Origin of the sequence: Proteiniphilum sp. UBA5463 (assembly GCF_002427225.1) — a bacterium.
Taxonomy (GTDB): domain Bacteria; phylum Bacteroidota; class Bacteroidia; order Bacteroidales; family Dysgonomonadaceae; genus Proteiniphilum; species Proteiniphilum propionicum.
Genome location: NZ_DIQL01000051.1, coordinates 21,261 through 74,521 on the forward strand (window position 1 = coordinate 21,261; position 53,261 = coordinate 74,521).

Genomic DNA, 53,261 nt, shown 5'->3' on the forward strand with positions numbered 1-53,261 from the left:
GTTATGTGACGTGATGGCGATGGCGTTAATCAGTAAACAAGAAAGATTTTCTACGCCTCGATTGTGGTACAATCAAAACCGTAGTTTGTCTTTAAATAGCAAATAAGGCTTTTTTGAAGCTTGTTTCTACAGATCCTTCGCCAGTTTCAGCCACATGAAGTTGGCGCGCTCTGCAGTAATATTAATCCATGAATCGACATTGAACTCAAAGCATACGGCCGATGCCGTGGGAAGAATATCAATCAGCACTCCCAGGTCGTTTATCAAATTTGTTATACCCGGATTGTGCCCTACATAAAGGCAAGTGTCAACCTCATTTGGAAGTTTTGAAATCACATTCATTATCCACCGCGCTGGGGCAAAGTACAAATTCTGATCGGTTTTAATATCTTCTTCCGGATACCCGATACTTTTTGAAACATATATTGCTGTTTCATAAGCCCTTTGGGCCGATGACGAGAGTATCAGATCAGGTATTCCCAACCTTTTCAGTATGTATTCACCCATTGCAGCAGCGTTTTTGCTTCCACGCAAGGTAAGTGCACGGTCATAGTCGTCTTTGGCCATCGTATTTTGTTCGGCTTTGCCATGGCGTAATAATACCAGCTGCTTCATGATTATCTTTTTTTTATAAACGATACTGATACTTACAGGTGCAAAATCAGCAATAATTCCGATAAAATTGAACAGCTTAACAGACTAAGCTAATTAGCTTTGAGTGCAGCCTTCAGACAGTCCCGAAATTAAATATCCAAGAGACGGGCAATAATTGCAAAATCAATCCCAGTTCAGTATAACTTTTCCGCACTGTCCACTTTCCATCACATCAAATCCTTTCTGAAAATCATCAATGCCAAAGCGGTGTGTAATAACTGGGGTCAAATCAAGGCCTGTAATTAGCATCTGCTCCATCTGATACCATGTCTCCCACATTTCTCTTCCATAGATTCCCTTCAGCGTTAGTGCTTTAAAGATAATCTCATTCCAGTTTACAGTAGTGGTGTTGGGCAGAATACCCAGTAAAGATATTTTTGAGCCGTTGTACATATTTTCCACCATATCCCTGAAGCCTGCAGGAGAACCGGACATCTCGAGCCCCACATCAAATCCGCGCATACCCAGCTTTTCTACCGCCTTCGCTATAGTTTCACCTTTTGATGGATTAACCGTTAGCGTAGCACCCATCTTTTTTGCAATATCCAATCTGTAATCGCTCAAATCGCTCACCACAATATAACGTGCACCGGCAAATCGACAAATGGCGGTAGCCATGCTTCCTATAAGCCCCGCTCCGGTAATAAGTACATCTTCAGCAATCAATGGGAACGAGAGTGCAGTATGTGTAGCATTTCCAAACGGGTCCATTATGGAAGCGATCTCATCGGGTATGCGAGGATCAAGCTTCACAACATTCGATGCCGGAAGCTGCAGATACTCAGCAAAAGCACCGTCTCGATTAACGCCCACACCCATGGTGTTTTCGCAGACATGAAGTTTGCCTCGGCGACAGTTACGGCAGTGTCCGCAGGCAATGTGGCCTTCACCTGTAACACGGTCGCCTATCTTCAGATTTTCCACACCACTGCCCATATCAACAATCTCACCCACGTATTCGTGCCCAATAGTCATAGGTGTATTGATGGTTTTTTGTGACCATTCGTCCCACTTGTAAATATGCAAGTCGGTGCCGCAAATAGCTGTTTTCTTTATTTTTATAAGTACATCGTTCACACCAACAGATGGAACTGGCACCTCTTCCATCCAGATACCCTTTTCAGGACGAATCTTAACCAATGCTTTCATTTGATAAATATTTTAAGGAGTTGTAAGTCAGAAATCAGATCACTTCCAGTTTTTTCCCCACTTTTATGAATGCCGCAATAGCTTTGTCAAGATGTTCATGTTCGTGAGCTGCGGAAAGCTGTACACGAATTCGTGCTTCACCTTTCGGAACCACAGGATAATAAAATCCGGTCACATATATTCCTTCTTCAAGCATTCCGGCGGCAAAATCTTGCGACAATCTGGCATCATACAGCATCACTGCGCAAATGGCCGATTGGGTTGGTTTAATGTCGAACCCTGCCTCTCTCATCTTAGTTACAAAATAGTCCACATTTTCATGCAGTTTATCCTGCAGCTGATTTGATTCCTGCAGCATGTGGAAAGCCTCCATGCCAGATGCAGCCACCATTGGTGGAATTGAGTTGGAAAAAAGATAGGGTCGTGAACGCTGGCGCAGCATCTCAATAATCTCCTTGCGCCCAGTGGTAAATCCGCCAATAGCACCGCCGAAAGCCTTACCCAGAGTACCAGTAATGATATCAACATCTCCCATGATATTGAATAATTCAGTAACGCCTTTTCCGGTTTTACCAACTACACCTGCAGAATGGCTCTCATCTACCATTACCAGTGCGTTGTATTTTTTTGCCAGCTCCATTATTTTGTCCATAGGTGCCACATTTCCATCCATTGAGAATACACCATCGGTTGCAATAATTCTGAATCGCTGAGCCTGCGACTCTTTCAGCTTTTCTTCAAGGTCGTTCATATCAGCATTGGCATAACGATATCGTTTAGCCTTGCAAAGCCGAACACCGTCAATAATAGATGCATGGTTAAGCATGTCGGAGATGATAGCATCCTCATCGGTAAAAAGAGGGTCAAATAGTCCGCCATTTGCGTCGAAACAGGCAGCATAAAGAATGGTATCGTCAGTTTTAAAATAGTTACTGATAGTCTTTTCCAGCTCCTTGTGGTAGTCTTGAGTACCGCAGATAAATCTAACCGACGACATGCCATAACCGCGTTCATCCAATGCCCGCTTTGCAGCGCCTATCAGCCTCGGATTATCAGACAACCCTAAGTAGTTGTTGGCACAAAAGTTAAGTACCTGTTGCCCCGATTGAACTCTTATCTCTGCCCTTTGCGGGGTAACAATAATTCTTTCATTCTTGTAAAGTCCTGCCTCTTCTATTGCTCTAAGCTCGGCCTGAAGGTGTTGTTGCATTTTTCCGTACATATCTATTTATTTTTATAATCTATTTTATATTTCGAAGCACATGCCCCATTTTCTTCTTTTTGGTCTCCATATAGAAGTGATTATACTTGTTGGGCGTAATCTCAAGAGGCACATTTTCAACTACCTCCAGTCCATACGATTCCAATCCGATCCTTTTTCTGGGATTGTTGGTCATCAGTCGCATATTCCTCACTTCAAGGCTGCGCAATATCTGGGCTCCCACTCCGTAATCCCTCTCATCGGCCTGGTAGCCGAGATGAAGGTTGGCATCTACTGTGTCAAGTCCCTGTTCCTGCAGTTTGTATGCAGCTGCTTTTGCCATTAGTCCTATTCCACGTCCCTCCTGGTTCAGATATACCAGCACGCCTCTACCCTCTTTTTCAATCATCTCCAACGCTTTATGCAGCTGTTCCCCGCACTCGCAGCGCATTGAACCAAAAGTGTCGCCCGTTATACACGATGAGTGCACACGTACCAGTATAGGCTCATCATCGTGCCATTCACCCTTTACCAGCGCCACGTGCTCCTGTCCGGTGGCTTTCTGCAGGAAAGGAATCATCATAAAATCGCCGTATTGCGTTGGAAGCCTGACCGCTTCACCCCTTTCTATGAGCGATTCGGTCTGGAGCCTGTATTTAATCAGATCGGCTACGGATACAATCTTAAGATCGAACTTTCTGGCCATATTCATCAATTCCGGAAGGCGAGCCATGGAACCATCCTCGTTTTTAATTTCTGCGAGTGCGCCGGCAGGATACAAGCCTGCGAGACGGGCAAAATCTATTGATGCTTCTGTATGCCCTGCACGACGAAGTACACCCTTTGATTGTGCCCTAAGTGGAAAAATATGTCCCGGACGGCCAAAATCTTCCGGCGCAGTCTCTTCGCGGGTAAGTGCAAGTATGGTTTGAGCCCTGTCGTAGGCCGAAATTCCAGTTGTACAACCATGGGTAAGTAAATCAATGGATACCGTGAAAGGCGTTGAATGGATAGAAGTATTATGAGTAACCATCATCGGAAGCTCCAGCTCTTCGGCGCGTTCTTTAGTCACAGGCGCACAAATAAGGCCCCTTGCATGTGTCTCCATAAAGTTGATCTTTTCAGGGGTAATGCACTCCGCAGCTATAATCAGGTCGCCCTCGTTTTCTCTGTCTTCATCATCGACCACGATTATGAAATTTCCATTCCTTATTTCATCAATAGCCTCCTCGATGGTGTTTAATTTAATATTATTTTGCATATATATAAAATTATTTTATGCTGTTACTGAGTTTTAATCTTCAGATATTACTGCATCAAAATTATGTTCTATCACCGTTTTTCCTGCAATTGCTGCATCAACAGGTGCATGAATATTACCGATAATTTTTTTTAAATTCACTATCAGCAGTTGAATATTCTCCAGATCTTTTCTTATTCTCACTTCAAAGGGTATAAATAAGAGTCTCGGAATTATACCAAACGGAAAGAAATACATGCTTATCCTGGCAGGAAGCGAGTTTGTTTTAAAAAGGCGGAAACTACTGATGAGCACCGGGAACTCTTCAGCTTTTGCAAGCACCTTTAGTTCTCTTGAGTTGGATAGCTGGTTTAGTATTATTTCCATTGAGCTTTTGATGTATCTCAATTCCCTATCGTAATTAACATCTGTCCAATACTGTTTATAGGACAACCTTCTATATCTATTGATAAAGATATCAATTTCACCTGATAATTCCGATAAAGAACCCGATATTTTGTTGTAGTCCGGTATATCAATAATTACACTCTTTACATTATACTTTCTTGCTTCACGAATAAAGAACAGCCTCTTAAAGAATTCAACATAGGTATCTGCATTCATGATTACAGAATCGTTAACTGCTTTGTGGGTAAGGAATACACCAATAGGCAGCAGAACAAGCGAACTGAACCACATACCGAACCAATGTACCCAAACACCGTCTCGTGTCATCTTGTATCCAACATTTTCCACAATGTAATAGATAATGAAAAGTATTACTGATATGACAATAGGTGTGCCCAGACCTCCTTTTCTGACTATCGACCCCAGTGGTGCGCCAATAAAAAAGAATATAAGGCAGGTGAAAGGAATGGTAAATTTTCGATGCCATTCTATCCAATGCCGGTTTATGGTCTTTTGAGTAGTTGTCTTGTTGAAAGATCTGAAAAGATACTCGTTGCTGTTATTATCGGCCTTCATAAATGCACTCTGGAGTATAGCCGACTGCTCTTCGGCCCTTTTCGACTGCAGAAGGGTGTCGGGCGAAGGGACCTCAACATTTGAATACAAAGGAGCTGTTATTAGCGAATCTCTCTTATCGGCAGGGTAGCTGTTGCGAAAGGTGAGAAAGGAGTAATTTTTCATCAATTTTCTGTCCATCACGTTTACACTGTCCATTATCATAGTCATGGAATCGATGGAATAGCCAAGTTCTGAAAGATTTTTGGATACATAGTTACTTGTAGAGCTTCCTTCAATAACATCTTCTCCCATGCGGTTAAAATTGGCATCATAAGAGATCATCATTGTCTTCACCTTGAAGCTTTCACGTGCGTACGGAACAAAATCGGGATTATACTGAGATGATGAACCCTGGTTGAAATTCTGAAATTGCTGCCCGCTGTACATTGTGAAGATAAGCATTGTCTTATCTTCTGTCATACTCATTTTGGCCGAATCGCAAATAATCACAGCCATATTGTTGAATCCGCTCGCAATATCGTATATCAGCACATCATACAACATTCCCGTGCGTCTGTCTTTTTTTCCCACGTAAAGGTTATACCCCTCTATCTCTTTATAAAAGACACCTTCTGGAACATCCAGTTCTGGTGATGCTTGTCTAATGGATATAAGTAACGAATAGAATTTGGTCTGAATTCTTGGAACAGCGTAGTTCTGAAAGAAAAAGGCACTCACTGAAATACAGAAAACAAGGACAATGAGCGGTTTCATGATTTTAAGCAGAGGGATACCTGCCGATTTTATGGCCAGCAGCTCAAAGTTTTCGCCTATATTCCCGAATACCATCAGCGATGCAAGCAGGATTGCCAATGGTAATGCCATCGGAATAAGGTTCAGTGCAGCATAGAAGAACATCTCCCCTATTACATCCAACCCCAGCCCTTTGCCTACCATATCTTCCACGTATTTCCACAGGAATTGCATCAATACCAGAAAAAGGCATATGGCAAAAGTCATCAGAAAAAGCGGGATAAAGGTTGTAAGAATATAACTGTATAATCGCTTTATTTGGAAAAATCTACCCATTAAATCTGAACAAAAAGAGACCTGTTTAATTTTATGACAAAGATAGTAAAATCAAACGTACAAATGCAGTTCAAAAATGTAAAGTTGATTAAAGCGAGTAACTATATTGCAACCACAAACTGTCAGATGCCTAATCTTCGCTTCAACTCATCTATCTGCGACTCCCATAAAGTAATAGCATCTCCTTTTTCACCCGGATCGGCAAAATCTGTAACCTCCAGTGTAACATCACCTGATAGTTCAAGTTTACGAAGTAAAAACTCAAAATAATAGTTCTCCTCACCTTCGTCAATCCATCTGTAACGAATACTTGACTGTGGCTTCTGATTCAAAATCATAGCCTGGTTTGATGATTTCCCCCACGTGAAGGTGTAAATGGTTTCTGTCTCATCCATTGACACTTCATCTGCAAACCATTCCGAAAGGCCATCAATCTGGCTGATCATACGCCACAAACTGCTCTGAGTTGCATTGCCCATCAAAAACTCAATATGGAATTTTTCTTTCGACATGTGTTATTTTAGAAAAGGCCACAATATACGACTTTTTTTTTAAAATATCGACATAAATATATAATATTCTTCCCTGTCAGTTCAAAACAGCTATCATATGTATAATATTGATAACCTTTTTGTTCTGTGGATCTCAGCAACAAAATACCACAGATCAATACCAGCATGTACAATGTATTAGAGTAGCCATAAGTATATCAGGCACCAACTAAATGAGCTGCCTGGCTTTCCGGGCAGCTCATTATATCAATAATAACCAAAAGGGTCTTTTTACATCATTGTACCGGAATGTACTCAACAAATGCCTCTATCGCTTCATATGACGCCAGTCCAAGCTTCCAGTACATTTCGGCAGTAGCACGGTTACGCTCTTCTGAGCGTTGCCAGAACAACCTCTCATCGTCCCCAAGGAAAGGTGCACTCTCCATCTGCGACTGATGTTTAAGTATAGCGTTCCTTTTCTGTCTGAGCTCCTCAGGTGAAAGGGGTACTGCCATTTCAATATGGGCTATCTCCCACTCCATCCATGCACCACGGTACATCCATACACGGCAGTCTTTAAACCATTCTTCCTCTTTTAGTATGTCAATGGAAGCCAGAATGGCATCGAGGCACACCTTATGTGTACCATGCGGATCGGCAAGGTCGCCGGCAACATATATCTGATGCGGTTTTATGGTTTGAATGAAATCTTTCACAATGTTCACATCCTTTTCGGAGATAGGGTTCTTTTTAACTTTTCCGGTTTCGTAAAAAGGAAGGTCCAGAAAATGAACATTCTCTTCAGAAAGCCCCACATACCTATCGGCAGAACGTGCTTCTTCTCGACGGATTCTTCCTTTTATAAACAGAATATCGGGGGTATCCTGATCTTCTTTTGCTTTTTCGTGCATCAGATATTGTCGGATACCCTCGTATTTCTCCAGTAATCCTTTGTTGCCGGGATCAAATTTTTTGCGCATACTTTTCAATACAGAGATATAGCGGATCACCTCTTCGTCCCCCACAGCAATATTCCCCGATGTCTGGTAAGCGACATGTACTTCGTGCCCCTGATTGACAAGCCTCTGAAATGTGCCTCCCATAGAGATCACATCATCATCTGGGTGTGGGCTGAAGATTATAACTTTTTTCGGATATGGCTTTGCCCTTTCGGGACGATAAGTATCATCGGCATCGGGTTTACCTCCGGGCCACCCTGTAATTGTATGCTGTAATTCATTGAATATTTTAATGTTAACATTATATGCCGATCCGTATAGTGTAATTAGTTCGCTCAAACCGTTATCATTGTAATCCTTGTTAGTTAGCTTCAGAATGGGCTTGTCAACAACGCCACAGAGCCAAACAATAGCCCTCCGGATAAGTTTGTTTGTCCAATCGCAGTTGGTTACAAGCCATGGATGGCTTATGCGTGTAAGGTCAGAGGCAGCTGCAAGATCAACAAACAGCTTAACTTCCGAATGTGTCTGCAATATTGACCCGGGAACCATATCCGTTACAGGGCCTTCAACGATATTATGCACACTTTCTGCTTTTTGTTCACCCCATGCTACAAGAGTAATTTTTCTTGCCTCCATCATATCTGACAGCCCCATAGTAATTGCACTTACAGGAACCTTATCAAGTGAACCAAAATTGCGAGCGATATCTTTTCTCGAATCACCGTCGAGCATAACCAGACGTGTCTGAGAGTGAAGACTGCTGCCCGGCATGTTGAAAGCAAGGTTGCCTTTACTACCCAACCCAAGCAGGAGGTAGTCCAATCCGCCCATTCTCTGGAGATCCTTTTCAAAAACCTCACAGTTTTCGGCTATAAGGTCTTTTTCGATGGTTGCATCAGGAGAGAATATATTCTCCGGTTTGATATCTATCCGGTTCAAGAAAAAATCTTTCAGCATCTGCAGGTTGCTGTACGCAAAATCCATGACCGGGTAAAATTCGTAGGTATTGAATACAACCAGATTACTGAAGCTTAAATTCTCCTCCCTGTGTTGTCTTACCAACTCCTCATATACCGGCAGAGGTGAACTGCCGCCACTAATTCCCAATACAAACTGTTTCCCCGTTTGTTTCAGCTTTAACATCTCTTTTACAATGTCGTTTGCTATCTTTTTGGCAGCTTTATTTGTCTCCTCATAAATAGCCAGCGGCAACTTCTCGTACCTCGAAAGATTATACTCTTCATAATCATTCTCAGGCCTGTAATACTTTTTTGGAACCCCTTCCAGTGTAATGTGTGAACTCAGATCTAATCTCATACCTGTTAGTAATTTTAAAACTATAATTTATGTTTATACTATAACGCCTTTACAAGTGACAAGTTCTAAATTAGGATAATTTAACTATTGTCATGTGCTCCGGCTTCTTGTTCATAGTTATTTTCCTTGTCAATGTTACGGGTAATGTGTACGTAAATATTCAACGTAACTGCTGAAACAGTACCTATAGCAACGAACACATACCAAATATAGTGTGCGTTCCGGGTTGCCTCTGCGTAGGCTGCCGCATTAAGGGCTCCAGCCTGGTTCCCTAACTACATCACCAGTGCTGAGAGGGGAATAATAAACATACCAATCATCATTGAAGTGATGGCACTTCTTTTTTTATTAATGATGTCATTCCAGATCTACCACGGTTATACCTGCTCCGCCAAATTGAACATGTTCATCCTGATAATGCGCCACGCCGTTCACGCTACCCAGGTACTCCCTTATAATCTGCCGCAGGGCACCTGTCCCGGTGCCGTGTAGAATACGAACACGTGAAACGCCAAGCTGTATGGCATCGTCAATAAAGTAGATCACGGCCTGCAGTGCTTCGTCACCACGCATTCCTCTAACATCAATATCCTGCTTGAAATTCAATCTCCTTTCATGCATAAAATCGCGTGTGTTAGATGTTCTCTTCTCTTTTTTAAGTTGATTGGCGCTAACTTGTTCAAGCTTGTCCAGATCTACAGTTGACTTTATCATCCCGAAAGCGACAGTCGCCCTTTTACCGGAAATATCCAAAACCTCTCCCACCGAAGCCTGTCCTTTAAATCGCACGGTATCTCCTACCTCCGGCTTTTTCACCTGTTGTGCAGCATCTGCTGGAAGTGTCTTTTGCTTCCTTTTCCGCCTTCCACGGGCTTTTACTTCTGAAGCTCCATCAGGTTCAATTTTATCCTTGAATTCACGAAGCGATTGTCGTGCCTGTTTTGTTTTTTCTTTATCAGCCTGCGACTCTTTAATCTGCCTGATAGTACTCTCTATACGGGCATTGCTTTCCTGGATAAGCTTTTCAGCCTGTTGTTTTGCTTGCAGGATTATCTCCTTTTTCTGTTTATCTATCTCTTCGAGTCTGGTTTCAAATTTCGATGTCAGCTCTTCCAGATGCTTCCTTTCACGGCGTATCTCGTCTCTTTTGCGCTCCCAGTAGCGCCGGTCGCGTGAAATATCCTGCAGATATTTGTCCATATTGATGTAATCGTTGCCCACTATCTCCGATGCCCTGATAATCACATCTTCGGGAAGGCCAATTTTACGGGCTATCTCCACGGCGAACGAGCTCCCCGGATTACCAATTGATAACCTGAAAAGGGGTTGCATCTCATGCCGGTCATAAAGCATGGCTCCGTTAACCACTCCCTCATGCTCATTGGCAAAATGCTTCAGGTTCTGGTAGTGGGTAGTGATAACTCCAAACGATTTCTGACTATTGAACCTGTCGAGCAACGCCTCCGCAATAGCTGCTCCAATCTGCGGTTCGGTACCGCTTCCAAATTCATCGATCAACAGCAGCGAATTGCCGTTGCAGTTCTTTCCGAAAAACTTCATGTTCATCAAATGTGAACTGTATGTAGAAAGATCGTTCTCTATAGACTGCTCATCACCAATATCGATAAAAATATCGTGGAACAAGCCCACTCTCGAGTTCTCTTTCAGTGGTATCAGCAGCCCGCACTGCACCATGTATTGCAATAGACCTACTGTTTTCAGGCATACTGATTTACCTCCGGCATTGGGACCGGAGATCACAAGTATCCTGTTCTTGTTATCAAGTGTGATGTCAAGTGGTACAATCTTTCTGTTCTGTTTTTTAAGGGCAAGGAAGAGCAAAGGGTGTACCGCCTCCACCCAATCTATCTGCTGCACGTTGTCCACGGAAGGCTTGATTCCGCCTGTAAGCATCGCAAAAGATGCTTTTGCCTGAATAAAATCTATTTTAGCCAGAAACTCATACGACTCCAGCAGATCCGGCAGAAAAGGCCTTAGCCAGCTGCTGAATATTGTCAGTATTTTAATGATCTCCCGGCGCTCATCCGCCTCCAGTTCACGGATGCGGTTGTTGGCCTCCACCACCTCCGATGGCTCAATGAAGACTGTTTTCCCTGATGCGGATTCGTCGTGTACGATTCCCTTTATCTTACGCTTGTAAGAAGGATTAACAGGGATCACCAGCCGTCCGTCACGCATGCTCGGCGAAACATCCTTATCTACAAATCCTTCAGCCTGTGCCTTACGCATGATAGTGTTCAGGCTTTTTGAAATACCATTCATAGTAGAGCTCAGTTCGCGACGGATATTCGACAATTGGGGCGATGCATTGTCCCTCACCTGGCCAAGATCATCGAGTATTATGTCTATTCTTTTGGTGATCTCCGGATAGGTGATCAATGTTTCTGTAAGAGCAAGCAGATTAGGGTATTTGGGTGTTTTGTCATCGTCACGATGCAGAAATGCCACAATCCCGTTAATGGTCTGCAGTGAACGGCGTAATTCAAACAGAGCACCCTGGTCTATCCATGCCCCTTCTATACGTATACGTTTCAGTACCGGCCGCATATCATAAAAATGGCCGTCGGGAAAAGAATCCTCCTCTTTCCTTATTCTAACAAACTCTTCGGTCTGGGAGAGATGAGTCGTTATCTCGTTGTAGGAGGCAGAAAAGTGCATCTCTTCCACCTTCTCTTTTCCCAGCTGGCTCAGACATCGCTCCGAAAGAAGTTGGCGTACTCTGTTAAACTCTATCTTCTGCTCAAAATTATCGGGATAAATCACTTTTTAATATTAATGTGAGGTTAGAAACACTGTTTACGGCACAAAATTACAACATTAAACCGAATTTATCTAAAGGGAATTTGTCTGAAAAGCACTAAAATCTATCATCCCATTTACTGCTGTCTCCCACAAGTGAAAGAGATAAAAACAGTGAGAATTTTAAAATTAAGCCCGTATTGAATGTTTTTTTGAAATTGGTATTGCAGAATTCAAAAAGAAGTGCTACTTTTGCACCTCGAATTTAGGGCAGTAAACTTTAGTTTTGTGTACCTTTTTTCAGATATTTCAATAAACAGCCAGGCTGGATAGAGCCCATGATTCATAATCATAAGGTCTGAAAAGCAGTTGACAAAGGCTGTAATTATTTAATGGCGAGATAGCTCAGTTGGTTAGAGCGCATGATTCATAATCATGAGGTCCCGGGATCATGCCCCGGTCTCGCTACATTCACAATCAAGCAGTTACATAAAAAGAGAATGTAGCTGCTTTTTTTATTTGCGGGTAAACAATGGGTAAACAAAAGAACTCAAAGCCATTGCTTGAAATCAAATAATAAATTAGTATGTTTGTTTTTCAAAATCATGCATTATGGCACGTCCCCGCAAATATACCTTTCCCCTTTCCGAACTGGGAGGATTTGAAGAAATTAAGGTTGGAACTTGAATCCAAGCCGGAACTGGATGATTTTGATATTGAAACCGCAGTTATAACCCTGAAACAACGCAAACAACCCTACACCGCACAGCCAGAAAACCTTGAAAAAGCCCTTGCATCACTTAAACAGTATATTTCCCGAAACGGTATTACAGAACCAGTCGAGTTAAGCAAGCGGGAGATGAGCGATATCCTGTGCATTTCCCGCCCGACCGTGGATAAACGGATCGATGCCGGGATTATCGTGGATGAAATAGCATATACATTCAGGGGAGTTGAAGTTTATTCCTATACCACCCGATCCGTTCTGAAGTGTTGGAAGAGTTAACCTGTAAACAATAGGACATAGTAATTTATATCCAATACCACCTCCCGCCTTCCCGTTCTTCCCCGCTTTATTTATATTTATTTAACAGGAAATAGTTTACCGCTTTACGTTTGGCGCCGCTTGTCTTCCATCGGCATCGATTGGCGTTGTTTGTAGTACCGTGTAAACCGGTTTTACGATTTAATATTCAATTGTTTATGTTCTTACTTTGCGACATTTATTTATATGTTTCATTAAAATAAAAAACGAAGAAGAATGGAAAAAATTATTCTTACTACACCCGAAGAACTACGGTCTTTAGTGAAAGAAGCCGTACACGGGTTACTGCCCCCACCGGCAGCACAAAAAACGGACTCTGATGTTGTCAACCTTGTGGAAGTACTCGCTTTCCTTAAAGAAAACGGTTATTCCACATCCAGAGGGAAAATGTACAAGCTCACTTCCGCAGGGGATATCCCCCACCGGATTTATAACGGCAAACTTGTCTTTTCACGGAAAGAATTACTGGCATGGGCGGAGAACAAGACACGTGACCGCCATAACTATAGTGAAATCACCCGCACCGTTGCCCGCAGCTCACGCAGGAAAATGAAATAAGGTCATGGAAGCCCACAAATTATATGTCAGGGTAGGAACCACCTATTACAAGGAAGTCCATAAACCGTTGCTATCCGGTGAGATGACAAAGGTGCGTGTTCCGTGGGGCGCAATACCGGAAAATCCACTTTCCTTAATTTGCTGAAAACGATTTTCGGTAAGAACATGACCTTCAACACCAACGAGGATTTCCGCAGCCAGTTCAATGCCGACTGGACGGGCAAGTTGCTGATCGGCATTGAGGAAGTGCTCTTTGACAGGCAGCAGGATTCGGAACGGATCAAAAACCGGTGGAGCCTACAGCCCGCCGCCAGCACACTCACCTATACGACCTATATTCCAGCTTATAATTCATTGAATCTGATAAAGTATAAGGACGAGAAAAAAACGGGACGGTTCTTTACCGTCACACGGGAATTTTCAGACACCTGTTTTTTGATGAAATGATGAATATCTTATCTATATATTTAATAATAAATAAAATAGAAGCTCATCAAACACTCATCAAAATTAAATTCCGATGAAAGAAAAAGGATGCCTTATCCTTTCCACGGGATATACTCTCCGTCTGGCAAACAAGATCGATGACGTGATAGAAGATATGCGCAATGATAGCTAAGATCACAAAGGGAAGTTCTTTCAAGGGTGTGGTAAAATACGTCATCGATGAAAAGAAAAAGACGCAGATACTTGATACGGACGGTTTACGCCTGAAAAACCTTTCTTTCCTCATCGAGAACTTTGTAACGCAGGCAGGGATGAACGGCAGGGTGTCGAAACCGGTCGGGCATATCTCCCTTGATTTTTCCGCACAGGATAAGGACAAGATAACTAACCAAATGATGGTGAAGATCGTACACGATTATATGAAACGCATGGGAATCACCGACACGCAGTATGTCATCGCCAGACATTTCGACAGGGAACACTCGCATATTCATTTAGTGTTCAATTGAGTTGACAATAACGGAAAGACCATTTCCGACAGTAACGGCCGTTACCGTAGCGGGAAGATCTGCAAGGAACTCACGGAAAAGTACGGGTTGTATTTCTCCACCGGCAATGAGAATGTAAAGCAACACCGGCTATAGGAACCGGACAAAACCAAATATGAGATATACAACGTCCTTAAAACGGCCGTACCAAAATGCCGGAACTGGAAACAGTTGATGCAGGAGCTTAAGAGAACGGGAATTAAAACGGAATTTAAAACCAAAGGCAATACCACCACCGTGGAAGGGATACGGTTTGAGAAGAACGGGTACAAGTTCAGCGGTTCAAAAATAGACAGGATGTTCAGCTACTCGAAAATTGACTTTCAGTTGAACCGGAATGCTAGGCAATCCATACAGCAGGATCAGGCGCAATCCCAATCGGCAACAGTACAGATAGGCATCGAATCCATCACATCGGGATTGGGAGGACTGTTCGACATCCGGCCTGCAAACGGTAACAATGACGATCAGGAATACCTGTACCGGCAACCGAGGAAAAAGAAAAGACGAAGGCATGGACGGCAGATATACTCTATATAATGCATTAAGTCAATATCTCAACAAGTCATGGCTTCATGATCTCATTACATCAGTGCCCCAATGCATAAATGCAAGGGTGCAATAAAACATCAAGGCAATAACATAATAACATATTAAAAAATGAAGAATATAGAAATTAACGAGATATACACGCTCTTTGAAGAAATCAGGGGGCTTATAAAGGCAGGGAGCAGGAACAACAACCCCATCCAACCCGATATTGAACTACCGGACTTGTCGGCCATAGACGAGTTATCCGGTAAACTGGATGAAGCGATTGGAGAAATCCGCAAACCGGTAAGAACCGAACACCACCATATTTTCAGTATTGCTTCCAGCAAGATATTTTACGGGATGATCGGATTATGTATTATATGTCTGTTTTTTATTATCATCGTATTCTACCAGCGGAAAGAAATCGCCACCTATAAGGACAACGATCTTAAATACCGGTACGTTCAGATGCAGGGAGAAATCACTCCTGCAGGAGTAATCAGCTTGGACAGTATTTTTGAGAACCGGGGGGGATAGCGGGAGAATAATTCGCAAACAAGTGGAACTATACGAAAAGGCTGTTATCGAAAAAAGCTAAAAAGTTGGAAAGGGCAAGGCTGAAAGAACAGGAAGCGGAACAATTGACAGAGGAAGCAACAAAATGCTTTACTAATCATGAATAACTAAATAGGAATAAATGACGCATGTGAATGTGTAGTAATCTAAAACATCAAAGATTTTACATAGGTAAAGAATAAAGGTAGGATTGAGATTTACAGAAACTTTCATGTGTTATATAAAAGCTTTCTACACGTAAGTTGTTGTAATTTTTTTACCTTTGCAACTTAGTGAGAGGCAGTAAGTACTCTCATCTAAGTCAAATAAAAATATGTAAAAAATATTATATGCAAGAGAGACATTCAGATCGATTGCGTTATTTCAATGAACTTGCAAATACTTCAAGAGAGTTTTATATTGATTATGTACGGCAGTATTATTCTATTAGTAAAGGATGTAAAGTACTTGAAGTTGGATGTGGGGAGGGAGGAAATTTATTGCCGTTCGCAGAGATTGGTTGTGATGTAACAGGAATTGATCGTTCGGAACAAAGGATTTTAGAGGCTGACTCGTTTTATGAATCTTTGAATATTAAGGGCAAATTCGTTTCAATCGATTTTTTTGATATGAATAATAGAGACGGGGACGAGAAGTATGATATTGTACTGGTGCATGATGTGATAGAGCATATTGGACGCAAAGATGAATTTTTGAAACATATAAAACAATTTGTAGCAAAGGATGGTATTATTTTTTGGAGATTTCCCGCATGGCAAATGCCTTTTGGGGGGCATCAACAAATTTGTAGACATAAATATTTGTCAAAACTGCCATTCTTCCATCTTTTACCGAGACCTATATATCGATGGCTACTATATTCTTTTGGAGAGGAACAAACTTGTGTAGATGAATTGCTGGATATAAAGGAATGTAGAGTTCCAATAGAAAAGTTTGAGAAACTTTTGAAGAAAAACGACTTTATCCAGATTAATAGATACTTGTGGTTCATAAATCCACATTATAAACAAAAGTTCAGCCTAAAACCCCGAAAATTGTCACCTATTCTTTCTCTTATCAGATATATCAGAAACTTCTTCACAACATCCTGTTGGTATATAACCAAGGTTGAAAATAATTAGATTGATAGATATTTGTAGATTTCTTCTAATAAATAAAGGTGGCAAAAAAACCACCTTTATTATTTTAATTGTAAATGAGTTTTGAGTTAATAGTGAAATTATTACAAGTTTATTATAAATTGTGAACCTGCATTAACTGTAAAAGGGTAATCAATCGTTATAAGATTTCCAATTGTAAAATTAAGTATGGCTGATTGGGAAACCGTAACATTCTGTGCATAGATACTCCATCCAGCAACATTTGTATTTGAAGTGACAGTTTTATTTACAAAATTAACAACCCCGCTTACTGTTGAAACAGCATTAAACGCATCAAGTAATCCATATCCCATTTCATTGTGCCATGTTCCATTTGGTCTCCCTGATGTAGTTACATAAGAATATCCTCCAACCTTTTGCGCAGTGCTCTCAATAATTCTCACAACTTCAGATCCTGCAAGGTCAGAATTAATTGAGAGAATCAAAGCAGCCACCGCACTTACATGAGGGGCAGCCATTGACGTGCCACTCATATACTCGATACCATTATTAGGAACAGTAGACAATATGTCAACTCCGGGCGCCACTACATCAAGACTTGAACCATAAGAAGAGAAACTGGCTTTTCTATCAGAAGTAGTTGTTGCTCCTACGACTAATAGTCTTGAATCAAAAGATCCTGGATAATCTACCCCATTTCTGTTTACATTTCCAGATGCAAAAACAACAACACATCCTTTTCCGTTTCTTCCAGAAATTAATGCAGTACGAATAGCATCTTCTAAGACAGTACTATGTAAATACTCATAATATGCGCCTCCATAATCACCCCATGAGTTATTTATAACCGCTGCCCCATTAGTCCGAGCATAACTTATTCCTGTTGCTAAATAACTGCTTAAAGTAGGGGATACAGCTAATGAGTGACTTATAGATAACATTGTGGTTTGGGGAGCAATGCCAGTATTTACGAAATCATCCCAATCGTCAGCCATAAATGTAAAGCCGGAAGTGTAATGTTTCAGTTTTCGATTATAGGTAATCCGCCAAAATGCAGGAGCAAATTCATCACCTTTGTTCCTTACTTTGCGGGTTAAAGTAACCGATACATTTCTATTTTGATAGTCAAAAATTGTTTTAGCCATTTTACTTCGTTTTAAAAGGTGGGTAAACAAAAATAGAAAATAAATATGAAACGAATAAAGAAATATTTTTCGTTTATATTATTAATAATAAGATATATAAATAAAGTATATAAAATGAAGAAAGCGGGAGAAATACAGTCTTCAATTATTCATAATCATGAGGTCCCGGGATCATGCCCCGGTCTCGCTACATTCACAATCAAGCAGTTACATAAAAAGAGAATGTAGCTGCTTTTTTTATTTGCGGGTAATTTGCGCACTCATAATATTTACAAAATATTTAGCCGCTATCGAACCATATGCGAAATTTCAGCAACAAAGTAATCTGTATACGTTTGAAAAATATAAAAACAGATCGATACCTGTAAATATTTAATCATTTCCTTGTTCATTAATTATATTTATATTTTATTTGTATAATATAATTAAATATTATATTGGAATCCATGATTTATTAGTATTTCGCTTATTCATAAAACCAAAATTATGAATAAATTTAAATTAATAAAACATTTTAAAAATCAACTTCTGGAGAATATTATTTCTTTCCGGCTGAATATATCACAGGTAAAATATTTAATGACAGACTATAATGTAAAATAGAATTATTTATCTCATTACTGAATTAATTAGATATTCATATTAAAATATTCAAATTTAATTTAAATGCATTTAGACATGTTTATTTATTAAAAAATCTTATGTATGAGAAATATTAACTTCAAATTAACAAAAGCTGCATTTATGGTAATGCTGAAGTTGTTATTTGTGTTTTTATGTTATCCTGTTATGGAAGCATATGCAAATACAACAATAGATGAAACTGTTCAAAGCAGAATGCTTATCAGAGGCAAAGTAATTGACATAAGTGGAAATTCTTTACCCGGAGCCAATGTTACGGTTGAAGGAACTACTCGTGGCGTTGTAACTGATACTGAAGGTTATTATGTAATAGAAGCTGAAAAAGGAGAGGTGCTTATCTTTTCTTTTATTGGTTTTCATGAACAGAAAGTAACAATTGGAAACAGATTGGCAATAGATGTCACTTTGACAGAAGAAACAACACTCCTGGATGAAGCTGTTGTTGTTGGTATGGGTAAACAAAGGAAAGTAAGTGTGATAGGTTCTATTTCATCTGTGTCAACCCAAGATTTAATGATTCCACAGCGCTCCTTAGTGTCCTCATTGTCTGGACGCATAGCCGGTGCGACTATTGTACAGCGTTCAGGAGAGCCGGGATATGACAATGCATCATTTTGGGTGAGAGGATTATCATCATTTACTTCGAGTGCACCACTTATTCTGGTGGATGGTGTTGAAAGAGATATGAATAATGTCTCAATAGAGGAGGTAGAATCAATTTCAATATTAAAAGATGCATCTGCTACTGCTGTGTATGGAGTCAGAGCTGCTAATGGAGTTGTGGTCATTACAACTAAAAGAGGTATTGCTCAAAAACCGGTAATTGATGTAAAAATGGAAACAGGTATTTCCGATCTGCCAAATTTGCCTAAGTTTTTGGATGGAGCTAATTATGCCATGCTATATAATGAAGCATTGGGACATGAGAATTATTCAAAAGATTACATTGAGAATTTGAGAGACAACTCAAATAGATTTATTTATCCCAATGTAAACTGGTTTGATGAAATCTTTAAAAAATGGTCTACAAACAGCAATGCAACAATCAATATTAATGGAGGAGCAGAAAGAGCCCGTTACTTTGTTAGTGCAGGTTTTTTTCAAGAAAAAGGGAATCTGAGGAATTATCCTCTTAATAATTATGATTCTAATATCACTGTAAAACGATATAACTTCCGCTCTAATATTGATATGAACCTGACAAAGTCAACGATTGTCAATTTAGAACTTGGAGCGAATCTTATGGATCAGCATGAACCCGGAGTTGGGAACAGGACTCTCTATTCAACATGGTTTAACAGCCCGGTGGAAGAGCTTTACTATTGGGCATATCTATCCAATCCTCTTGCAGCTCCAGTACGTTTGCCTATAGGGAAGAATGTAGATGGAAATACTTTATGGGGCTGGGGTGCTCCAAGTCAGATCGGGGAATTGAATCCGGCAGAAAGGTTGTTGGGATCAGGATACCATACAAGATATACCTTTCAAATAATGAGTCAGCTGATTCTAAATCAGGATCTTTCATTTTTGTTAAAAGGCTTGAATTTAAAGGGTTTTTTTTCATATGACGGATATAATAATTCCTCTCAGGCACGTTTAAAACAAATGTCAACATACGCCGTTGACAAAATTGATGACGATACAGGTGAATTTACCGTAAAAGAGATTACCAAAGGTTCCGATGTAATGGGGTATTCGTTTAACTCAGGCTCATCAAGGGCTATTGAAGCTAAAGCACAATTAAACTACGAACAAATTTTCATGAATTCACACCGTGTAGGGGGAATGCTTATGTATTATCAGCGTGACTTCAACAATAATACTGCCTCAACATCAATAACCTCATTCCCATATAGAAAGCAAGGTATAGCGTTTCGTTCCACATATTCATTCAGAGATACTTATTTCACTGAATTTAATATTGGATACAATGGTTCAGAAAATTTCCCCAAACAAGATCGTTTCGGTATATTTCCTGCCATTGCATTAGGGTATGTAATATCAAATGAAACATTCTGGAAATTTAAACCTGTCAATTTTTTAAAGCTTAGAGGCTCTTATGGCTTAGTCGGTTCCGAGGCGTTACCAAACAATTTGCGCTACGCTTACCTATCAACCTGGGGTAGCGGATTGGGTGGATATGCGTGGGGATACAATCCTACTGCTGTAGGGGGATTGGGTGAACAGCAAGTTGGCTTAACAACACTGACCTGGGAAAAAGGACTTAAAAAAAATCTGGGGATTGAATTTAAATTGTTCAACGATCTGTTTTCATTCGATTTTGATCTGTTCCATGAAAAAAGATATGATATACTTATTACAAGATCTTCTATTCCCGCTATATCAGGATTTAATCAATCACCATTTGCAAATATGGGTAAAATGGTAAACCGTGGATTTGAAACAACCATCGAGGTAAATGAACATATAGATAAACTCAATTATCGCATTTATGGAAATTTCGCCTTCAACAGAAATAAGATATTATTTAATGATGAACCACAAGGTGTTTCTCCGCAACGGATGTTAACAGGAAGAAGATATGGGCAGCAATTCGGACTTACTGCTATCGGGCTTTTTAAGGATCAGGAAGAGATAGATAATAGTCCGGAGCAAACTTTTGGAGCGGTGCGCCCTGGTGATGTTAAATATGCCGATTTAAACGGCGATGAAGTTATAGATATTGATGATATATCGCCTATTGGTTACTCCAGTATTCCTGAAATAAATTATGGCTTCGGAGCTCAGTTTCTGTGGAAAGGATTTGATCTTGGAATCTTTTTCCGGGGCCAGGCTAATGTGACATATTCATTGGGCGGGTCTACATTTATTCCATTCAGTGAAGGAGTTGGCAAAGGAAATGTATTTGCAAAAGCATTAGATAGATGGACTCCGGAGAATCCTAACCCGAACGCTTTTTATCCGCGTATGTCAAACGGAAGGTCAACCAACAATTGGCAGATATCAACACGAACAATTTACAGCGGGGATTTTTTGCGACTGGGTGATTTGGAATTTGGGTATAATATAAATAAAAAATACATTTCAACCTATGGTATGCAGGGACTAAGGCTTTATCTACTGGCTACAAATGTAGCGCTCTGGTCTAAATGGGATATGTGGGATCCTGAAACAGGTACACAAAACGGAAATAGGTATCCTTTACCCAGGAAATTAAACTTTGGTTTAAGAGCAACTTTCTAAAACAGATCATTATGAAAAATTTTATATTTTTAATTCTAATAGCGTTTATAGTTATTACAACTAATTGTTCTGATTTCCTGGATAAAATACCCGAAGATATCAGGACAGATGAAAAAGTCTGGGCTAACAGAAACGATGTACTATCTTATCTTGCAAATATTTACGCAGCTATTCCAAGACACAACCTTCATCAAGATGATCCATGGCTGGGCTGTTCTGACGAGATTGACAACTCATGGACTGTTTATAATACATATCCAATCAATTTAGGAAACTGGACAACAACATCTTGGTTTTATAGAAAATATGAACCTTATTACAGAGCTATACGTGCTTCACATGTATTTGAAGCCAATGTTGACAAGTGTCTGGAACTTGGTCCTGAATTAATAACACAATATAAAGCTGAATCGAAATTTTTACGTGGTTATTATTATTGGTTGTTGATACGCCAGTATGGCCCTATGGTCCTGATTAAAGAACTACAGCCCCTGAACGCCGATTATGCATCATTTAGCCGGAATACATTTGATGAATGTGTTGATTATATTGTGGAAATGATGGATGAAGCTGAAAAGGATTTACCACTTCACTGGTGGGATAACCAAATCAATATTGGCCGGCCTAATAAAATAGTGTGCAAGGCTGTTAAATCTGTGGTGTTGACCTTCGCTGCAAGCCCTCAATGGAATGGAAACAAAGAATATGCCGATTTCAAAAACCCGGATGGAACGCCACTTGCTAATACAACATATGATGAGAATAAATGGAGAAAGGCGGCTGCCGCTTGCAAGGATGTAATAAATATTTCAGAAACACAACCCGAAGCAAGACTGAAATTATATAAAAACAACGAAAATGGCGGTACAGTGTTTAATCCATACAAATCGGTAGTGGATGTACAATTAATAAAGTGGAACTGTGAAATTATATGGGGAGCATATGGAACAGGACAAACACAAGCCTGGATGATACATACCTCTCCGGGTCCCAACAATCTTGGGGGAGTTGGGCCAACACAAAGAGTAGTTGATGCTTTCCTTATGGAAAACGGAAGAACTATAGATGATCCGATGTCGGGATATATACAGGATGGGTTCACCACTGTAGGTGGGCCGCACTGGAATCCGAACAATAGAAATATTAATTCAGATACAGGAAGAAAACAAATAATTGCAGATATTCGTACTTCTGAAGCATGGGGACATTGGACAGGAGAATGGAATATGTACGCCAACCGGGAACCACGATTTTATGCTGCTATTTTGTATAACAAAAGAGTAATACCTCAAATACCTGATGATGTTGCAAAAAGAGACTACTACAGTTCAGTAGGCCAAAAAAACGGATATGGTCGTGCAGAGTTATACTATGGAGGGGTATCCCGCCAATCAGGCTCTTATACATTCTTTTCAAGAACAGGATATTTGGCATTCAAGAATGTTGACCCAATGGCCAATATGCGTGACCGGACTTATCCACAAGATTATATAAATGTATACATCCGTTATGCTCAAGTATTGTTGGACTATATTGAGTCATTAAACGAATATGATCCCAATAATGCAGATATACGAAAATACTGGGATATGATTCGTGAAAGAGCCGGGGTTCCAAGCGTATTCCAGGTTTATCCTGAGATATCAGGCAATAAAGAAAAGCAACGAGAATTTATTTTAAGAGAACGGCAGATAGAACTTTGTTTTGAGGGAGATCGCTATTTTACTTCCAGAAGGCGGTGGCTGGCTCATACACCCGATGAGGATGGAGTAACTGATAACCGTAAGTGGGGAGATGGCGGACGTATGTGGGGTATGGATATCAATGCAGGAAGCCCATCGACGAATAATTTCTCATTTACTGGTTTTTACAACATAGTTCCTTTTGAAACTCGTATATTTAAAAAAGAGTACTATTTGTTTCCTATTCCACAGACAGAAATAGATAAAACAAAGAGTCTTGTTCAAAATCCTTGGTGGTAATCATTTTAAGTTAATTTGTCATGAAAAAAATATTGATTTATTTAAACATATTGATTTATTTTTGTCTGCTTTTTACTTCATGCAAGGAAGAAAGCATAGATGAATCCATTCCCGTGGTACCTGTAATAAATCCTATAAAGGCTGTTACAGCTCAAGATGGTGAGGATGTGGCTAACGCTTTAATATCAAAAGACGACAAGACAATTGTACTGATATTTTTTAATGAAAATGATTTATCTGATGTTGAATTGCATTTTAAATTCAATCCCAGAACAAAGTTGGTTTCCATATCAGATACTATTGTGAAATTTGATTTAAGAACACCTCAAAAATTAGTCATCAATAATCTTTTCAAAGATGTAACATATACAATTTATGGAGTATCTCCTGTTAAATTAGCTTCGGGAATAAGGTCAGGAAGCGGTACTTTATTATGGAGTAAAAAATTGCAGGATGACCTTAAAATCAATGTTCTACAGGTAACAGGAGGTATAGCTGCATTGGATGATTATTTAGCAATAAACACCAGAGACAAAGGAAGTATATATGTAAACAGTAAAACAGGCGCATTATCCCCGGATACTATTAATATGAACGGAATAAAGGGAAATCTTATAAATTTCTATCATACAGGTGATGATAACAATAATATATTGCTATGTAATCTGGCTCCCAATGATGCATCTAATAATGGCGCATTCAAGGTCTGGAAAATACAAGGGGTCACTGGAACTCCCGAGCCATATATTACATGGGCGGGAGGAGTTGCTATTGGAAGGAAGTTGTCGATAATTGGGAGTGTGGATGGTGATGCAATTATTACTGCTCCAATAATGGGTGCCGGAAACAGGTTTGCCAGGTGGCAGGTTAAAGCAGGTGTTCTCCAATCTCAGGATCCCCAACTCGTCACAATAACCGGTACAAATATCAATTGGGCTAATAATGTTGATGTTGTATCGACCAGCTCTACTGACCTTACTGCAGATTATTTTATTGCATACGGCAACAATCCCTCTTTTATTTCGTGGGTTGACGGTGAAACCAATGCTATAAATTCATCTGGCCCGTCATCTGTATTAGTATCAAATGCTGCAGATTATGTTGTCTTTAATAAAGTGCCTTATGTAATACATAACAATCTCAATAGCGGCGGCACTGATGATACAGCATATATATATGATGTCAGCACCGATACCGGACTCAATTCTTCAATATGGAATCTCACAAAAGGCACCTACGGTGGTACCAACAATGGAAACGGTACCGGCGATGTCGCATTTAAGGTTTCTGAAAATGGTTTTTTCCTGTACACTTATATTATGTTTACAAATGGAAGTGTAGTGTGTATAAGGTTCGATTGCGTTGACATGGAAAAAAGTCTGCCAAAATAACAAGATTTTAGCAAGGATAATTGACAAATTATGCGAATCAGTATTTAAAATCAGAATATATCTTGTCTCCAAAGATCCTTGTGTTACAGATATGATCACCCAAGAGCTGTTTAAAGGAGGTCAGATCGTTATCTTCGGGGCTACTTTTCCTTGCCTGTTTCTTCCTGGAAATCATTATTTAGAGAATTTGTGGCAATTTTCTTCTAAGCTAATGATTTCCAGTGGATTGAGCAAATACTTGGCATGCTTATTTCATTAATTTTAAGCACTTTAACTAAATAAACTAGCGGACAGTTTCAACTACTGATTCGCATTAATAACATGTATGTGGAGGCTGATGTGATCATTTCTGAACGCATAGGGAAAGGGGTTCCGGAAAGCGCGCTGGATATAGCAGGTGAAACCGGGTATATCTATCTGCTTGCTAAAAAATATGGCATGGACTACTATTTTGAACCCTTTCAGGTTACTACCGGCATGCATTCTGGAAATTTTGTAGAGATAACTAACAATCTCTCCCACCGTGAAATACTAGAGGAGGGTGTTTACAGCTTGCCGGAAAGAGAAAATTATCCGTACTGACTGATAAGCTGCAGTGAAGCTTTATTCAGGATGTGTATTCTTTTCCCTTTCATGTCAATAATTTTATCCGACACAAACTCCGAAAGAAGCCGGTTGATGCTTTCGCGGCTGGCATCAACCCAGTTGCCAATCTCCGACTGTGAAAGAGGGAGCGTATATTCGTCGCTTCCGAATATATTGTCGGCAAAATCGAGCAATACATCTGCCAGATTCCCCCTCACCTGCTTCTGCGTACGGTTCGCACACCGCCGGTAGGTCTCCAGTTCGCTTTTGCTTAGCTCCTGAATGATATGGGTAGAAAAGTCACTGTTCTCACGAAGAACCATCGAAAAAACATTCATATCGATAAAACACACTTCACTATCAATTACAGCGGTAATGGAGTATTGATTAATCTTATCGCCAAAGGTGGTAGGCAGCCCCAGGTAAGTGGGCGCTTTTATCACCCTCACAATCTGCTCGTGATAAGGTCCGTTCAAATGCATCTTAGCCAGCCCATTACGAAGGAATACCACGTTAGTTGAGAACATTCCCTGCCTGATAATAGAGGCGCCTTTCTTGAATTTAACCACTGCATGGTTCTTTTCCAGCTGTTCCACCTGGCAATTATTCAACCTGTTCATCGATCTCATCACACAAGCACAATTCAGACACTCACTCATAATCATATTTTAAAGTTAATGAGGTGAAAATAATCTCTGCATATCACTGCGAAGATAGTAAAATGATGTGATTAATATCACAAAAAATTGTATTATACAACACCTTGGTTTCTGTTATTTTTTCAGAAATATTTCCGTAATTTGTCATAGTTTAAATCACTAAATTTTAAAATGTTATGGATAACTCAACAGAGATCACCATGAATAAGTTTTTGGCGGAACTGGAAACCCTGAAATCAAGAACCGGCCGGCTGGAGGATTCACGCAAAGATCAGCTATCCATCGCTATCGTTTCTGGAGATATGGACAAGATATTAGCGGCGATGATCATATCGCTTGCAGCGGCAGCAATGGACAGTCATGTGAAACTATTCTTCTCTTTCTGGGCGCTTTCAGCGCTGCGAGATCCGAAAAAGAAGGCAAAAGGGAAGGATATTGTTTCGAAAATGTTCGGAATGATGTTGCCAAAGGGACGCAACAAGCTGAAACTTTCACAAATGAACATGTGTGGCATAGGGCCTAAAATGATTAAAATTCTAATGAAAAAGCAAAATGTGATGTCGCTCGATGTAATGTTTCAGGAGGCAGCTGCCCTGGGAGTAGAGATCACAGTTTGCGAGATGTCGATGAACCTTATGGGATTTAAAAAGGAGGAGATGATAGACTATCCCGATCTTCGGTATGCTGGGGCCACAACCTTTGTTGCCGATGCAGGAGAGAGCAGCATGCAATGGTTCATCTAATTATAAACAAACAATGGTTTAATCTGGTGGGTATTCCACAAAACATATATACAGCTTATAGTCAGCTGTATATATCAGTAAATTATTCATGCGAAAGTTAAATTACTAATTATCATGCTCCTTCCCGAAATTAAACAGGGAGGAACAAACATTACAAACAATACAAACAATACAACTATGACAACAGATGAATTGAGAACATTAACAGTGGCAAAATCGGTAGATGCACGCGGTACAGCTTGTCCCGGGCCACTTCTTGAAGCAAAGAAAGCAATAGGCACCATCAGCAGTGGTGATGTGATGGAGATTCTTTCTGCCGACGAAGGCACAAAATCTGATATTCCCAAATGGTGCAACAAACAGGGACATGAGTACCTTGGATGTGTAGAAGAGAACGGGTATTTCAAGGTTTACATGAGAAAAAAATAATTCTAACGTTACCTGAATACCACACTATATTGTAGCTGAACCATAATCGTTTCCGGAGTGTAAAATATATTAATCCGTTTCTGTTATGAATGGAGCATTGAAAAAAAGTGCAAAAATACTTGTCTTCTCAACCGAGAAAATTTCCGATCCTGCAATTGATATGGCGGGACTGTTGAAATTACACTACCCGCCTACTGTCTATACCCTCACAGTACCATGTTCCGGCGGTATCAAGCCGGCATGGATCATGTATGCATATGAAAAAGGGTTCGACGGCGTTTTCATTGCTGCCGACGGGAGCGACTGTATCTTTGGTGAAAGTTGCACTGAAAAAACGGGTAATATTGTGAGTATGACACACGAGCAGATGAAAGAGAAAGAGTTGGATCCGGCACGCCTGCGTATGGCAGCTATCTGCTCGGTCTGCAGTGAAGCTTTTGTGAAGCAGATACGCAGCTTCAACGACTACCTGCTGAAAACCAGGAATGCATAAGAAACAATGCTCATTATTATGAGTGAAATTTGATTTTTCTGATGGAAGAGAGAATAAAAATTGAATACGATGCGCTGGTAATAGGTGCCGGTATCGCGGGTGGTGAGGCTGCGCTTAACCTCGCCAATACTGGCTATAAGGTACTATTGGTAGAAAAGGACCATTCGCTGGGAGGAAAGATGATATTGCTGAGTAAGGTGTTCCCGACGCTCGACTGTGCAGCATGCATTACCACACCAAAGGTATCCGAGATTGCGCGCCACAAAAACATTACCATATTCACCGAGAGTGAGGTTACACATGTAAGTAAGAGGGGCCAGAACAATTTTACCGCTGAAATCACAAAAAAACCGCGTTATGTCCATGTGGCGGACTGCACCGCTTGCCAGCTATGCGAAAAGGCCTGTCCCGTAAACGTGACTGATGAGTACCAGTACGGCCTGATAGGACGAAAGGCAGCTTTTATACCTTTCAGCATAGCAAACCCCAAAGCGGCAGTAATTGATATTGAGAACTGTACACTTTGTGGTGCCTGCGAAAGAGTGTGCCCCACACACTGCATCGACTTCACAATGGAGACTGAGTTGTATGAACTTAAAATGAAGACAGTGATACTGGCAACCGGATTCAGATTGTTCGACCCGCTAGAGATACCCCGTTACGGATACGGACAATACAAGAATGTGATCACTTCCATGCAGATGGAGCGAGAGATAGCTCCTACCCGCCCCTACAACACCATACTGCGCCCTGGAGATGGCAAGGTGCCCGACAAGATTGCCTACGTGCTATGCACAGGCTCACGCGACAACACTGTGGGCAATCCCATCTGTTCACAGATATGCTGCATGTACTCCATTAAGCAGGCACAACTGCTCATGGGGGCATTACCAATGGCTGATGTAACTATATACTATATCAATATCCGGTCATTCGGCAAAGGGTTCGAAGAGTTTTACCAGCAAGCCAAAGGGATGGGAGTCAATTTCATAAAGGGAAAAATAGGAAAGATTACCGAGAAAGAGAACGGAAACCTTATCCTTCGCTACGAAGATATAAGCAGTGGTGTGGTTTCCGAGGCCGAGCACGATATGGTGGTTCTATCTGTAGGGGTTCAATCTAACCCGGCTGTTTCAAATATCTTTGATGCCGGATCGCTGAAACTCGATTTCCACCGGTTTGTGGCTCAGAAAGATTTAATGGGTAGTCCTTCAAAAACAAGTATCGACGGAGTGTTCGTTGCCGGAACAGCCTCAGGGCCGATGGATATCCCCGACTCCATCCTTTCGGCCGGATCGGCATCCTCAGAAGCAATCAGTTATTTATCGCAACCTCAACAACAATGAAAGAGAGAATAGGAGTTTACGTATGCCACTGCGGCGGCAACATATCTGATTATGTGGATGTGGAAAAGGTGTGCCGGGCAGTAGAAAATGAAGATGGCGTGGTACTGGCCAGGACAACCTTGTTTGCCTGCTCTGACAGTAATCAGAATGAAATGATCAACGACATTAAAGAGCATAACCTCGATGGTGTGATCGTTGCTTCCTGTTCGCCCAAGCTTCATCTGGCCACCTTTCGTAATGTTACCGAGCGGGGCGAACTGAACAAGTACACCTATGTGCATGCCAACATCCGTGAGCAGGCATCGTGGGCTCACTCCGATGATAAAACAGGAGCTACTGAAAAAGCCATTCACCTGGTAAAAGCAGCCATCGCTAAATCGAGATATGCCGAACCGTTGTATCCCTACTGGTTTGAAGCTGAAAAAACCATAGCAGTCATTGGGGGAGGTATTGCAGGCATGAAGGCGACGGCATCTCTTGCTGACAAAAACAGCAATGTGGTGCTTATCGAAAAAGAGAGCCGGCTGGGAGGCCACACGGCAGAATGGGGCAGCCTCGCGATGACAGACGAAAAAGGGTACGAACTGACTGAAAGGATTGCCGGAGATATTCGGAACCGTGAGAATATATTTATCCTTACCGGAGCAGAGGTGATCTCTACAAAAGGGAGTATAGGAAATTTCGAGATCAGAATTCGAAAAAAGCCTCAGAAAGAGGGCGATCCGTCAGAGATAATGGTTATGAAGATTGGATCTATAGTGGTGGCAACAGGGTATGATCACTATTCACCTAAAGATGGCGAATATGGTTTCGGGAATAGTGACTGGGTTATCACACTGCCTGAATTCAAAAAGCTGGTTGATAGCTCAACCGGTAAGATATTGGAGTACAAAGGAATGAGAATCAGTAATGTGGTCTATATTTACTGTGTGGGAAGCCGCCAGGCCAATGGCGGAAACAGTTATTGTTCGCGCTACTGCTGCACCTCGGCAATCCATACTGCTATAGAAGCCAAAAAAAAATTTAATGGAATCGTTAATATTCATCTTAACCGGGGTATAAGAACCTACGGGAAACAGGAGTTGCTTTATGCTGAATCGCTGCAGATGGGCGATCTCTACCTGCAGTTCAACGAAGAGTCTCTTCCCAAAATCTTCGTCAAAAAGCAAAAGATGGTTATTGCGGTAAAGGATATTCTTTCAGCAGGGAAAGAGCTTGAGGTGGAAGCTGATCTGGTGGTACTGGTCACTGGAATGGTGCCCCGTTCCGATCGGTCAGTAGGCTCCATGCTGAAGCTGCCAAAAGGCAGGGATGGATTTTATAACGAGGTGCATATGAAATTGCGCCCGGTGGAGACGGTGATTGATGGAGTTACCATCGCCGGCACCTGTCAGGGTCCAAAAAATATCAGCGAGTCTGTCAACTCAGCCCTGTCGGCTGCAACCAAGTCGTACTCTCTAATCAGCAAAGGAACGCTGGAGACTGAGCCGATTATCGCCAAAATCGACCAAGAAAACTGTTCCTGGTGTAGTAAATGCCTTAATGCCTGTCCGTTCGACGCAATTAGTAAAGAGGCGGTTCACAATAGAGAGGTTGCTATTGTAAATGCTTCGGTTTGCAAAGGATGCGGAATGTGTACCCCTGTCTGCCCGGTTGATGCCATAGACCTTACAGGTTACAGCAGCAAGGAGATGATGAGTATGATCGACGTTCTGGTATAACCCAACACTAGCATTTTTAGGATAAACCAGATAATTATTTGTCAATATAGATGTTAAAAGAATATTTGCCAAACTTTTAAATAAAAGAACAAGTTTACTTTCTCAATACTTCGGTAATTTTTTTAAAACAGTTCTTATAGTTCACTGAATATCAATAGAGTATGGCACTTTTTGGGGATCTGGCATAAATTATTGACTGTCAGTATTATAAATGAAGTTTTAACGAAGCATTACTTTCTTATACAGGGTAAAAATACGAAATGATGGAAACAGAAATTGGAAAAACAGCTAAATACCTAAGGGACAAACAAGGTATACCAGAAAAGGCAAAGGAGCAACTTAAGGAATATAACCGCATTAAAAAGGTGATTACTGATGCCCTGAAAGAGGAAGATCTCACTATCACCCAGCTGTCGGAGAAGCTTCGGATCCCTAAGTCGGAGATCACGTTCTATCTGATGACACTGGTTAAATACGGAATTATTGCAACTGGAGAGATAGATTATATGGATGAATATTATACCTATAAACTGGTGAAATAAATGGCGACAAAAATTAATCCGAAGTTTAAAGATGAGCTGAAGAAATATGGTGCGGTGAATATGAGTGCTTGTTACAACTGTGGCACCTGCACGGCAGTTTGCTCTCTTTCCTCCACGGAAGAATCGTTTCCCCGTGAGATGATACGCCTCAGCGCCCTGGGAATTGAGAATGAGATAAAATCATCACTAAAACCATGGGAGTGCTACTATTGTGGCGAGTGTACCAATAGCTGCCCGCAAACAGCAAATCCTGGTGAACTGATGATGTCGCTACGAAGGTGGTTAACGTCGAAATACGACTGGACAGGGCTCTCCAGCCTTCTCTATCGGTCCTTCCCTGCTACCATTGCCGCTCTGATTCTTGTTCTTGCAGGTACTCTTTTCTTTGCCTGTTCAAGGGACTTTAACCTTGAGGAAATGCTTCATTACGGACATCGTTTCGAAATTATTGCCATCAGCACTGTCTTTCTGGTTATATTTGTCCCCAACCTGCTGCGTATGTGGTACTTCACTATTGTAAAACCAAAAGTAAGAACACCTCTGAAACGGTACTTTTCAACATCAGGTGAGTTGTTTGTCCATATGTTCACCCAGAAACGATACAAGGATTGTGAGGAAAATACACACTTCAGGTGGTTTGAACATATGATCCTGGTGTTTGCATATCTGTCACTGCTTTTCACAACTGTTTTTCTTAACTGGTTTGCCACATACAATCTGTTTTTCATTATTCTGGGATATGTTGAGAGCTTACTGATCTTTGCAATCACCTTCGATTTTGTGGGTAGTCGTATCAAAAAAAGCCGGACACTCAACAAATTCTCGCAACCATCAGACTGGCTCTTTGTCACCTGGCTGCTACTGATGGGTATCACCGCTTTTTTAGTTCGTCTTTTCATCGATCTTAACCTCACAGAGTCAGTCAGGTGGGTTTATCTTATCCATCTCATAGTGCTTGCACAATGGGCGCTTATAATTGTCCCGTTCGGCAAATGGACTCACTTCCTTTATCGCTCATTCGCAATGTACTTTTCACAATTGAAAACCCAGTCAAAAGAGCCTGTTTCTGAAAGCGCTCAATAACAAAAGGGTAAGCTTATAGGATCAACCGCATTAATATCATATTCTCACCAATATCTTTTTCGAATACAAAACCTATCTTCAGAAATAAATTATATGAACGGATATTATCTTTAAGTAATCTGGCATAAAGAGACGTCATTTTGTTTGATCTGGCATAATCAACCAAATACTGAAACATCTGTTTTCCTAGGGTCTTACCCCAATGTTTCTTTTCTCCAATATATCCCCAAACTTCACCATCCACAGGAGTAATATGTTTAATACCAAATGCGCCAATTGGTTCTTCTTTACACCAGATCGACTTGATGTATTGAGATTTATTTGTTTTTAGGCTGTTAAACCATCGTTCTCGTGACTCCCGGTCTGAATCCGGTGCTACGATTAAATACTTTATTTCAGGATCGTTCAGCCATTCCAACGACTTTTCAAATACCCTACGATCAAACTCCCTGAATCGAGGACATGAATTTTTACTTTGCCCCATATATTTTATGTTTATTGCTAAAGTTTGCAGCAAGTTGTTTTATAAAATAACTCTTTTATTTGTAATTGCTCCCTATCCTCTTCCGGTTTATAAAATTAATTCAAATTGTTATTTATTACAACCGGTACTATTAACACTATTCAAATTCAAGATCTTCCAAATACCATTTATACATCTTCCTGATACCCTCATCAAGATCAACTTTATACTGCCATCCCAATGACCTTAATTTGGAGACATCTGTCAGTTTCCTCATAGAGCCATCAGGCACAGTAGTATCGAATTTTATTCTGCCGGAATAACCCAATATATCAGCCATAAGAAAAGCCAGACTCTTTATGCTTGTCTCCTTGCCTGTTCCTATGTTTATATGGCAGTTACGGACCTCCGTTTTACCCTTCTTCAGTTCGTTGAAATTGATATTCTCCATAATGAAAACACATGCATCTGCCATATCTTCGCTCCATAAAAACTCTCTCATGGGCCTTCCCGTACCCCATAACTCCAAATGGTTGGAGTAAATTCCCAGCTTACTCAAAGTAAAAACAAAATCATCCATGGTGCTGTCGCCGCCAATATCGTCCAATGCCCTGCGCCTAATGTCTTTTTGAATACCACTCCAGTTATTTTCTTGCAAACATTTGGCAAGATGCATTTTACGCATCAAACCAGGGAGGACATGACATTTTCCCAGATTAAAGTTGTCGTTTGGCCCATAGAAGTCGGCCGGCACCACTGAAATATAATTTGTCCTGTACTGAATATTGAAACTCTCGCACATTCTTATACCGGCAATTTTAGCTATAGCGAAAGGTTCATCAACATATTCTGGTAATGAAGTCAACAAATCTTCTTCCCTCAATGGTTGTGGCGAGACTTTAGGATATATGCAACTACTGCCAAGAAATAACAGTTTCTTTACTTTGTGGAGAAAACTCTCGCCAATAACATTGTTCTGTATTTGCAGATTACGATATATGAAATCTGCGCGGCAGCAGTTATTGTTATTCTCAACAGTTCTCCCCGTAAAAGCTGCTGCCAGAATCACATATTCAGGTTTCTCCTTATCAAAAAAATATTTCACGGAGTGTCTCTCCATAAGATCCAGTTCACTATGAGAACGGCCTACAATATTAGTATAACCCCGTGAATGAAGATTTCCCCAAATAGCAGAACCGGCAAAGCCTTTATGTCCGGCAATATATATTTTGCTACTCTCATTCATTCTCAATCGCATCTTTTATGCTTTTACAAGTTTCAAATCACGCCTTAACAATAACATCACTATTCCTACATAGCGTTTTTATATGCACTATTGCCAAAAACCGTCATAATAATTATTTTAATGTCCCAAAAGAAATTCCATTTTTCCAGATACTCCATATCATATTCAACTCGTTTTTCCATTTTCCAAAGTTCATCAGTAAGGCCCCTGTAGCCATTGACTTGTGCCCATCCTGTAATACCAGGCTTTACAAAATGCCGCACCTTGTAATATTTTATCAATGCAGAATATTGTTCAGTATGCTTCAACATATGCGGGCGTGGCCCAACTACCGACATATTCCCTAAAAACACGTTAAAAAACTGAGGTAGCTCGTCAATGTTGCTTCGTCTTAAGATGTTCCCTATTGCTGTTATTCGTGAATCGTTAACCTCTGCCTGTTTGCTGTCTGCCTCGTTATTCACTGTCATTGTCCTGAATTTAAAACACTTGAATGTTTTATTGTTTATCCCTGTTCTATTTTGCAAAAAAAACACGGGACCTTTAGAATCTATCTTTATAAAAATGCCTATAATTAGAAACAACCAACTGAAAACTAACAGGATAATTGCAGTTGAGAAAAAAACATCAAAAATCCGCTTTTCAATTCTCATATTCAAATTATCCAATGGAATCTCCTGAGGATTAAACATTTCAAAAAAGCCCGAGGACTCTATCCTTTTATTCACATAACTGTTCCAATATCCGTTAGTAAGAATGTAACGTACCCTTACTCCTGTCTCATTACACAGGGTAAGCAGCTCATTGGTCCTTTTTTTTGTAAAGTATTTAGGGTTGGTCACAAAAAGCATATTTAATTTGAACTTTTCCGACAACAACGAAAGGTCATCCAATTCTCCCAAAACCGGACAGTCAGAACAATCTTCATTATTTGAAATATATCCTACAAACCTGAATCCCAGGGCAGGATTATTATTCAGCAATTTCCCCAATATCCTGCTCGAATTCTCTATGCCCAATATAGCTACCCTGTAATAGGTGTAACCCTTTTTGTATCTGAATTGATGATATTTATAGATGAAATAAAAAACAACAACTTTCAAAATATAAAAGAATGCTACATATTCCAGTAAAAAGCCTCTGTAATAATCCTTTGGAAGAAATATTTCCGCAAGTAAAAATATGGTAATTAAAAGAATAATAAAACGTATACTGAACGCTTTAACCCTGTACAGGTACTTATCCGTAAAAAAATAGTTTCTTTTCGAATACAAAACATAAGCGAATAATTCGCAAATGTTGGCATGAAGAAAATAGAGATCCCTCCCCGGCAGATCTATATATTCATAAATCGGGCTGAAATGATAAACCATGAAAACGGATAAGTTTAAGAGTAATAAATCGAATAGAAGAAAAAATAATTTTACTCCCATATTATCTGTGTGCATAATTTTAAAAAATATAATGTTGTGTGACTTTTAAAAAGTTTTCTAAAGGAGAGCTTTCTTTATTCAAGCCTGCTCTCCTTTAATCGCATCCGGCCGTACAGAAACAGTTTGAGACACTTTATAATTTTGTAAAAACTTCTCTTTCAGAATAGCAAGCACAAACAAGATATTACCTATCAAATACCTCCTCCACATACGTCTCGGTTCTCGTATTAACCGGTAAAACCATTCCAGTCCCACCGATATCATCCATCCTGGTGCTCTTCTGACTGTACCTGCATAAAAATCAAATACCGCCCCAATGCAGCATATATGTCCGGCTTTGAGACGATGGAAGTGCTCAAACGACCATTTTTCCTGTTTTGGAGCAGTCATGCCAACAAAAAGCACATCCGGCTCAACCTCATTCACGGCGCTAATCATAGCAAGAGTGTCTTCTTCATCAAAAAAAGGTTTGAAAGGCGGTGAGTAACCATAAACATGCAGTCCCGGGAATTCTCTTTTAGCCCTCTCTTTAATAAGGTTCAAGGTCTCATCTGAGCTCCCAAGAAAAAAGCACTTGCCTCTCTGCTGATATACACGCTGCATTTCATATTTGAAAAGATCGGCACCTGCAATTTTCTTTATTCTTACTCCTTTCAATAAACGCATAGCCCATACCATGCTTATACCGTCGGGTAACAGCTTGTCACTGGCCTGCAACGCTTTCAAAAACTCAGGGTCACTTTTAAGTGTATTGAATGAGTGTGCATTCAATGTAGTGATCAACTGTTTTGAAGAATTTATCTCATGCAGTGCCCCATTGTATAATTCAAAAGTCTGTAACATAATTTTATTTGCTTGACTTTCGCATGTATTGCGATTACAGTTGAATCATCCGGCAGTTGTATTACCATAGGCTCATTGAATTTATACATGTGAAAGTTGAATTATTTAATTTAGCCAATCTTAATTCCTAATCATAATCCCCTATATTTCAAGGGCTCCAGAAAAAAGTGTACCTGAGCGATGTAGCGCAGTTATGAAGCTCTTTAAACCTTATTAATCCAGTGTTGGGCTCTCCTTCAAGGCATGAGATGCCCAGATCGATATAATCGAAATCCATATTTTTGTAGTACTCAAAGCAATTCTTGTACATAAGATTCATGATGCCCATATTTCTCTTCTCCGTATCGTCGCCCATGAAAACACACTGAACAATCTTTTTATGGCCACGATAAAAAACACTTGACCCAACACAATTTCCGTTAAGATCCTTTACTGCGAAGAAATCTACCGGTATTATGGTATTCACTTCGAGAATATCATCTAATGTCATGTAAATTTTGCGGCATTGTACTTTACGGTTTCTTAAAATCACAGAGTAAGCATCTTCAATAGATTTCTTATCGGTTATTATAGACCAGGCAAGCCCATTTTTTATAGCTTTCCGGCAATTCTGCTCCACCACATTCTTGCACCAGGTACCGTCAATTTTTTTCAGGTCCACCCAATTGTTCAGATCAGGTGTTGCCATATTAAATCCAAGCCTTATAAACGCGTTAACGAATTTCGCATTCATATTTACCTGGTATGGGTCAGGCGGAAGTGTTATCAATACCTTTTTAAAATCCTCACCGGCTACATAGTCCCTAAGATTTGAAAGAAAACCAAAAACAACATCGTAAAACATATGTTCATGCGAATAATGAAACCCACCGAACGGGGCAGAGAAAGGAGAAGTGATAATGCCATCTTTCATGCCGAGTATGAGCCCGATTGAGACATCATCATCTTTCATGAGCCTTATAACCCTCTCACATTTTTTTTCTACCAGACTAATGAAAGCCTCTGTTATGAATGGATTTGAATCGGTGAGAAAGTACCTTCGATATACTTCTTTTGAAACTTCGACAAGCATTTTGGTGATTTAAAAAAAATTAATTTATTTTACAGCCTCCTGCAATATTGAAAGAAATCTTTTCTCAAAAATGGGAAGGGTGAAATTATTTTCATATTTAATCCTTCCGTTAACTCCCATCTTTTTACGCTCAAAAGGATTGGAAAGCAAATATTCAATCCTTTTGGCCAGTTCTTCCGCATCATCATACACAGGGATAAGGAAGCCGGTGCTTCCATCATCAACCATATCTGGCATGCCTCCCTCATAGGCGGAAATTACGGGTAGGCTATGCTGCATTGCTTCTAGTATTACTAATGGAAAACAATCGTAGCGAGAAGGAAGCACAAACACATCAGCTTGCTCAAAAGCCAGTTCTTTAAGTTTACCGTACCGCTTACCAAGGTATTTTACATGTTCTGTTAGTTCTTTCTGTTTAATAAATGAATTCAACTGTTTTTCAGTTACATCCCCCTCACCCCCAATAAAATCGCACTGAAAAGAGTATCCTTTATCCCTCAATATTGAGCAAGCCTCAATCAATACAAACACCCCTTTTTCCCTGATAAGATTAGACAGAAAAAGGATCTTGAAAATTCTCTTTTCAGGCAATGAGAGAAAAGCAGTTTTTGGCTGATAATCCTTTATGCCATTAGGGCAATAAAAAACATGCTCTTCTGCAACATACGTCTCTATGTCGTAATAAAGGTGCCTGGAAAGAAGTATCACACGCGAATTTTTAAAGACAAATCGATAAAGAATATGATTGAGCTTTTTCTTTTGAAATTGTTTAATGCCTTTGTTATGGATATGATAAATAATCTTCACATGAAATAAGCGTAACAAAGAGATCAGTATTACATCCTTGAAGAAACCGGCCCCGGTAGTTGTCAGTGAATAATAACAGAGCCGCGGCCTTCGATGGATAAGCTTAACCAACAATAAGAGCCATATCTCTACAAGGCGCACAATCTTCCTCAGGCTGGTTTTTCCAGTCTCTTCCACCTTGCGCGACATAATAATGTTTAAATATCTCGCGTGAAACGATTCGTTAATAATTTTGCTCTCTTTTACCAATTCTCCAACAATTGATGAACCATGCACCGGTGGTGGCAGATGAAGCATAAAAAGAATATTTACCTGAATCTGACTCATAACATTTTGTTATATAGTGCATTATATGATTGAACCATTTTGTTGAGGGAAAATCTTTCACTTATAAAATTGTATGCCAGCTGCTGAAGCTCTTTCTTGTTGTACCTTTTTTCTTTAATATTCTCAAAAATGGAATACAATTCATCATTATTTTCGAGATGGAACTTCAGTGGCCAATTTTCCGGCAAAGTCTCATCTAGTCCGGGTGCATGTGCTGCAATCACAGGAACACCTGAAAATGAAGCTTCTATTGAAGTAAGTGGCAGACCCTCAAAATGTGATGGCATAAAAAGATAGTCGAACGCATAGATCATTGACGAGACATTAGGTATAGGATCATACATATAAACATTGTCAAGCAATTGCGAAAGTTGAAGCAGACGGCACTTATATGAACCGTCGCCTATTATATGAAACACAAAATGATTGGGAAACATTCTCCCTACCTCCGAGATTGCAGGAATAAGTGTTTCCATACCTTTGTAATCTTCAAAACGTCCGCAAAAAGCAATATTTATCTTATTTTTATCAATCCTGAAAAAGTGTGGATGCCGTCCAGGTACAACAGAACCGTTATAAATTATTCGCCTGTTGGCAGAGACCGGCAAATTGTATTTTTTTCTCAATTGTTCGTAGGCATGCATTGCAAATGAGGATACGGCTACAATTGATTCGTTGTTAAAAGCCGACTCGGAAATTTTACCAAGCTTGTTATGTGTATGCCACAATTGGGTGCTATGAATGGTCCGGACAACATCAGGGAACGCTAGCCTAAAAAAACTAAAAAATCTCTTAGCAATAGATAAAACAAAATCAGGCAAATCGGTATGAGAATGAACTATAGATGGCTTATCTTTCCATATACAATAAATCAATTTAATAGTAGCAAATATAGGGAACATTCGTTTTCCACCCCTGTGTAAAGTAATTAGGCGAATATTTTTTGAGGTAAGCTCTCTCTTTTTTACTTTGGCATAATTATTTTTAGTGCGATACAGTTCAACAATCGTTATCTCGGTGTTGTTACCAGGCTCTCCGGCGCAATGTTCAGCCAGGTTAAAAGCAATAATCTCGGCACCACCTAACTGAATTGAAGTTATAAGTTGATAAATTTTGTTCATACAGTTAATTTCCTCCATTCATAAATAAACTGTTGTGTGTGGTCATCAATCAAAGGCAGCCTTTTGGTCAAATTAACTTCTCCAACAGGTTGCAAACTATATGAAAAACGAGAGAATTTCTCCAATGTATCCGCACTGTCTAACGGATTAAAAATTTCTCCATTCCCGGGATTTATAAGGCACGATGCACCGGCAAACTTTGAACACAACACCTTAAGACCAAAAATCAAAGCTTCATTAACAACTGCACCGAAGGTCTCTGACAGGCTGGGCAAAACAAATCCCGATACACAAGCATACCATCCAAAAAGCTCTTTTCCTTGGTATTTTCCGGGAAAAATAACCTTCCCTTCCAACTTTTTTTCATTAACAATGGTTTTTAACTGGTCCATGTCGCTGCCTTCTCCTACCAGTACCAGCAAGAAATTTTCTCTTTCGGCAAGAAAATTAGAAATTGTACTTATAAAAAGAGGCAATGCTTTTTCGGGAATAAAACGTCCCACGAATAAAATTGTTGTTTTCCCTTTCAACTGGAAATTCCGGATATGGTTAAGTGCAATTGACTCTATCTTCTCCTGATCTCTCCTTAGCCTCTCCGGTAATTGAAGTATGGGCGAAACGATCACCTGTTTTTTCTGAATCGAAAAACTCTCCTGATAAAAACGTGACACTTCTTCAGACATTACAACCAAAAAATCGAGATGTCTAACCGATCTATTCCTTATAAAAGCACGCAGAGCAGACTGTACATTTATACATATATCAGGGCTGTCATCAATAAATGATCCCACTTTTTGTCTGATAAAGCCTACAGTTTTCAATAAAATAAGATATTGGGTAGTGAAAGAATACTCATATCCAAAAATAATATCAGGTTTCACCTCTCTTATTATTCGATACATTCCGAAGCGGAACAATCGCCCCTTGTGCCGAAACCCTTTTAACAGGAATGAATTTTTGAAACGGCACTCTTCCTGCAACTTTCTATTATCGATATTAAAATTCCACAGTTTATCTAAAAGAAAAACCACTTCCAAATCAAACAGCTCACCCAGAGCATTTAGCTGATCTATTCTGTACGGTGCAAGAGCAGGGTGAAAAATTAATATTTTCTTCTTTTTAATCTGTTCTTTACCTGTCATAACAGTGAAGAATTATTTTTTAAAATAATCCCATAAAAATGGGAATAACGTTTTCATCCACAGCATAATGAATGAGTATGGCAAAAACATCGGAAAATGTTTTCTGATATAATAGATATACTCGTCATAGGCAAGTCCCTTTGGACTTTTCATATAAGCTATTCTCTCTTTTAGTGGTATTGTACAGCTCAACCAGTTTTTTCCATGGTCATCGTTACAAACGCCACATACATTAGGTGCCAGAAATATTGGGATACTTCTTTTAAGCGCCTGCAAAGAATAGTCAAAGTCGGCAATACCATGAGTGAAATGGTAGTCAAAAATTCCAATTCTATCCACCACCTCTTTACTTACCCACAATACGTTGGCGTTGACTACATCGCACTTTTGAGGTTGTTCAACAGGTGTAACTATTTGCATCCTTACAACTATCTTTTTGTCCTTTACTCGGTAGCCGCCGTAAGATACCATTCCGGTCTTTTCATCCACGGTAGCTCCGGAATATATACCGGCTTTACCTGTTACTGAAATCGAATAGGCTTCAGCCTTTAGCAGATTGTTGAAAAAACCGGAATAGAGTTTCACATCATCATTTATAAGAAGATAGGCATCGTAGGACTTCTCTTCCATGGCTGTTTCCCATGCCAGGCGCATGCCACCAGCCCAGAACAGTTTTCCGTCACCTCTTGCCATGTGTACACCCGGGAACAGCAACATTACAGCCTCTGCCGTGCCGTCAGTAGAACCATCATCGATAAGAAAGATATCCAGCACATATCCGGTTGGTATATTTGCATTATACAGCGAAGAGAGGCAGGTAAGCGTCTTAACTTTTCTGTTGTGGCATGTCAGCAATACTGCTATATTCCGGTGTTTCATATTTTCTTTTTTTTAACAGATATTGTTGAAGCCTGATATAACGGGCATCAAACATACCACGAGCCCAAATTAAAATATCTTTATCTGACATCTTCCTGAACGATTCGGAAAAGCACAATCCAATTATGATCATCAAAATAAAATAGTTTATATTGAATTGATTTACATCTTCTATCCATGAATAGAGCCATCGAAAAGCCACGTAAATACCCAACATACTCGCGAATATATTCTCCGATTTGTTTACAGCAAGATATGAAGCTCTGTAGAAAATAAGCAGATAAAGTATCACGCCCACCACGCCTGTCCATGTAAACACGTTTGCTAAACCTATTTCGTTAGCCAAACGCTCATCTCTGCCGGTCAATTCGGCTTCAATTACTCCAAAAGTGTCTGAATCATTTCCACGTGCCGGTGTGCGTCCCAACAACCAATAGTTGTTGTTTACAGCTGAATTCAGCACCTCAATATAAATAAATGTCCTGGTATCTGCCATTACATTAACTTCTACTCTGTTACCCTCTTCGTCGGTACCCATTGCAGAGTAAGTACCCCGTACATACTCATCGGTATTAAACACATTGAAAATACCTGCAACACCCATGATGAAAAGAAACAGCGGAGCTGTGAATAATGCAACGCGGGTTATTTCTAAGACTTTACGGGAAAGCTGTTTCCTGAAATAATATAATAGCAGTATTAACAGTGGAGATCCAAACTTTATTACATTGCTCCGCGCCCCCATATCGGCTAAAAAAACCACTGCCGTAACAATCAACAGGATTATTTTCTGGCGCCTTGTAAACACGGGCAAGAATAACAACAAAAAGCTGACCGGAATCAGATAGAATCCAAAGGCATCGGTTCTTATTATCATTGCAAAAATCAGGAACAGGGGCAAGGCATACTTCATATAAAAAGAGAGCAGCGACTGTACCACCATCTTGTTAGTAGCTGAAAAAATAACGACAGGCAACATTAGTGCCATGGCATTGCTAATCAAAGCTTTCCAATCCCAGTAAATTTCGGCTACAAATATTCCTCTTACTATACACACTGCATTCCAAAAAAGATAAATCCATACAATAAGTGTATTATCCTCGTTTTTTTTATCGAAAAAATAGAACCTCGAAAGGAAGAAAACAATCAGTATGAATATTGAAACTGCCCACCACAGAGCAGTATTGTTCAAAGAGGAGGCCATGGGAACACCTGGCTTCAAAAAGGGCAATACCGTATAAACCGTCATCAGAAATATGGTAACGGGAATAACATGGCTGACAATCTGTTTATTCACTGTACTCATTTAGTTTTATTTGAAAATATTAAACATAAAAAATATGATTATGATTGTGATTAGAGATGATATCGGTATAAATGCTCATATACTGATCAATTATATCCTCCACATTATGCCTTTTTTCTGCAATTATCCGCGCATTTTCACTTATTTTTAATGCCAGCATATCATCCGAAAACAACCGGTCAATCTGATATGCCATCATCACAAAGTCACCCGGAGCAAAATATAGTGCGCTTGTTTCATCTTTTACTATTGAAGTCACACCACCAACAGAGGAAACGACAGAAGGGGTTCCAACCATCATTGCTTCTCCCAGCGAGTAAGGGCTATTTTCAAGGAAGGAGGGTAAAGCAAAGAGATGGGCTTTTTTATATTCATTGGCCATTTCTTCCGAACTAAGATTTTTAAGCAGCACTACATTTCTTTCCAAACCGTGACTAACAATCTCTCTTTTCAGGAATATATCATAGTCTTTCGATATAAATAGATCAACACATCTCGAAGAGTTCTCCCGTATTAATGAAAATGGGGCAACCAGTTTTATATCAGGATATTTATTTTTTAATATATCGGCAGCTTTTATAAGTGTATGAAAACCATTTAACGGATAAACCGAAGAAGAGACAAAGATTCTATGCTTTTCGCAAAAGCGGATGTCCCAGTGAGTATTATAGAAAGGAAAGCGTAACAACTCTTCACCATGATAATATAATGCATTCGGGTTGTGGATGTAAACATATGCTTTGTCCCATAAAGTGCGGCCGATAAAATATTTGTTTATCCTGAAAATTTCTTTTTCAATTAGCGGGTATTTTTCCCATTTTTTTAATACTCCATCCACCCCGCCTCTTCCAAATATGATTTTTAAAGACTTGCTCCTTTTCACGCTTGCATCTGCCATACTCTGTTTCATAAAGGAAAGCCATGGTGATACAATAGCTTGTATTGAACAGACAATGGGAATCCTTTCATCCACATATTTGCGAAGCAGGCCAAAATTTATCTCCGTACCGTGTACATGAATAATATCGGGGTTAAAATCATTAATTGCATTTATATACTTGTCAATTAGTCCTTTGTTCATATTAGTCATGACCTCCTTTTTGCCGATATTGACAGAGTAGTATGCAACATTTTCAATCTCCTGTTTCTGCTCTTTCCCGTCAACAATAGGGATTACCGCTCCCAGCTTTACATTTTCCTGATGATAAATACTGTAAAACAATGGTGCTATCCAAAATCGCCCTTTTGTTGTCCTGCCTTTTACTTTGGGGAAGAAAAGCTCAAAAACATCGACTGTGATCCATAAAATACGCATACAAGAATTGTAATTTATTTGACTTTAGAATCTGTTGCTGTTACAGTTATTCCAATTTATACCAGTCCCTGGGGGGACGGAAGGATGCGAGTCAAATCTGTAGCAAATGCAATTATAAAACTCACACAGGAGCATAAAAATCCGTACAATGAGAGTACTATCCATATCATTTTTTAACTTAAAACACCTCATATTTTCTTACAGGTTTATTTCTTTTAATTTGAATAAAGTTGATAAATTCCTGATGCATTTTTATTCAGGTTGTAGCTATTTTTCACCAGCTCTAATGCCCTGTGTGATAGTAATTGCGAAAGTTCCGGATGTGTGTAAAGATAAATCACAGTCTCCGCCAACAGGTTGTAATCCTCAGCTATCAACATGCAGTTTTTTCCTGTCTTATTGAAATCACACAAACCGGCTACGTCATACAAAATTGCAGGTACACCACATGCCATCGCTTCAATGGTTGTAATTGATATCCCTTCATATTTGCTGGTCATCACATATATATCAGCTGCTACAAGAAACATTCTTACCTCTTTTCTATTTCCACAAAAACGAACGTTATTCCTCACTCCTAATCCTGCGGCCAGTTCAATTTCCACTTCTTCCATGTCCCCTTTGCCCAGATGAAGGTATAGTACCGAAGGATGTGATAAACATATTCTTGGAAGTGCCATTATAATGTCAGAATGCCTTTTTATGGGACTGCATTCGCCTATGGAGATTAAAACAAGTGCCTCCTCAGGTATATTCAGCTCCCTCCTTACCTGTTTTTTCTCTTCAATGCCTGCCGGATAGAAACGATTCAGCCCATACCAGTTATTAATTTTTATCGTGTTGTTATGGTATTTTTCCAACTCATGTTCATACACTGAATCACTGATACTTTGGAACTTACAGCCAAATATTTTTTTTGCTGTCCACCGCTGTATCAGATGCAACGGATAACTGTAAAAATGAGAAGTAAAAACACTATGGAATGTAAACACTGAACGTATTCCTGCCAACCATGAACAAAATGCTATTTCCCACATTATCGCGCTTGTATGAATATGAATTACATCAAATTTTTCTTTCTTGATGAAACTGGTAAAGGAGGCCCAATAAAGCAGGCGTGACAAATAATTTCTCCTGGCAGGATAAGGATTATGGACCACCTTATAACCCGCGTTCTCAAAATGAACAGAGTATTCACCCACTACAGGTGCTGTGGCCATAACTGTCAGATCACACCCTTTTTCCCTGAAAAAAGGAGCTGCATCGACATACATTATCTCTGCTCCTGAGAATTTAAGTTCGTGGAGTATTTGTACTACTTTCATAATGGAGTTTTATTATTTCGGAATAAATTGATAAATATTGATCGGTGACTTTTTGCACATCATGGCGTCTCCGGGCTATCTCCCTGGCATTATTACTAATTTTCACCGCAAGATTATCGTCATCAAAAATTCTGCCGATTTGAAAAGCCAGGGAAGCGTGATCACCACAAGGAAATAACAACGAGCTCTCATTGTCGCTTACAATGGAAATCACACCACCTACCGGGGCTACAACAGAGGGGGTTCCAATCATCATGCTTTCTCCTAATGAATTAGGGCTATTTTCGATAAAGGAAGGAAGTACAAAAACATGTGCTTTACAATATTGAATTGCCATCTCCCCGGCGCTTAATTTTTTTTGAAAAATGACATTATCCTCTAATTTTAATTTTTTTATTTCACTCTTGATATAATTGTCATAATCCTCGGCCATCATAAAATCCTTCACTCTTGATGACATTTGATCAATTGATGAAAGCGGTGCTACAACTTTTACATGTGAGTAACGCTTTTTCAATATAGCTAATGCATGCAGCAAAACATGAAACCCTTTCAGCGGATATGCTGCGGAAGATACAAATATTCTGTATCGTTCACACTGGTCAATACTCCACGAAGAACTGTAAAACGGTGAACGCAAGAGCTCTTCCCCGTGAAAAAATTCAGCTTTTTCATTAAACTCCATTAAACAGGCTTTATCCCAGGTGGTTCTGCCAATAAAGTAATGATTTAATTTGAATATATCTTTTTCAATATCACTGTATTTTTCCCATTTTCTTATGCTACTATTTACTCCTCCACGACCCATCCTGTTTTTTATTGATCTGTATTTCCCGATATTGATTGACGAAACACTCTGTTTTAAATAGTCAAGACAGGGAGTAATTATCCCCTGTATGGAACAAACAACAGCTATATTCGCATCAATGTATTTACGCAAAAGGCCAAAATTATTTTCTGTCCCGTGCACATGAACAATATCAGGCTTAAAATCATCAATTGCAGACATGTAACTGTTTACCAGCCTCTTGTTCATCTTTGTCTTATTTTCGTTTTTATCGATACCGACAGAATAATATGTTACATCATCTATTATCTGTTTTTGTTGCTTACCGCCTATCACCGGGGTAACTGACCCCAGCGTTATATTTGTTTTTTTCTGAATTGAATAAAACAGCGGTGCAATCCATGATCCCCCTTTAGTGGGTTTGCCCTTGACAAAAGGGAGGAACACTTCAAATAGATCATGTGTAATCCACAGAACGCGCATACTATTATCTTTACATTAATATGATTTTACACCATAAAACCTCACATACCAGTAGAAAAGGCTGAATTTTCGTAAAATAGAGTTTCCTTTCCAACCCTTAATCCCCTTATACTTAAACTGCAACCAGCTCTCGTAACAGACCGACATGTCGAGGGGATTAAAAATACTCAGGTTTCTTCTCCGGTATTTCCTGAAAATTTCTAAAGCCTCATTTTCACGCAACATTTCTGCTTTCATGCATCTAGAAATAGAGTCGCGGTGAATCCTGTAATCAACTGTAGCCTTGTTCAAGTAATGCACCTTTATCCCTTTTTCCGTAACTTTGAAAATAGTAACCATATCTTCATATATCCGGAACTCCTCATCGCAATACCCCACCAGCTCCATTACCTCTCTCCTGTAGAAAAAAGTTGGTGAATTCAAAAACGCAGGCCAGCGTGAATATGCCTTAAGCTGCTTCCCGGCTGACGGAATATTAACAAAAAAAGACAATCCCTCATTCACGACCCGTTCATGTATTAAAACACCATTTTCATCTATTTCGCGAATATCTGAAACAACGAAAGAGGCATCAGGGAAGCGTCTTACATATTCCATATTGTCAGAAATACAATTTTTTATAAGTATATCATCTCCAGAAATTATTTTAACCCATTCTCCCTGCGCAGCTCTTAAACCGCGGTTGCAGTTAGCCGGAATACCGCTGTTTTGTAAAACGGTAATCATTTTCGTTTTACTAAAACGGCCTTTATTACAATCTATCCAATTCGAACATAACTCTGCTGTCTTATCGGTGGAGCAATCGTCAGATACAATCAATTCTATTTGCTGCCATGTCTGGGCTTTAATGCTTTCCAGTGTCTCTATAACGTATTGGGCACTGTTATACGTGACGAGCACTACCGAGACCAAAGGAGTCTCTTTTAAATTCATCTGTATCTTTTTTATTCGTTGCATAACCTTTTGAATGATCTTCCAGTATGAATTTTCCTTTTCTGTCATTTCATTTATACTGATTATGTTTTCTAATGAAAAGCATTAATTGCATTAACAACAGTATCTGCCTCTTCATCCGTTATCACCTGGCTGATTGGCAAGCTTACAACCTCTCTGTGTATTTTTTCAGTAATCGGGAAACAGAGACTGTTCCACTCTTCGTAAGCCTTTTGCTTATGAGGTGGAACCGGATAGTGTATAAGCGCTTGAACACCCAGGCTATTCATAAATTGAATCAATTCGTCGCGGCGTTCCGAACGAACGACAAAAAGATGAAAAACATGGGCATCCCAGTCGTTTATCACGGGTAGAATAACTTCCGGCTGAGTTATGCAATCGAGATAGTATTGGGCTATCTCTTTTCGCCTTTGATTATCTTTATCCAGATGAATTAGTTTCACATTTAGGATAGCAGCCTGAATTTCATCCAATCGACTGTTATAACCGTGATACTCAAATATGTATTTCTTTCGAGAACCGTAATTGGCAAGAGTCCTCACTTTTTCTGCTAAGTACTCATCGTTGGTTGTTACTGCCCCGCCATCACCAAGAGCTCCCAGATTTTTTCCAGGGTAAAAGCTGTGTCCTGCTGCATCGCCCAAAGAACCGGTTCTGTTGCCGTTGAACTTACAACCGCATGCCTGTGCATTGTCTTCTATTAATTTAAGGTTGTACCTCTTGCATAGCTCCTCCACTTTATTTGTATATGCACACTGTCCGTACAGATGAACAATCATTATTCCCTTGGTTTTTGGGGTTACAGCAGCCTCTATTTTCGTGTCGTCAATCTGATAATTCCCTATATCCGGCTCAACCAAAACAGGCACTAACCGGTTATCGGTAATGGCTATAATAGAAGCGATAAACGTATTGGCTGGAACAATAATTTCATCACCTTCACTCATCACCCCCATCTCTATATAAGCACGTAAAATTATTCTTAAAGCATCGAGGCCGTTGGCAACACCCACACAATATCCGGTACCAATATATTCAGCATAATTTTTTTCAAATAAACCGGTCTCTTCACCCAGCAGATACCAGCCCGAGTCTATTACACGCGAAGCAGCCTGATGTATTTCGGCAGAATACTTCTGCGTTAATTTCTGCAAATCAAGAAATTTTATCATGTCAACCGTTTTTCAACCACACCTTGTTCATCTTATATAAAACATTCACATACAAGACAATATAATTACCATCACCTGTTATTTTAAAGTTTCCGGCTTACCCCGCTTGTTTGACAAATTATTTTTATACTCCTTAAATTGCTTGTAATCTCTTATATAATCATCATCTGAATATTCAGTCGATGCCAATACCAGACAAACAGAACCGGAAGAGAAGTTATCCAGCTCTCTCCAAATGCCCGGCACTATTAACACTCCTCTGTAAGGCCTGTTGATGGTAAAGGTCCTTTTTAATTCACCATCATCAACCGTCACATCAAAACTTCCGCTGGCCGCAACAATCAACTGATGTAGTTTCTTATGCGCATGCCCGCCCCTTGACTCACCACCGGGTACATCATACAGGTAATAAACACGCTTTACTCTGAAGGGTATGGTTTTACCGTTCTCTACCACACTTATATTCCCTTTCTCGTTGTGATGTTTATCAATTTCAATTATTGAACAGTCGTATATGTTTGTCCTTTTCATTATAATTCTTTAAATGTCGGTAATTGAATGCTCTCCAAAAAATATACATTCGAATTATTTATCAGGTTATTAGTTCTTTTGTCAGTTCTTTAAACAGAGTATAATCATAAATATAGTCTTTCATGTCAAATTTGATGGAAGCAAGTATGAGAGCTAACGCATTGGTCGAAAAATTTTGCATTTGTCTCCACACTCCTTTTGGTACATACAGGCCATAGTATGACCTGTTGAGAGTATATATTTTTCTCTCCTCCCCATTATCCAGAATCACATCAAAACTACCTGAAAGTGCTACAATAAATTCCTGATTGCGCTTATATGCATGTCCACCTCGTACCTCTCCCCCCGGAACATCATAAATCCAATAGGTACGCTTTATCTTAAATGGAATATTTTTTATCTCTTCTATGACTGAAAGGTTTCCCCTTCTGTCAAATTTTTTAGGAAGTTGAATTATGTTTGCGCCATTGAGCTCCATTATGCCTGAAATTTATAATCGAATCACATATTATTTGCTTAACTTTTACATCTGTTCATCCAATTAGCATATAGCTATAATATCCAGCTTCATTGAAAAATTAATATGAACTCATAACATATGCGACAATTGAACTATTCATTAATACCCATATCCATATTTTTTACTAAATCCATATCTGTACTCCATTGAGTTCATGTTAACAGAGTTCAGCACAAAATATATTTTCTTTAACCTGTTCTCACGGTAAAACCTGTCTGCATCGCCAATATATTTTTTAGGCGTATATCCTGAACGGGCAACGTAGAGGTTCACATCTGCAAGCCGGTTCAATACAAATCCGTCTGATACCTGCCCCAACGGTGCAGTATCAAGAAATATGAAATCATATTCGCTCTTATAATTGTTTATCAACTCATCCAGCATTGATTTCGACAAAATCTCATTAGGATTAGGAGGAACCGCTCCAGCAGTAATTACATACAAATTAGGATGAATACCGGAAGGTTTTACAAGCTCATTTCTATCTAAAATACCTGATAAATAAAGTGTAACTCCTTTCTTGCTATCTAATCCAAGAATTTTGGCAAGCTTAGGTTTTCTGATATCCAGCTCAATGATCAACACGTTTTTATCAAGTAGTGCCAGGCTCATGCCCAGGTTGAGAGTAGCAAACGTTTTTCCGTCACCGCTTATTCCCGACAATATGTTTATAACCTTATTATCACCTTCAATAACAAATAAAAGGTTTGCCCTCAACAGCCTTATCATTTCATTAAAACTGTCGTTGCAGTCTTCTTTCACTGCAATTATCTGCGATTGAACCGATTTTGGTATCTCTCCAAGTACCGGTATAGAAGAGATTTTTTCAATATCCTCCCTAGTGTCTATCTGGTATCTTAGCAGATCTCTGATTTTAATAACCACTACGGGAAATATTGATCCGATGACAAAAAATAAAAAAAAGATAATTTTCTTGTTTGGCGAAACTATCCCCAACACACGTATATTATCAATAATCCTTGAAGTAGGTTCACCAGTAGTCATATTCATATATCTCTCTTCTTTTTTCTGAAGAAGATAGAGGAACAACGCTTCTTTGATGTTTTGCTGACGTATAATATCGGAATAGACACGTTCCTGGCGTGGTATAGCCCGTATCCTGGCATTGCTTTGAGAATATAAGGCATTGATATCGCGCTGCTGTATAACAAGGTTATTCATCTCGTTTTGCAGTCCTGTTTTAACAGAGTTGAAAGTTGATTCAATCCTGTTATTCAGGTCTATCATCGACTGGTTGCTTCCAGAGGCTATGCGCGCTAGTTTATTCCTCTCCAACACCAAATTGTTATACGCGTTAATCTGTGCATTCAAAACCTCGCTTTTTATACCCGGATTGGCAGGTATAAGCTGATTATGATCGTTCCTCTGCTGTACATATTTATTAAGATCAGATACAATTGCATATTGCGATTCAACCTCCATCTTCCTTTGTCTCATATTTGCCGACTGAACATTAAAGAGATCAGCCTGTGAAGAAATATCGGTCAACCCTTGTGACTGCTTGTAATCCTGCACCTGAGACTCCATTTCGCTTAGTTCATTGCTAAGTTTTGTGAGATGTTTATCAATAAGTATTGCTGTTTTTTCAGCCAGCTCCATCTGCTCGTTTATTACCTTTTCATTAAATGTCTCGATGTATTCTTTTAAAAAGGCCCTTCCCAATTCACCATTCATGCATTCCAGAGAAAGTTTCGCTACCGATGATGTTTTCGATGTCAGCTCTATCTCAAGGGCATTTAGAAACTGATCGGCAACATTCACCGGATGGTTTATCTGAAGTCGTATGACCATGCTTTTTTCTGGAACGGCATTACCCTTTAACACATTTATTTCACCAAAAGGCAGATTAGCGGTACTGTTGGCAAAAGTTCCACCGACATAATATTTTTTCCCTTCATGCATACCTGAAAAAAGATAATGCCCGTCACTGTTTACCCGAACATCTAATTCGATGTTATTCGTCATATTATTCAGAATATTTTCAGGGATCACTATTATTATGGGGCATTGTTTCCCGTAAATTACTTTCGATCTTAAATATGTAAGTTTTGGAAAAACCTTATCAATTCCTGTTTGATGAATAAACTCAAATGGATTCAGTTTTGTATATGTAACATACAGATTCAGCTTCCTGACAACACTCTCTACAATCAATGATTTTTTTAGTATCTCTATCTCATTATCTACATTGTTTTTTCTGTTTACTACCCCCATCTCTCTAAAGATGTTCATCTCGGTTAACCCCCCTTTTTGGTCGTCTTTGAATAGTATTGAAGTCGCCACCTTGTATTTCGGCAACGTTATATAGATATAAGATACTGCAATGGCCAGAGATAATATTATCGAGAGCAAAAACCATTTCCAGTAAGACAGATATTTCATTATAATATCAATCAGATCGATCCTCTTTTCTGCAAGCGCCGAAAATTCCTCTTCAACTTCAGAATATTTATACATTGTAAAGCTGTAGTATAAATGTGGTTATAAAATATTCACCTCAACAATCCGAAAATTGTTGTAGTCATAGTTATCAGAGAGATCAATACCGACAAAGTAGAAATCCTGAAAGATTCAGCGGCTCCATATTTTGAAGAATTTGCCTTCGACTTGTTGGGTTCGACATACACAACATCATTTTGCTCCAAAAAAAATGCGGGGGAATAAAACATGTTTTTATCAGTCAGATTAAGCGTGTATATAATTAGCTCTCCATTTCCATCATCCCTTAGCACTTTCACATTATCTCTGCGTCCGTAAATAGTCATATCGCCCGCCATTGCCAATCCATCTAAGATTGTCATCCGGCCGCTCATTGATTCATATTTCCCCGGCCTGAGAACTTCACCCATTATATTGACCGAATAATTAACAATTCTGACAGTGACAACCGGCTTCTCTTCAGTGAAGAA

The 53,261-nt window shown here is 39.6% G+C and carries 45 protein-coding genes, 1 tRNA gene and 2 pseudogenes; 19 read left to right on the top strand and 29 right to left on the bottom strand.

The window, feature by feature from the left end:
- Positions 1 to 126: 126 nt before the first annotated feature.
- The 8 genes from B3B27_RS08345 to B3B27_RS08380 all read right to left on the bottom strand — a co-directional run bounded on the left by B3B27_RS08345 (position 127) and on the right by B3B27_RS08380 (position 11,856).
- The gene (locus B3B27_RS08345; RefSeq protein WP_238866470.1) at positions 127 to 615 is read right to left on the bottom strand and encodes a SixA phosphatase family protein; all 489 of its coding nucleotides are present in this window, start codon (positions 613 to 615) and stop codon (positions 127 to 129) included.
- Between the two features lie 162 nt (positions 616 to 777).
- Entirely contained in the window at positions 778 to 1,803 is a 1,026-nt protein-coding gene (gene tdh / locus B3B27_RS08350; protein WP_238866468.1) for an L-threonine 3-dehydrogenase, read from the bottom strand.
- Between the two features lie 34 nt (positions 1,804 to 1,837).
- Positions 1,838 to 3,025, bottom strand: a complete 1,188-nt coding sequence (gene kbl / locus B3B27_RS08355) for a glycine C-acetyltransferase (protein WP_238866466.1) — start codon at positions 3,023 to 3,025, stop codon at positions 1,838 to 1,840.
- 19 nt (positions 3,026 to 3,044) lie between these two features.
- Positions 3,045 to 4,265, bottom strand: coding sequence for a bifunctional 3,4-dihydroxy-2-butanone-4-phosphate synthase/GTP cyclohydrolase II (locus tag B3B27_RS08360; RefSeq protein WP_238866465.1), 1,221 nt, complete (start codon positions 4,263 to 4,265; stop codon positions 3,045 to 3,047).
- 33 nt (positions 4,266 to 4,298) lie between these two features.
- Positions 4,299 to 6,299 (bottom strand): LptF/LptG family permease, encoded by a 2,001-nt coding sequence (locus B3B27_RS08365; protein ID WP_238866463.1) that lies wholly within the window; start codon positions 6,297 to 6,299, stop codon positions 4,299 to 4,301.
- A gap of 122 nt (positions 6,300 to 6,421) precedes the next feature.
- Positions 6,422 to 6,811, bottom strand: coding sequence for an START-like domain-containing protein (locus tag B3B27_RS08370; protein WP_238866461.1), 390 nt, complete (start codon positions 6,809 to 6,811; stop codon positions 6,422 to 6,424).
- A 275-nt stretch (positions 6,812 to 7,086) separates the two neighbouring features.
- Entirely contained in the window at positions 7,087 to 9,072 is a 1,986-nt protein-coding gene (locus B3B27_RS08375; RefSeq protein ID WP_286844991.1) for a glucosamine-6-phosphate deaminase, read from the bottom strand.
- 357 nt (positions 9,073 to 9,429) lie between these two features.
- On the bottom strand, positions 9,430 to 11,856 hold the full coding sequence (locus B3B27_RS08380) for an endonuclease MutS2 (RefSeq protein WP_238866457.1): 2,427 nt from the start codon (positions 11,854 to 11,856) through the stop codon (positions 9,430 to 9,432).
- Positions 11,857 to 12,226: 370 nt separating this feature from the next.
- Here B3B27_RS08380 and B3B27_RS08385 point away from each other — a divergent pair.
- The 8 genes and pseudogenes from B3B27_RS08385 (at position 12,227) to B3B27_RS08425 (ending at position 16,661) form a co-directional block, all read left to right on the top strand.
- Positions 12,227 to 12,300: transfer RNA gene (locus B3B27_RS08385), tRNA-Met, on the top strand.
- A gap of 118 nt (positions 12,301 to 12,418) precedes the next feature.
- Complete coding sequence (locus B3B27_RS08390; protein WP_238866455.1) at positions 12,419 to 12,838, top strand: hypothetical protein; 420 nt, start codon at positions 12,419 to 12,421, stop codon at positions 12,836 to 12,838.
- A gap of 255 nt (positions 12,839 to 13,093) precedes the next feature.
- On the top strand, positions 13,094 to 13,435 hold the full coding sequence (locus tag B3B27_RS08395; protein ID WP_238866453.1) for a helix-turn-helix domain-containing protein: 342 nt from the start codon (positions 13,094 to 13,096) through the stop codon (positions 13,433 to 13,435).
- A 4-nt stretch (positions 13,436 to 13,439) separates the two neighbouring features.
- Complete coding sequence (locus B3B27_RS08400; protein WP_238869535.1) at positions 13,440 to 13,580, top strand: hypothetical protein; 141 nt, start codon at positions 13,440 to 13,442, stop codon at positions 13,578 to 13,580.
- Positions 13,544 to 13,762: pseudogene (locus B3B27_RS08405) on the top strand (primase-helicase family protein); the annotation flags it as partial. The gene B3B27_RS08400 and the pseudogene B3B27_RS08405, both read left to right, overlap by 37 nt.
- A 281-nt stretch (positions 13,763 to 14,043) precedes the next feature.
- Positions 14,044 to 14,970: pseudogene (locus tag B3B27_RS11860) on the top strand (relaxase/mobilization nuclease domain-containing protein).
- Positions 14,971 to 15,090: 120 nt separating this feature from the next.
- On the top strand, positions 15,091 to 15,501 hold the full coding sequence (locus tag B3B27_RS08420) for a hypothetical protein (protein ID WP_238866447.1): 411 nt from the start codon (positions 15,091 to 15,093) through the stop codon (positions 15,499 to 15,501).
- A gap of 368 nt (positions 15,502 to 15,869) precedes the next feature.
- A complete protein-coding gene (locus B3B27_RS08425; RefSeq protein WP_238866445.1) occupies positions 15,870 to 16,661 on the top strand; it encodes a class I SAM-dependent methyltransferase in 792 nt (263 codons plus the stop codon).
- A gap of 101 nt (positions 16,662 to 16,762) precedes the next feature.
- On the opposite strand, the gene B3B27_RS08430 is transcribed toward B3B27_RS08425, so the two are convergent.
- Positions 16,763 to 17,785: a S8 family peptidase gene (locus B3B27_RS08430; RefSeq protein ID WP_238866443.1), complete on the bottom strand. Its 1,023-nt coding sequence runs from the start codon at positions 17,783 to 17,785 to the stop codon at positions 16,763 to 16,765.
- 705 nt (positions 17,786 to 18,490) lie between these two features.
- On the opposite strand from B3B27_RS08430, the gene B3B27_RS08435 reads away from it, so the two are divergent.
- The 4 genes from B3B27_RS08435 (at position 18,491) to B3B27_RS08450 (ending at position 25,586) form a co-directional block, all read left to right on the top strand.
- Positions 18,491 to 21,631, top strand: a complete 3,141-nt coding sequence (locus B3B27_RS08435; protein ID WP_238866441.1) for a SusC/RagA family TonB-linked outer membrane protein — start codon at positions 18,491 to 18,493, stop codon at positions 21,629 to 21,631.
- 11 nt (positions 21,632 to 21,642) lie between these two features.
- Positions 21,643 to 23,613, top strand: a complete 1,971-nt coding sequence (locus B3B27_RS08440; RefSeq protein WP_238866438.1) for a RagB/SusD family nutrient uptake outer membrane protein — start codon at positions 21,643 to 21,645, stop codon at positions 23,611 to 23,613.
- Positions 23,614 to 23,633: 20 nt separating this feature from the next.
- Positions 23,634 to 25,004, top strand: a complete 1,371-nt coding sequence (locus B3B27_RS08445) for a DUF5018 domain-containing protein (RefSeq protein ID WP_238866436.1) — start codon at positions 23,634 to 23,636, stop codon at positions 25,002 to 25,004.
- 321 nt (positions 25,005 to 25,325) lie between these two features.
- The gene (locus tag B3B27_RS08450) at positions 25,326 to 25,586 is read left to right on the top strand and encodes a hypothetical protein (RefSeq protein ID WP_286834141.1); all 261 of its coding nucleotides are present in this window, start codon (positions 25,326 to 25,328) and stop codon (positions 25,584 to 25,586) included.
- Here the strand turns inward: B3B27_RS08450 and B3B27_RS08455 are convergent.
- Complete coding sequence (locus B3B27_RS08455) at positions 25,574 to 26,248, bottom strand: Crp/Fnr family transcriptional regulator (RefSeq protein WP_238866432.1); 675 nt, start codon at positions 26,246 to 26,248, stop codon at positions 25,574 to 25,576. The two genes, B3B27_RS08450 and B3B27_RS08455, sit on opposite strands and share 13 nt — an antisense overlap.
- A gap of 176 nt (positions 26,249 to 26,424) precedes the next feature.
- Here B3B27_RS08455 and B3B27_RS08460 point away from each other — a divergent pair, with 176 nt between their 5' ends.
- From B3B27_RS08460 to B3B27_RS08490, 7 genes are all read left to right on the top strand, one after another.
- Complete coding sequence (locus B3B27_RS08460; protein WP_238866431.1) at positions 26,425 to 26,991, top strand: DsrE/DsrF/DrsH-like family protein; 567 nt, start codon at positions 26,425 to 26,427, stop codon at positions 26,989 to 26,991.
- Positions 26,992 to 27,168: 177 nt separating this feature from the next.
- Complete coding sequence (locus tag B3B27_RS08465; RefSeq protein WP_286845222.1) at positions 27,169 to 27,420, top strand: sulfurtransferase TusA family protein; 252 nt, start codon at positions 27,169 to 27,171, stop codon at positions 27,418 to 27,420.
- A gap of 85 nt (positions 27,421 to 27,505) precedes the next feature.
- Entirely contained in the window at positions 27,506 to 27,913 is a 408-nt protein-coding gene (locus B3B27_RS08470) for a hydrogenase iron-sulfur subunit (RefSeq protein WP_238866428.1), read from the top strand.
- A 41-nt stretch (positions 27,914 to 27,954) separates the two neighbouring features.
- A complete protein-coding gene (locus tag B3B27_RS08475) occupies positions 27,955 to 29,259 on the top strand; it encodes a CoB--CoM heterodisulfide reductase iron-sulfur subunit A family protein (RefSeq protein WP_238866426.1) in 1,305 nt (434 codons plus the stop codon).
- A complete protein-coding gene (locus tag B3B27_RS08480; protein WP_286845225.1) occupies positions 29,256 to 30,980 on the top strand; it encodes a CoB--CoM heterodisulfide reductase iron-sulfur subunit A family protein in 1,725 nt (574 codons plus the stop codon). Before B3B27_RS08475 ends, B3B27_RS08480 begins: the two co-directional genes overlap by 4 nt.
- A gap of 260 nt (positions 30,981 to 31,240) precedes the next feature.
- Positions 31,241 to 31,522 (top strand): ArsR family transcriptional regulator, encoded by a 282-nt coding sequence (locus B3B27_RS08485; protein ID WP_238866423.1) that lies wholly within the window; start codon positions 31,241 to 31,243, stop codon positions 31,520 to 31,522.
- Positions 31,523 to 32,605, top strand: coding sequence for a 4Fe-4S dicluster domain-containing protein (locus B3B27_RS08490; RefSeq protein WP_286834109.1), 1,083 nt, complete (start codon positions 31,523 to 31,525; stop codon positions 32,603 to 32,605).
- 13 nt (positions 32,606 to 32,618) lie between these two features.
- Here B3B27_RS08490 and B3B27_RS08495 read toward each other — a convergent pair whose 3' ends face one another.
- The 19 genes from B3B27_RS08495 to B3B27_RS08585 all read right to left on the bottom strand — a co-directional run.
- On the bottom strand, positions 32,619 to 33,089 hold the full coding sequence (locus tag B3B27_RS08495) for a GNAT family N-acetyltransferase (protein WP_286834107.1): 471 nt from the start codon (positions 33,087 to 33,089) through the stop codon (positions 32,619 to 32,621).
- Positions 33,090 to 33,225: 136 nt separating this feature from the next.
- A complete protein-coding gene (locus B3B27_RS08500; protein ID WP_238866419.1) occupies positions 33,226 to 34,314 on the bottom strand; it encodes a GDP-L-fucose synthase family protein in 1,089 nt (362 codons plus the stop codon).
- 65 nt (positions 34,315 to 34,379) lie between these two features.
- Positions 34,380 to 35,762, bottom strand: coding sequence for an exopolysaccharide biosynthesis polyprenyl glycosylphosphotransferase (locus tag B3B27_RS08505; protein ID WP_286834105.1), 1,383 nt, complete (start codon positions 35,760 to 35,762; stop codon positions 34,380 to 34,382).
- A gap of 63 nt (positions 35,763 to 35,825) precedes the next feature.
- Complete coding sequence (locus tag B3B27_RS08510; RefSeq protein WP_286834103.1) at positions 35,826 to 36,590, bottom strand: WecB/TagA/CpsF family glycosyltransferase; 765 nt, start codon at positions 36,588 to 36,590, stop codon at positions 35,826 to 35,828.
- Positions 36,591 to 36,738: 148 nt separating this feature from the next.
- The gene (locus B3B27_RS08515; protein WP_286834101.1) at positions 36,739 to 37,662 is read right to left on the bottom strand and encodes a hypothetical protein; all 924 of its coding nucleotides are present in this window, start codon (positions 37,660 to 37,662) and stop codon (positions 36,739 to 36,741) included.
- Positions 37,663 to 37,686: 24 nt separating this feature from the next.
- On the bottom strand, positions 37,687 to 38,796 hold the full coding sequence (locus B3B27_RS08520) for a glycosyltransferase family 4 protein (RefSeq protein WP_286834099.1): 1,110 nt from the start codon (positions 38,794 to 38,796) through the stop codon (positions 37,687 to 37,689).
- Complete coding sequence (locus tag B3B27_RS08525) at positions 38,793 to 39,917, bottom strand: glycosyltransferase family 4 protein (protein ID WP_238866414.1); 1,125 nt, start codon at positions 39,915 to 39,917, stop codon at positions 38,793 to 38,795. The genes B3B27_RS08520 and B3B27_RS08525 overlap by 4 nt, the downstream gene beginning before the upstream one ends.
- Positions 39,914 to 41,059: a glycosyltransferase gene (locus B3B27_RS08530; protein WP_286834097.1), complete on the bottom strand. Its 1,146-nt coding sequence runs from the start codon at positions 41,057 to 41,059 to the stop codon at positions 39,914 to 39,916. The genes B3B27_RS08525 and B3B27_RS08530 overlap by 4 nt, the downstream gene beginning before the upstream one ends.
- Positions 41,060 to 41,071: 12 nt before the next feature.
- Positions 41,072 to 41,938 (bottom strand): glycosyltransferase family 2 protein, encoded by an 867-nt coding sequence (locus tag B3B27_RS08535; protein WP_286834096.1) that lies wholly within the window; start codon positions 41,936 to 41,938, stop codon positions 41,072 to 41,074.
- A complete protein-coding gene (locus B3B27_RS08540) occupies positions 41,886 to 43,244 on the bottom strand; it encodes a hypothetical protein (protein ID WP_238866408.1) in 1,359 nt (452 codons plus the stop codon). The genes B3B27_RS08535 and B3B27_RS08540 overlap by 53 nt, the downstream gene beginning before the upstream one ends.
- A gap of 19 nt (positions 43,245 to 43,263) precedes the next feature.
- A complete protein-coding gene (locus tag B3B27_RS08545) occupies positions 43,264 to 44,559 on the bottom strand; it encodes a glycosyltransferase family 4 protein (protein WP_238866407.1) in 1,296 nt (431 codons plus the stop codon).
- Positions 44,560 to 44,774: 215 nt separating this feature from the next.
- The gene (locus B3B27_RS08550; protein ID WP_238866406.1) at positions 44,775 to 45,884 is read right to left on the bottom strand and encodes a glycosyltransferase family 4 protein; all 1,110 of its coding nucleotides are present in this window, start codon (positions 45,882 to 45,884) and stop codon (positions 44,775 to 44,777) included.
- Positions 45,853 to 47,154 (bottom strand): glycosyltransferase family 4 protein, encoded by a 1,302-nt coding sequence (locus B3B27_RS08555; RefSeq protein WP_286847277.1) that lies wholly within the window; start codon positions 47,152 to 47,154, stop codon positions 45,853 to 45,855. The genes B3B27_RS08550 and B3B27_RS08555 overlap by 32 nt, the downstream gene beginning before the upstream one ends.
- A 15-nt stretch (positions 47,155 to 47,169) precedes the next feature.
- Positions 47,170 to 48,156, bottom strand: coding sequence for a glycosyltransferase family 2 protein (locus tag B3B27_RS08560; RefSeq protein WP_286845235.1), 987 nt, complete (start codon positions 48,154 to 48,156; stop codon positions 47,170 to 47,172).
- Between the two features lie 23 nt (positions 48,157 to 48,179).
- Positions 48,180 to 49,280, bottom strand: coding sequence for a DegT/DnrJ/EryC1/StrS family aminotransferase (locus tag B3B27_RS08565; protein ID WP_238866401.1), 1,101 nt, complete (start codon positions 49,278 to 49,280; stop codon positions 48,180 to 48,182).
- Positions 49,281 to 49,358: 78 nt separating this feature from the next.
- Positions 49,359 to 49,811: a sugar 3,4-ketoisomerase gene (locus tag B3B27_RS08570; protein WP_238866399.1), complete on the bottom strand. Its 453-nt coding sequence runs from the start codon at positions 49,809 to 49,811 to the stop codon at positions 49,359 to 49,361.
- Between the two features lie 61 nt (positions 49,812 to 49,872).
- Entirely contained in the window at positions 49,873 to 50,289 is a 417-nt protein-coding gene (locus tag B3B27_RS08575; RefSeq protein WP_238866397.1) for a sugar 3,4-ketoisomerase, read from the bottom strand.
- Positions 50,290 to 50,430: 141 nt separating this feature from the next.
- Positions 50,431 to 52,809, bottom strand: a complete 2,379-nt coding sequence (locus B3B27_RS08580; RefSeq protein ID WP_286845237.1) for an exopolysaccharide transport family protein — start codon at positions 52,807 to 52,809, stop codon at positions 50,431 to 50,433.
- A 35-nt stretch (positions 52,810 to 52,844) separates the two neighbouring features.
- On the bottom strand, positions 52,845 to 53,261 hold a 417-nt coding region (locus B3B27_RS08585; protein WP_414703317.1), incomplete at its 5' end, for a polysaccharide biosynthesis/export family protein.

Coding starts and splice junctions, on each gene's coding strand:
- B3B27_RS08345 (WP_238866470.1), bottom strand. CDS start 615: ATGAAGCAGCTGGTATTATTACGCCATGGCAAAGCCGAACAAAATACG.
- B3B27_RS08465 (WP_286845222.1), top strand. CDS start 27,169: ATGACAACAGATGAATTGAGAACATTAACAGTGGCAAAATCGGTAGAT.
- B3B27_RS08570 (WP_238866399.1), bottom strand. CDS start 49,811: ATGAAAAGGACAAACATATACGACTGTTCAATAATTGAAATTGATAAA.
- B3B27_RS08420 (WP_238866447.1), top strand. CDS start 15,091: ATGAAGAATATAGAAATTAACGAGATATACACGCTCTTTGAAGAAATC.
- B3B27_RS08580 (WP_286845237.1), bottom strand. CDS start 52,809: ATGTATAAATATTCTGAAGTTGAAGAGGAATTTTCGGCGCTTGCAGAA.
- B3B27_RS08495 (WP_286834107.1), bottom strand. CDS start 33,089: ATGGGGCAAAGTAAAAATTCATGTCCTCGATTCAGGGAGTTTGATCGT.
- B3B27_RS08365 (WP_238866463.1), bottom strand. CDS start 6,299: ATGGGTAGATTTTTCCAAATAAAGCGATTATACAGTTATATTCTTACA.
- kbl (WP_238866466.1), bottom strand. CDS start 3,025: ATGTACGGAAAAATGCAACAACACCTTCAGGCCGAGCTTAGAGCAATA.
- B3B27_RS08535 (WP_286834096.1), bottom strand. CDS start 41,938: ATGAAACACCGGAATATAGCAGTATTGCTGACATGCCACAACAGAAAA.
- tdh (WP_238866468.1), bottom strand. CDS start 1,803: ATGAAAGCATTGGTTAAGATTCGTCCTGAAAAGGGTATCTGGATGGAA.
- B3B27_RS08360 (WP_238866465.1), bottom strand. CDS start 4,265: ATGCAAAATAATATTAAATTAAACACCATCGAGGAGGCTATTGATGAA.
- B3B27_RS08480 (WP_286845225.1), top strand. CDS start 29,256: ATGAAAGAGAGAATAGGAGTTTACGTATGCCACTGCGGCGGCAACATA.
- B3B27_RS08475 (WP_238866426.1), top strand. CDS start 27,955: ATGGAAGAGAGAATAAAAATTGAATACGATGCGCTGGTAATAGGTGCC.
- B3B27_RS08510 (WP_286834103.1), bottom strand. CDS start 36,590: ATGTTACAGACTTTTGAATTATACAATGGGGCACTGCATGAGATAAAT.
- B3B27_RS08490 (WP_286834109.1), top strand. CDS start 31,523: ATGGCGACAAAAATTAATCCGAAGTTTAAAGATGAGCTGAAGAAATAT.
- B3B27_RS08400 (WP_238869535.1), top strand. CDS start 13,440: ATGGAAGCCCACAAATTATATGTCAGGGTAGGAACCACCTATTACAAG.
- B3B27_RS08550 (WP_238866406.1), bottom strand. CDS start 45,884: ATGAAAGTAGTACAAATACTCCACGAACTTAAATTCTCAGGAGCAGAG.
- B3B27_RS08445 (WP_238866436.1), top strand. CDS start 23,634: ATGAAAAAAATATTGATTTATTTAAACATATTGATTTATTTTTGTCTG.
- B3B27_RS08485 (WP_238866423.1), top strand. CDS start 31,241: ATGATGGAAACAGAAATTGGAAAAACAGCTAAATACCTAAGGGACAAA.
- B3B27_RS08370 (WP_238866461.1), bottom strand. CDS start 6,811: ATGTCGAAAGAAAAATTCCATATTGAGTTTTTGATGGGCAATGCAACT.
- B3B27_RS08500 (WP_238866419.1), bottom strand. CDS start 34,314: ATGAATGAGAGTAGCAAAATATATATTGCCGGACATAAAGGCTTTGCC.
- B3B27_RS08390 (WP_238866455.1), top strand. CDS start 12,419: ATGTTTGTTTTTCAAAATCATGCATTATGGCACGTCCCCGCAAATATA.
- B3B27_RS08455 (WP_238866432.1), bottom strand. CDS start 26,248: ATGAGTGAGTGTCTGAATTGTGCTTGTGTGATGAGATCGATGAACAGG.
- B3B27_RS08545 (WP_238866407.1), bottom strand. CDS start 44,559: ATGCGTATTTTATGGATCACAGTCGATGTTTTTGAGCTTTTCTTCCCC.
- B3B27_RS08375 (WP_286844991.1), bottom strand. CDS start 9,072: ATGAGATTAGATCTGAGTTCACACATTACACTGGAAGGGGTTCCAAAA.
- B3B27_RS08560 (WP_286845235.1), bottom strand. CDS start 48,156: ATGACAGAAAAGGAAAATTCATACTGGAAGATCATTCAAAAGGTTATG.
- B3B27_RS08520 (WP_286834099.1), bottom strand. CDS start 38,796: ATGAGTCAGATTCAGGTAAATATTCTTTTTATGCTTCATCTGCCACCA.
- B3B27_RS08540 (WP_238866408.1), bottom strand. CDS start 43,244: ATGAGTACAGTGAATAAACAGATTGTCAGCCATGTTATTCCCGTTACC.
- B3B27_RS08530 (WP_286834097.1), bottom strand. CDS start 41,059: ATGACAGGTAAAGAACAGATTAAAAAGAAGAAAATATTAATTTTTCAC.
- B3B27_RS08515 (WP_286834101.1), bottom strand. CDS start 37,662: ATGCTTGTCGAAGTTTCAAAAGAAGTATATCGAAGGTACTTTCTCACC.
- B3B27_RS08440 (WP_238866438.1), top strand. CDS start 21,643: ATGAAAAATTTTATATTTTTAATTCTAATAGCGTTTATAGTTATTACA.
- B3B27_RS08430 (WP_238866443.1), bottom strand. CDS start 17,785: ATGGCTAAAACAATTTTTGACTATCAAAATAGAAATGTATCGGTTACT.
- B3B27_RS08525 (WP_238866414.1), bottom strand. CDS start 39,917: ATGAACAAAATTTATCAACTTATAACTTCAATTCAGTTAGGTGGTGCC.
- B3B27_RS08565 (WP_238866401.1), bottom strand. CDS start 49,280: ATGATAAAATTTCTTGATTTGCAGAAATTAACGCAGAAGTATTCTGCC.
- B3B27_RS08505 (WP_286834105.1), bottom strand. CDS start 35,762: ATGCACACAGATAATATGGGAGTAAAATTATTTTTTCTTCTATTCGAT.
- B3B27_RS08470 (WP_238866428.1), top strand. CDS start 27,506: ATGAATGGAGCATTGAAAAAAAGTGCAAAAATACTTGTCTTCTCAACC.
- B3B27_RS08555 (WP_286847277.1), bottom strand. CDS start 47,154: ATGCGCGTTCTGTGGATTACACATGATCTATTTGAAGTGTTCCTCCCT.
- B3B27_RS08435 (WP_238866441.1), top strand. CDS start 18,491: ATGAGAAATATTAACTTCAAATTAACAAAAGCTGCATTTATGGTAATG.
- B3B27_RS08395 (WP_238866453.1), top strand. CDS start 13,094: ATGGAAAAAATTATTCTTACTACACCCGAAGAACTACGGTCTTTAGTG.
- B3B27_RS08450 (WP_286834141.1), top strand. CDS start 25,326: ATGTATGTGGAGGCTGATGTGATCATTTCTGAACGCATAGGGAAAGGG.
- B3B27_RS08425 (WP_238866445.1), top strand. CDS start 15,870: ATGCAAGAGAGACATTCAGATCGATTGCGTTATTTCAATGAACTTGCA.
- B3B27_RS08575 (WP_238866397.1), bottom strand. CDS start 50,289: ATGGAGCTCAATGGCGCAAACATAATTCAACTTCCTAAAAAATTTGAC.
- B3B27_RS08460 (WP_238866431.1), top strand. CDS start 26,425: ATGGATAACTCAACAGAGATCACCATGAATAAGTTTTTGGCGGAACTG.